Source organism: Sphingorhabdus sp. EL138, assembly GCF_945890115.1.
Classification (GTDB): Bacteria; Pseudomonadota; Alphaproteobacteria; order Sphingomonadales; family Sphingomonadaceae; genus Sphingorhabdus_B.
In genome coordinates, this window is the sequence record NZ_CAMDCK010000007.1 from 57672 (window position 1) to 115342 (window position 57671).

A 57671-nucleotide genomic window follows, 5' to 3' on the forward strand; every position below is an offset into this window, starting at 1 on the left:
ATGGGCTATGAAAGCGTTCCAGCCTTGCCTCTTTCTCGGTGGACCCAAGGTCGTTGCCGGGAATGACTACACCATCGCTTTCACAGGGGATGACCGCAGCATCATGCGCGTCACGATTTAAGTCGACAACAAGGCGCGAATATCCACCCAGATAGGCGGCAAAGCGCGCGTCTTGTGTGATCAAGCGCGCAACATCGGCAACGCCAATGTCCAATGCGATATGTGCGCCAAAGAATGCAGGGTCAATGCCCAGATCAATATCAATAGGGACACGGTTTGACGCGTGGTCCCCGATGATTAGGAACCCGCCTTTCTGCGGGGTTCCCAATATTTCGAAAGGCGCATCGGTCATCGCAGCATACTGGCCATGGACCACCAATGCGGATCAAGCGTTGCTCTTGCCGCCTCCAGCGACGTCACATCCGCAAACAACGCAAAGCAGGTCGCACCAGACCCGGACATACGCGACATAGCTGGATTCGCCTGCGAAAGCCGCGTTAAAATGTCGGTAATGGCCGGCCTAATGACAGATGCTATCGGTTGGAGGTCATTGCGCCCGGCAACTGCCGCATCCCAAATATCCCCGCGATCAACTGCGCCGCTGTCAACGCCATTCCATGCCTTAAATATCGCCGCGGTAGAAATGGATTGCAGCGGATTAACCAGCAACACATGCCGCGCGGCGATATTGCTATCGTCCAAAAAAGCCAACGCAGTGCCAGTGCCGCTGCCAAAACTCGGGCGGCTAAATACACATGCGGGAATGTCTGCGCCTAATGGGGCAAGAATATCTGCCATTACCTGTTCGGAAGCACCCAATCCCCAAAGCTTGTTAAGAAGCCGTGCCGTTGCTGCTGCGTCCGCTGATCCCCCACCAATACCAGATGCAATCGGCAATCTTTTGTCGAGCCGGATCGCCGCACCTTGGGTAACACCAAAGTGCGCCTTCAAGGACAGGGCCGTTGTCAGCACCAGATTGCTTTCATCGGCCTTTAGGCCGGCGCCAAAAGGGCCATCAATCTCCAGACTTAGCGTATCCGCAAAGCTTGCACTCAAAACATCACCATCCTGCACAAAAGCGAACAGGGTCTCAATGTCATGATATCCATCCACCCGCCGTTTCCGGACGTGCAGGGCAAGGTTTATCTTTGCAAAGGCTGTTTCAGAATATTCCACGTCAGACCTTAACCCCCGGGTGGCGACCAATGCGCCACCCTGATTACATATTGGGGTAGTTAGGCCCACCGCCGCCCTCTGGCGTCACCCAATTAATATTTTGGTTCGGGTCCTTGATGTCGCAAGTCTTGCAATGAACGCAGTTTTGCGAATTGATTTGATAGCGGGCGTCCTTACCCTCCTCTTCAATCCACTCATACACACCCGCGGGGCAATAGCGCGCTGATGGGCCCGCAAACTCCATAAACTCGCTGGTTTTTTGAAGATCCATATCTTTGACCTGCAAATGAATGGGTTGGTCTTCGGCATGGTTGGTGTTTGACAGGAAAACCGAAGACAGACGGTCAAAGCTGAACACCCCGTCGGGCTTTGGATATTCAATACGTTCGGCGCTGTTTTTCTTTTTCAGCGCCTTGTGGTCCGGATGGTGCTTCATCGTAAATGGCATGCGAATACCAAAATTCTCTAGCCACATGTTAACGCCAGCCAGCGCGCTTCCAAGCAAGTTACCGTATTTTTCGACCAAAGGCAGGACGTTGCGCACCATGCGCAATTCCTTGTAAATCCAACTATTTTCATAGGCTGTCTGATACGAAGTAAGCGCGTCATGTTCACGGCCCGCAGCCAACGCCTCCACAGCAGCTTCAGCCGCCAGCATGCCCGACTTCATCGCAGTATGCGTGCCCTTGATACGCGGCACGTTTACGAAACCGGCCGAACACCCAATCAATACGCCACCAGGAAATGCAAGTTCCGGTACCGCCTGCCAACCGCCGTCGCTAATTGCACGCGCACCATAAGAAACACGGCGGCCACCGGCGAGTATTTTCTTAACCTCAGGATGCGTTTTCCAACGCTGAAACTCTTCGAAGGGTGACAGATAAGGGTTTGAATAATTGAGCCAAACAACAAAACCCAAGGCAACTTGATTGTTCGCATGATGATATAAAAACGCGCCGCCATTGGCGTCCGTCAAAGGCCAACCTTGGCTATGGATTACGCGGCCCGCAGAATGCTGCTCCGGCGGAATATCCCATAATTCTTTAATGCCGATACCGTAAACCTGCGGCTCACAATCCTTATCCAGCGCAAATTGCGGTTTGAGCAATTTGGTGAGATGGCCGCGCACACCTTCGGCAAAGAATGTGTATTTTGCATGCAATTCCATGCCGCGCATATAATCGTCTTTATGGCTGCCATCGCGTGCAATGCCCATGTCGCCCGTAGCGACCCCTCTGACCGAGCCATCTGCGTTGTAGAGAATTTCTGCAGCCGAAAAGCCGGGGAAAATTTCTACACCCAGATTTTCAGCCTGCCCCGCCAACCAGCGGCACACATTACCAAGCGATCCGGTATATGTACCCTTATTGTGCATGAAACCGGGCGTTAGGAAATGCGGCATATTGAACTTGCCGGTCTTGGTCATGATCCAGTGCTGATTGTCATTCACTGGCGTATCGGCCAGCGGGCACCCCAACTTGCGCCAATCAGGCAGCAGCTCATCAAGCGCCTTGGGATCAATGACAGCACCGGACAATATGTGCGCGCCAACCTCGGACCCTTTTTCAAGGATGCAGACGCTGGTTTCGGGGGATAATTGTTTTATGCGGATTGCGGCCGAAAGTCCTGCTGGCCCGGCGCCAACAATAACAACATCATAGGGCATCGACTCACGTTCACTCATTGCCTTTATCCTTTACCCGGCATATAATTCCAGCCGTCCCGTTATATGAACAGCCTGTGGGAATTGCCATGCCAAGCAATTGACCCTGCCGTCAACTGGTGACTGAAGGGATTTATGGAGGATCGGGGGAAAATTACCGCATTTGCTGTGGTTGAATCATTATCTGGTTGGTGGGAACTGGCCGGCGTTGATTCTGCTGTGGGCGAAAGCACATTGGATTTGCTAGCGCAGGATGCTGTCGATACGTCCCCGAACATGCCCATCGCTCCCGCTGTTGAGAAGCAACAGGCCGAGGCACCTGCGACGCCCAGTATCATGTGGCCGTCCGATATTGCCGCCCTTCGCGAGATGGTGGCCAGTGGCGCTCCCCTGCCCGGCAATGCTTATGGTCCCGTTCGCTTCCCATCAGTTGGCCCGGTTAGTTGCGACGTGATGGTTATTTCGGATCTGCCAGACATATTGCCTACGCCAGAAACCAATATGGCTTTGAATGCGGATCTGCTGCATCGGATGCTTGGTGCAATCGGGATCGATATCGCGCAATGTCACTGCACATGGTTGGCGACGAGCATCCCGTCCACAGGCGAGGTTCCTGAAAACGACTTACCTGACCTTGCTGCGTTTATGCTGCATCAGATTAAGCTGATTAGACCTAAATCGCTGGTGATACTCGGTTCCGCCGCCTGCAAGGCTGTGTTGAGCGAGGAACTCATGCATGCACGCGCGGAGTTACGAAATGTTAGCCATGATGGCCTCAATATAACAACACTGGCGACATTTCATCCGCGCACGCTTATTGCGAGGCCTGCCATGAAAAAGCAGGCATGGAGAGATTTGCAGATGTTTGCGAAAAGAGTGCGCCAATGAGCAAGAGAATATGTAATTTAAAATGGCTCGCTTTTGCGCTGGCTTGCAGCCCCATTGCGACGGCTCACGCAAACACCAGCGGCGGATTTCGAGCAATTACGCCCTCTCAGCCGGCACCCAATGTTCTAAGCGCCCAAGAAAAAGCCGAGTTCTCTGCGATCTATGACGCTATCCGTGCAGAAAAATGGGATGAAGCTGCACGCATGATTGATGCGGCACCCCAAGGCCCCATGTCAGCGATGGCGCGCGCAGAATTATATCTCGCACCAAATAGCCCAAAGGTGGAGGTAGTGCAGCTGCAGGCATTGCTTGAGACCGCACCTTATCTGCCGCAGGCTGAAAAATTGGCGACTATGGCACGCAAGCGCGGTTCGGAAATGCTTCCCAATATGCCGGGCATCCGCCGCTTTTCATGGCTGGGTGGCGCACCCAAAAGGGATTTGCCCGCCAGTAAGGCAAGCGACAGCATACGTGCTGAATTACAAATGTTTATTAAAAATGACCAACCCTTTGCCGCCGAACAATTTTTGGAAAGCAAAGCGTTGGAATTGTCGCCCGAAGCGCTGACAGAATTACGCTATCGTGTGGCATGGTCATATTATATCGAAAATGACGATGCATCCGCAAGGCGCGTTTCTGCTGTCGCGCAAATTGCCGGTGGAGAATGGGGCACGCAGGCAAGCTGGGTGCTTGGCCTCGCCACTTGGCGGCTGGGGGATTATGCCGCTGCTTATTACGCCTTTGATCAGGTTGGCCGCCTGGCCAGTAACGATGACTTAAGGGCCGCGGGGCTGTTTTGGGGCGCGCGCGCAGCGATGGCCGCAAAGCATCCGCAATATATGCAGCCCAAGATGCAAAAGGCGGCGCAGCTTTCGGAAACCTTCTACGGTTTACTCGCCAGCGAAGCGCTTGGCTTGGAACCGATTGCGCGCAAGGTAGCCAAAACTGTCAAGCTCGATTGGGCGAGCTTGAAAGAGCAACAAAACGCGATTTTGGCGGTATCCCTGACCGAAATTGGCCAGAATAAGCTGGCGGATCAGGCACTGCGCCATCAGGCGAGAATTGGAGATGCGCGACAACATACGAACCTTGCGCAGTTGGCGGGCGCGTTGAACCTTGCTTCTACCCAATTCTGGTTCGGCCATTATGGTCCATCACGTGACCAGAGCAACGCTACGGCACGTTACCCCCGGCCCAATTGGGAACCAACCGGTGGTTGGCGCGTAACGCCATCCTTAATCTATGCCCATACGCTGCAAGAATCTAATTTCCGTACTGACGTGATCAGCTCTGCCGGCGCACGCGGCCTCATGCAGGTTCGCCCCGGAACGGCTCAGGACCTTGCGCGGGCACGCGGTGCGTCCTTCACAGCATCCGAACTGGACCGCCCATCCATCAATTTGGAATATGGCCAATCCTATTTGGAAAAGCTGCGTGACTTGCCTGCAACGGGGGGGCTGCTGCCAAAGGTAATTGCGGCTTACAATGCGGGTCCGTCGCCTGTGGCACGCTGGAACAGCGAGATACGCGATAATGGCGATCCGTTATTGTTCATTGAATCTATCCCATTTTGGGAAACGCGCGGCTATGTGGCGATCATCTTAAGAAATTACTGGATTTACGAGATGCGCGAGAACAGGGCCTCAGGAAGCTTGAAGGGCCTAGCCCAATATATGTGGCCCAGATTTCCGGATGCCAGTGGTACTGTCACCGCGCGCAGGATGACAGGAGGCGTCATTGCTCGATGAAAACAGGACGTTTAAGCCGGTAAACATCGCGCTGTTAAGCGTGTCCGACACCCGTGGCATCGAAAACGATACCAGCGGCGATATCTTGGCGGAACGCATAGCCGCCGCTGGCCACAAAATCGCTGATCGCGCTATTTTGCGTGACGACACCGCTTCAATCGCAGCACAACTGCGTGATTGGATCGACGACGATCAGATTGATGTTGTCATCTCAACCGGTGGCACCGGGCTCACCGGACGCGACGTGACACCCGAAGCTTTGGAAGTTGTAAAGACGAAGGATATCCCAGGTTTCGGCGAACTGTTCCGCTGGCTAAGCTTCGCAAGCATCGGCACATCCACCATACAATCGCGCGCCTGCGCCGTGCTGGCGGGCGGGACGTATATTTTTGCCCTGCCCGGTTCAAATGGCGCAGTTAAAGACGGTTGGGATCAGATACTTGTCCATCAACTCGACAGCCGCCATCACCCCTGCAATTTCGTGGAACTAATGCCGCGCTTACGCGAAACCTGATTTCGACGGCGCAAGCGCCGCCTATTTCACAGCAAGGTCATCGCTGCCTTGCCTCAATCCTCCAGCACAAAATCCTTGAACTGCGCGCGTAGCGCCACCTTTTGGATTTTGCCCGTGCCTGTATGCGGCAGTTCGTCCACAAACAACACACGGTCAGGCATCCACCATTTGACAATGCGTTCCGCCAGATAGGCCTTCACAGCCGCTTCGTCCACGTCTGCATCAGGTTTTTTAACTGCAATCAGTACAGGCCGTTCATCCCATTTAGGGTGCGGGATACCAATTGCCCCTGCTTCAGCAATGCCGGGGCAACCAACCGCAATATTCTCTAGTTCAACCGAGCTGATCCACTCGCCGCCCGATTTGATCACATCTTTCACACGGTCGGTAATCTGCATCGTGCCGTCTGGATGCAGCACGGAGACATCGCCGGTATCAAACCACTGATCCGCATCTACCGCATCCGCCTCTGCCTTGAAATATCGCTTAATGACCCATGGGCCACGAATCTGAAGCGCACCGGACGTCACGCCATCGCGCGGGGCGACGTTGCCGTCCTTATCGATTACGCGCAACTGCACGCCAAAGGGGGTTCGGCCTTGCTTACACACGATGTCGATTTGCTGCTCCAGCGTTAACTCATCCCAATTGGGTGTTGGCGCACCCATCGTACCAATGGGCGATGTTTCGGTCATGCCCCATGCGTGAGAAACGCGCACGCCCGACTTCATCAGACGCTCGATCATCGCACGCGGCGCAGCCGATCCGCCAATTGTAACCAAGCCCAGCTTGCCCAGCGTCGCGTCACGTCCCGCTGCCGCCTCTGCATCCAGATGCGCGAACATTGCGAGCCACACGGTCGGCACCCCTGCGCTGTGGGTAATGCCTTCTTGCAGCATTAAGCCATGTAATGTTGCGGCATCATTGGTGGTGGAAAACACAAACTTCACGCCCGCAGCAGCGCCCGCAAAAGGTAAGCCCCAGCTTGCCGCATGGAACATCGGCACGATCGGCAGCAATGCCGACTGCGGGCTCAGATCAAAAATGGCTGGCGCAATCTCAGCCATGGCATGCAACATGGTCGAGCGGTGTTGATACAAAACACCCTTTGGATTGCCCGTTGTGCCGCTGGTGTAACACAACATACACGCGTCGCGTTCGTCGCCGGTAGCCCATTCATAATTACCATCTTGCTTGGCAATGAATGCACCATAGCTGTCGTCGCGGTCAAACACGACATAATGCTCAACGGTCTTCAGATGCGGCTTCAGCCGATCAATAATGGGCTGGAACATTGCGTCGTACATCAACACCTTATCTTCGGCATGGTTCATGATGTAGATCAGGTCTTCGTCGAACAGCCGCACGTTTACCGTGTGGATTACCCCGCCAAAGCCAATAGCGCCATACCAAGCCGCCAAATGCCGGTGATGATTCATGGCAAAGGTGGCAACCCTATCGCCCTTTTGCAGGCCTAACCCCGCAAAGGCTTGCGACAATTTACGCGCCTCGGTTGCAACACCAGACCAGTTTGTCCGCTCAATCGTACCGTCGGTCCAACGGGTTACGATTTCACGCGTGCCATGTTCGCGCGCTGCATAGTCGATCAAATGCGGAACGCGAAGGTCCCAATCTTGCATGGTGCCGTGCATCAAAATCTCTCCCTTTTCACCGCTGCAGGATACTGCAGACGCAATTTCTGTCCACGATTTTCGCAGTTCAGTGCACTAATGCCAAAACAGGCCCCAATGGTGCAAGCTCTACATTTTCGATACCGTCAATATTACGCAATTGGTCCAGCAAAGATGCATCGATCTGGAAGCGGCGGCCAAGGACGATATGCACCCAGCGCCCGTCGGCAGTCCGGGTTTTAACGACCAATTCGCTTCGCCCGCCATCCAATGGCACGACGATTTGCGCGAGCTGCGACATCGCTGTTTCATGCATCACATCCAACTGCATTTTTAGCCGCGACACGCTGGTGAGGCCGCTAAGGGCTTTGGCGCTTTTCACTGTAAAATTTGGCGTTTCATCGCCGGGCCGCATGTCCATTTCGCAATGAAGCAAAAGGCACTCCGCGTCTTTTGCCCACTCGGCAAGTTGTACGCCTACCGCTTCGTCAAAACATCGCACCGAAAACTGCCCGCTATTGTCGGAAAAATCCGCAATCATAAACCGCTTGCCCTTGCGCGATTCGCGCCACCGCACGCCTTCAATCAATGCAGACATCGTGGCGGCGCGGCGGACACCTTCGGGGATTGGCCCGCTGTCCAGCCAGACGGCATAAGGTTTTGCGCCGTGGCTAATGGCCAGTGCTTCATATTGCGAGCAAGGATGTGCCGAGAAGTAAAACCCAAACGCGTCCTTTTCCTGATTCATTTGTTCGCCGGGTGCCCAATACAGGCTGCTATCGATCCGTAGCGCCGCCATGTCGGACCCGCCCTCACCAAACAGGCCGCCCTGCCCACTATCGCGGGAATCGCGCGCGGATTGCGCTGCCGCCAAAAGTGTTTCCGCTGCGGCATGTACTGCGCCACGATTTGGTTCCAATGCATCAAAAGCCCCGGCAGCAGCAAGGTTTTCAAGGCTTCTGCGGTTGATCTGACTGGGATCAACTCGGTTGGCAAAGTCATCAAGGCTTTTGAACAATCCCCCGGTCGCGCGTTCTGCCACCAATATTTCCATCGCCCGTTCGCCGACATTTTTGATGCCGCCCAACGCGTAACGCACCGCATGCTCCCCATGCGCGTTGGTCTCGACGGTAAATTCAGCCTCGCTGCTGTTGATGTCCGGCTGTAAACAGATGATATCTAGCCTACGCATATCATCGATAAAGGTCGCAAGCTTGTCCGTTTGATGCATGTCAAAACACATGGAGGCAGCATAAAATTCTTCGGGGTGATGCGTTTTTAGCCAAGCAGTCTGATAAGCGAGCACAGCATAAGCGGCAGCATGGCTTTTGTTAAAACCGTAGCCCGCAAATTTGTCTATCAAGTCAAACAGCTCATTGGCGCGGTTGGGCGCGATATCGTGCGTGGCGCAGCCCGTAACGAAACGTTCGCGCTGGGCATCCATTTCGGCTTGAATCTTCTTACCCATTGCACGGCGAAGCAAATCTGCTTCCCCAAGGCTGTAGCCGGCCAAAATCTGTGCGGCTTGCATAACTTGTTCCTGGTAAACGAATATGCCGTAGGTTTCGTTCAATACAGGTTCCAGCAAAGGGTGCGGATATTCAATACTCTCCTCCCCATTTTTGCGGCGGCCAAACATCGGGATATTGTCCATTGGACCCGGACGATACAATGACACGAGCGCGATGATGTCCCCAAAGTTGGTAGGCTTCACCGCTGCAAGTGTTCGCCGCATCCCTTCGGATTCCAACTGGAACACGCCAACGGTGTCGCCCCTTTGTAGCAGTTCATACACCGCCGGATCATCATGCGGTAACAAGTCGAGATTGATCTCCACGCCGCGCTTGGCGAGCATCTGGCTGCCCTTTTGCAGGACAGACAACGTTTTCAATCCCAAAAAGTCGAACTTAACAAGGCCAGCGCTCTCCACATATTTCATGTCGAATTGCGTAACCGGCATGTCCGAACGCGGGTCGCGATATAAGGGCGCCAATTCCGATAATTCGCGGTCGCCAATAACAACACCAGCGGCATGTGTCGAACTGTGGCGCGGCAGGCCCTCCAGCTTCATAGCAAGGTCGAACAAACGTTTAACCTGCGCATCACGCCGATATTCTTCCCGCAACTCCGCCACGCCAGACAAAGCGCGTTTTAGATCCCACGGGTCAGCGGGCAGATTGGGTACTTGCTTGCACAGCCGGTCAACTTGGCCATAGCTCATCTGCAACACCCGCCCTGTGTCCCGCAGAACCGCGCGCGCCTTCAGCTTTCCAAAGGTGATGATTTGCGCAACTTGGCGCGACCCATATTTTTTCTGCACATAACGAATGACTTCGCCACGGCGCGTTTCGCAAAAGTCGATGTCGAAGTCCGGCATTGACACACGGTCGGGGTTTAGGAAACGTTCGAACAACAGGCCGAGCTTGATCGGGTCAAGATCGGTAATCGTTAGCGCCCAAGCGACCAGCGATCCTGCCCCCGATCCACGGCCCGGCCCTACGGCAATATCCTGTTCCTTCGCCCATTTGATGAAATCGGCAACGATTAAGAAGTAGCCCGGAAAGCCCATGGCGCAGATGACATCGGCTTCAAACTTCAACCGGTCAAAATAGACTTGTCGTTCGGCAGGGTCCGTTATGCCCGCAATCTCGAGCCGCTTTTCCAGCCCAAGCCGTCCGTCTTCGCGCAATTGCGCGTCTTCAGCAGTTCGATCACCGGCAAGGCTGGGTAAAATTGGGCTGCGATAGGGCGCGAGTGCGGCGCAGCGTTGCGCAATGACTAGGGTATTGGCCAAGGCTTCGGGGATATCGGCGAACAACTCGCCCATTTGCTTGCCCGTCTTAATCCACGTGTCGCGGCTACTTCTACGGCGGTCCTCGCTTTCGATATAGGCGCCGTCCGAGATGCACAGCATGGCGTCATGCGCGTCGAAGAAATCGGGTTCCGCAAAAAAGGCGGGGTTGGTGGCGACCAAGGGAATATCGCGGGCGTAAGCAAGGTCGATCAGCGCGGCTTCTGCTGCGTCTTCAACCGCGTCGTTGCGCCTGCTGAGTTCGATATACAAACGGTCGGAAAACAGCGCCTGAAGACGCGTCAGGTAGCTGGATACGGCGTCATGCTGCCCTTCACTTAACAATCGGGCCAAAGCGCCCTCTGCGCCACCTGTAAGGGCGATCAGGCCGTCCTTATGATCTGCAAGCTGTTCCAGCGTGACATGTGCATCAAGATCCTCTGGACGGTCCAGATGCGCCATGGAAACCAATCGGCACAGATTGTTATAACCGCTTTCATCTTGGGCAAATAATGGCAACCAGTCGCGGATGAACTTTCCATCGGACGTCGGCCGCCTGATTCCAAGCAACGCGCCAATGATAGGTTGCACACCGAAAGATTTCGCGCTGTCCTGAAACGGCATAACGCCGTACAGCCCGTTCCGGTCACAAATGGAAATAGCTGGAAAGCCAAGCTTCTTAGCGGTTTCGCCAATGGCCTTGGGTTCAATCGCGCCTTCCAATATGGTGTATGCGGAATACACGCGGAGCGGGACGAAGGGTACATAAGCCATGCCCCTTCGTTAGAACACGGGCCTGATTCGACAAGGTCTGTTTTCGGCTAAGCTGTGGACAATCAGGCTGCCTCGGCAAGCAATTTTTCAATGTCCTTTGCCAGCGCCTCTGGCTTTACCTGTGGACCGTGGCGGGCCACGACGTTTCCTTTTCGGTCCACAAGGAATTTGGTGAAGTTCCATTTGATACCGCGTGAACCCAACAGACCAGCTTGCTGCTGCTTTAGATAATGCCACAACGGATCTTCCTCCGTTCCATTGACATCGATTTTCGCCGCCAATGGAAAGGAGACATCATAAGTCAGCGAACAGAAATTCTGAATTTCCTGCGCGTCGCCCGGTTCCTGCGCGCCGAACTGGTTACAGGGGAATGCAAGGATTTCGAGCCCCTGATCCTTATACTGGCGATAGAGCGCCTCAAGGCCCTTATATTGGGGCGTGAAGCCACATTTGGAGGCCGTGTTCACCACCAGCAACACCTTGCCCTGATGCGCGGCCATGGCCTCGGTCCCGCCGCCAGGCATTTTCACGGTAAAATCATATACTGACATAGACTGCCCCCTCGTTTAACCCAATTTACCGTCATGCAAACGCACGACGCGGTCCATTTTCGCCGCCAATCGTTCATTATGTGTGGCGACAATGGCAGATGACCCTTCTTCGCGCACCAGCGCCATAAATTCGCCCAGCACGATATCGGCGGTGTGCTCGTCCAGATTGCCGGTTGGTTCATCCGCCAACACCAGCTTGGGCCGGTTCGCCAATGCCCGCGCCACCGCGACGCGTTGTTGCTCTCCACCCGACAGCTTTGACGGGCGATGGTGTAGGCGTTCCGATAGCCCCAATTGCGTTAGCAAATAGGTCGCGCGTGCATGCGCCACATCGGACGCGGCATCCGAAATCAACTGCGGCAAAATCACATTTTCCAACGCGTCAAAATCCGGCAGAAGATGGTGAAACTGATAGACAAAGCCCAATTTTTGTCGGCGTATCTCCGTTTGGCGGTCAACACTCGCCGCGCTCACCTCTTCGCCATCCAATTTTATAGACCCTGAAAATCCACCTTCCAATAAGCCCACAGCCTGAAGCATAGTCGATTTGCCGGAACCGGACGGGCCAAGCAATGCGACAAGCTCACCTTTGGCAATGCTCAGGTCAACGCCGCGCAACACTTCTATGGTGACATCGCCTTGCACAAATTTGCGGCGAACATCGATAAGTTCCAGGATATTATTCATAACGCAGCACCTGAACTGGGTCGGTACTGGCCGCCTTGAGCGCAGGGTACAAGGTTGCAAGGAAGCTGAACAGCAATGCCAGCCCGCAGATTGCCAACACTTCAAACGGGTCCGTACGCGACGGCAGCTCGGTCAGGAATCGAATCGATGGGTCCCATAAATTCTGGCCCGTCACAAATTGAATGAAGTTCACGACCGATTGCCGGAAATACAGGAATATCGCCCCCAATATCATCCCCAAAACAATTCCGGATGCACCAATCAGCAAGCCGACCGTCATAAAAATCTTCAGCAGCGATTTGCGCGACGCGCCCATGGTCCGCAATATGGCAATGTCGCGGGTTTTGGCGCGCACAAGCATGATGAGTGATGACAAGATGTTGAACACCGCAACGAGCACGATGATCGACAAAACGACAAACATCGCAACCCGCTCGACCGCCAAAGCCTCAAACAAGGACGCATTCATGCTTTTCCAGTCGACAATTTGGCCCTTATTCTCAAGCTTAGGCAATAATGGCAGAAGAATTTCATTCACCTTGTCTGGGTTTTCCGTCTTGATTTCGATCATGCCGATTTCATCACCCATCAGCATCAGGACCTGCGCACGTTCAATGGGCATAACAACGAACGCCTCGTCATAATCATACACGCCCACCTCAAAAATTGCCGCAACCTCATAAGAAATCTCACGCGGCACGGTGCCAAATGGCGTGGTGCGACCGGCGGGGTTGATGATCGTGACGCTCTGCCCAACCTGAACCCCAAGTTTTTGGGCGAGCCGCGATCCAATCGCAACCTTATCCTCATTGGCGTTTAATCTGCGCAAATCGCCGGCGACAGTCTTTCCCTTCAACGTGTCGTTTCTCAGGATATCATTCACCGACATGCCGCGCGCCAATATCGCCTCAACGCGGCCATTGAAGGTTGTCAGCAAGGGTTGCTCAATCAACGCCGTTGCATCGGTGACGCCCTCTGTTTGCTTCACGTCGGTGAGGATTTGACGCCAATCCTGCAGGCGACCGCCATAGCCTTGCACCACGGCATGCCCGTTCAGGCCAACGATCTTGTCAAATAATTCGGCGCGAAAGCCGTTCATGACGCTCATCACAATGATTAACGCCGCGACACCCAATGCAACCGCGACCAAGCTGATGCTGGCAACGAGGAAAATAAAGCCCTCGCCCTTGCCCGGAAGCAAATACCGGCGTGCGACCATGCGTTCATATCGCGACAATATCATGTGCGGGCACTCATCGATGGTTTCGGCATAGGCTGTTCTTAGGTTCCGCCATGACGACTGGCAAGTATTGTTGCAGCGGCGCAACAGCATTTGAAAAAGCGTTGGCCAGAGTCTGGTTCCGTTTGCAAACCGAATAGCAAAAGATGATGCAGTGCTAGATCGCGTCGGATACCCGAAATGGCCGATGGTTCAGGGAGAAAAATCAGACCCGCCGGTGGGGACCGGCAGAGGACTGAAACCATGCGCTGAAAAAGCTGCAAAGCGAGGCCGTTCGGAAATTCCGGGCGGCCTTGTTTTTTGTCCGGTGGACATTGCAGACGATTTTTTGTCGTGATTTTTTAGCCTTGCATTTTTTCCGGTACATCCCATCTTGCCAGTCGGAGGCCGAAAGGCTCCAAAACGAACATGCTGGCCGCTGCATTTGTGGGGTTAGCGACGAACCAAATTGCTTGAAGGAGAATTTGTAATGACGCGTTTTGATTTTACACCTTATCGCCGGAACACTGTTGGCTTTGACCGCCTTTTCGAGCTGCTCGAAACCACAGGCCGTGCCGCGCAAAATGAAAATTACCCCCCGTTCAACATCGAGCGCACGGGTGAGAATGATTATAAGATCACTGTCGCCGTTGCGGGGTTCAAGACCGATGAGATCGACATAGTTGCGCAGCAAAATTTGCTAATTGTGACCGGCAGCAAGCAGTCAGAAAGTAATGATAATCGCGATTTTCTGCATATGGGCATCGCCAACCGGAACTTCGAACGCCGGTTTCAACTGGCCGATCACATTCATGTGATCGATGCGGACATGGCCGACGGTCTTTTGATTATCACCCTATTGCGGGAAGTGCCCGAAGCGTTGAAGCCGCGCAAAATTGCGATTGGCGCAAAAACCACGCCTACGGTCATTGAACATGATGACGCGCCCAAGAAAAAAGGGCCGCAAGCTGCTTAAACATTAAAATATGGGGCGGCAGAATAAGACCTGCCGCTCCTTTTTATATTATACCAAGCGACTCTGTTTCAACGCCGCTTTAACAAAGCTGGCGAATAAAGGGTGCGGCGCAAAGGGGCGTGATTTCAATTCCGGGTGGAACTGCACGCCGATAAACCATGGATGGTCGGGACGTTCGACAATCTCGGGCAATTCGCCATCGGGCGACATGCCGCTGAACACCAACCCGCCCTGCTCCAGCGCATCCTTATAATGGACATTCACTTCGTAACGGTGGCGATGCCGCTCGGATATGTTCTTGCTGCCATAAATCGAAGCCACATGGCTGTTACCATCCAGCACGGCATCATAAGCGCCAAGCCGCATTGTGCCGCCCATATCGCCACCGGTTTCGCGCTTTTGAATACCCTCTTGGCTCATCCATTCGGTGATGATGCCTACGATGGGTTCTTTGGTAGGGCCAAATTCCGTGCTGGATGCGCCCGACAGGCCTGCGGTGTTCCGTGCGCCCTCGATACATGCCATTTGCATGCCCAGGCAGATGCCAAAAAAGGGCACCTGACGTTCGCGAGCGAATTTAACTGCGGCAATCTTGCCTTCGGAGCCGCGTTCCCCAAATCCGCCCGGGACCAAAATCGCGTTCATAGGCTCAAGCGCTGTGGCAATGTCCTCTTCGGATTGTTCGAACAATTCGGCGTCAATCCATTTGATGTTGACCTTTACGCGATTGGACAAACCGCCATGCGTCAAAGCTTCGTTCAGCGATTTATAGGCGTCGGCAAGACCAACATATTTGCCGACAACGCCGATGGTTACTTCGCCTTCGGGGTTGGATTGCCGGTCGATGATATCGTCCCAACGGCCCAGATCAGGCTCGCCTTCCGATTCAAGGCCAAATGCCCGAAGCACTTCATTATCAAGGCCTTCGTTATGATATTGCAGGGGCACAGCATAAATGCTCTTTGCATCCAAAGCTGGGATCACTGCCTCTTTGCGCACATTACAAAATGCCGCAATCTTAGCGCGCTCTGCCTCGGGCAGTGGATGTTCGCAGCGGCACAGCAACACATCAGGTTGAATACCCAAGGATGTCAGTTCACGCACGCTATGCTGCGTGGGCTTCGTCTTCAACTCACCGGCTGCGGCAATATACGGCACCAAGGTCACATGCACGGACAAGGTCCGTTCGCGGCCCAGCTCGTTGCGCAACTGGCGAATGGCCTCAATAAACGGCAGCGATTCGATATCGCCAACGGTGCCGCCGATTTCGCACAGAACGAAATCCATGTCTTGTGTCTCGGCCTTGGCGAATTCTTTAATGGCGTCGGTGACGTGCGGGATGACCTGCACAGTGGCGCCAAGATAATCACCACGGCGCTCTTTTTGGATGATATTCTGATAAATGCGGCCCGACGTAATATTGTCCGACTGCCGCGCCGAAACGCCAGTGAAGCGTTCATAATGGCCAAGGTCGAGGTCGGTCTCTGCCCCGTCATCGGTCACATAGACTTCGCCATGTTGATATGGCGACATCGTGCCTGGATCGACATTTAAATAAGGGTCGAACTTCCGGATGCGGACGCGATAGCCGCGCGCTTGCAAAAGGGCGGCAAGCGATGCCGCCATAAGACCTTTGCCAAGCGAGGAAACCACGCCACCGGTGATAAAAATGAACCGTGTCATGGGAGAGAAGGCTTAAGCTATCTTTGCACCAAAACACAAGCGCGCGAATCCGGCAGATGAAAATTAACCTGTGTAAAACGGTATTTCCGACCGAAACGATTATTTGTCGAGTGGGACTTCGGTTGCGGGCGCAGGGGCCGCAGGCGTCGCAGTCGCAGGTGCATTCGTCACTGGCGCAGTCGGCGTTGCAGGCACTTCGGTCCGTTGCAAGCTATTGTCGATTTCACCGCTATTGCCCTTTTGCGCAGCAACGAACGCCAGTGATATCGACAGCAGGATGAACAAGGTCGCCAATATCGTGGTTGTGCGGGTCAAAAAATCTGCAGCCCCGCGGGCTGACATAAGGCCCGACGGGCTTCCCCCCATGCCCAAGCCGCCGCCTTCAGAACGCTGCATCAAAATGACGCCAACGAGCGATGCTGCGATAATGGCCTGAACAACGATGAGAAAATGAAAAATGCCCATGAGAAAAATTCCGAATATAAGAGGCGATGTGCCAAAGATTATGGCGCCCACATAGCGAGCGCATCCACATTCTTCAATGCTATTCGCCGCTGACTTGGGCTGCGGCCAATATCGGTTGGAATTTGGCTGCGGTCAGGCTCGCCCCGCCAATCAATCCACCGTCGACATTGGGCAGCGCCAAAAGCACCGCGGCATTGTCACCGTTCATGGAACCACCGTATAAAATGCGGATCTTTTCGCCTTCCGCACCAAAACGCGCCACCAAGGCAGCACGAATGGCGGCATGCATGTCCGCAACATCGGTTGGTTCGGCAACGCGTCCCGTTCCAATGGCCCATACAGGTTCGTAGGCAAGGCTCAACCAATCGCCTGCCGCAGCCTCCGGTAAGGAATGCGCCACTTGGCCCAAGACAATGTCCAAAGCTTTACCCGCCTCGCGTTCATCAAGCGTTTCGCCGACGCATATGATGGTTTTCAAACCAGCCGCCTTCGCCGCCTCGGCTTTGGCGCGGATATCACTGTCTTGTTCCTGCTGCGCTGCGCGGCGTTCGCTGTGGCCGATTATCGTCAGTACGGCGCCTGCATCCAATAACATGTCGCCAGAAACGCAGCCTGTATGTGCCCCTGCCCGTTGCATATGGCAATCCTGGCTGCCAATTGGAAACGCGCCAACGGCGGTGACGGCCCGATCGATAAGCGTGGCCGGAATGCACAAAGCCGAATCCACAGATGGATGCAGCTGCGCCACTGCAGATATCGCCACTATTTCGTCCAGATCACTGGACATGCCGTTCATTTTCCAATTTCCGACGATAAACTTACGCATCTGACACCCCAAAATTTCCTCGGCTACGAATCTTCATCGGCTATCCATGCTTTCCGCCATTTGGGCAAGTCTATCCCTTGATTGCCAGCGGCTTGCCGCCTAAAGCGTCACGCAGAAGGCACTTAGCGCCACATACGCAGGAAATCGCAGTTCATGATTAGCTCCATTCGTTCGCTCATTAATTCAAAATTCGGTGCAGTTTTTGCGCTTATATTCATTGGACTAATCGCCGTTGCCTTTACACTCGGCGATGTGAGCGGCTCGGGTAATTTCGGCGCATTAAGTGGCGGTAACGTTGCCCGCGTAGGCGATAAAAACATAACCTTAAGTGAGATGAATGACTCGCTGGAAAGCCAATTGAGGGCGGAGCGTCAAAACAATCCAACGCTTGATATGGCCCAATTTGTCGATGGCGGCGGGCTTGATGCCACGCTTGGGCAGTTGATAAACGGATATGCAATCACGGTTTTTGGGGAAGAATATGGCGTTGCGGTCAGCAAGCGCCTTGTCGACTCCGAAATACGCAAAATCCCCGGTGCCATGGGACTAGATGGAAAGTTCAGCGCGGACGCCTTTCGCGCCTTTGCACAACAAATCGGCCTCAGTGAAAAATCCATCCGCGAAGGTTTGGCTCAAAATTTGTTCGCACAGCAAATTTTGCCAGCAGCCGCCAGCGGACCATCCGCATCGGACGGCATGGCGCTACCTTATGCGTCGTTGATGCTGGAGCAACGTTCCGGACAGATTGCGTCCATTCCTGCCACTGCATTTTTGCCAACACGCGCGCCAAGCGAAGCTGTGCTAGCGCAGTTTTACAGCGCCAATGCCATAAAGTTCACCATCCCCGAAAAGCGGGCTATTAGCTATGCGATATTTGGACGCGACATCACCGCGCAACGCGCAAAGCCAAGCGAAGCGGATATTGCCGTTTATTACAAAACAAATGCCGCGCAGTTTGCGGCATCACAAACGCGGAACATCAGCCAAGTCATCGTCCCAACGGAAGCCGCGGCAAAATCCGTCGTGGCGCAAGTTGCTGCCGGAAAATCGCTGTCGGCGGTTGCCAATGACTTGGGGCTATCGGTCACGACCACGGCAAATGTTACCAAAGACAGCCTGACAAGCTCCACAACTGCAGCGGTGGCCAAGGCGGTATTCGCCGCAGCACAGGGCAGCATTGCAACGCCTGCGCGTGGTAAGCTGGGTTGGACTGTGATCCGTATCGATGCGATCAACACTATAGCGGCGAAGTCGCTGGCGGCGGCGCGCGCCGACATTGAGACGGAATTGCTCAAAACGCGCAGCGAAGAAATGCTGACCGAAATGACCGCAGAGATCGAAGACGCGTTCGCAGATGGCGCAACGATTGCCGATGTGGCGAAGCAGAATGGCTTAACCGTAAGCACCGCGCCTAAGTTGCTGGCGACCGGACAGGACATCAGCAATTCTTCTTATAAACCAATTCCCGAAATGCAGGTCATGTTGCCCGCAGCATTCCAGATGGAAACCAATGGCGAGGCGCAATTGATTGAGTTGGTGCCGGGTGAGAAATTCGCGATGATTGCCGTTGCCGATTTTGAAGAAGCCGCGCCGCCGCCCTTGAATGACGTGCGCAGCATCGTGCAGCAGCAATGGGCTTTGTCGGAAGGCGCAAAGGGCGCACGCGCCGCTGCGGATGCCATACGCAAGGCCGTAGACGGTGGCCAGCCGCTTCAATCCGCGCTTGCCGCCGCAGCTATCAAGGGCGCTCAAGTTGAGCGGCTCAGTGGCACCCGGGCAGACATCTCACGCGAGGGGCAACCCGTTCCCCCGCCCTTGTCTATGATGTTCGCCATGAAAAAGGGCACGGCAAAGATTCTCGCCGGCGGTGGGGGACGCGGCTGGTATGTTGTGCATCTTAATGACGTTATAAAGGGCGACGCGCGCGGGAATGTGCCCATGCTTATGGCACGCAAACAAGAGATCAGTGGCATATTGCAACAAGAATATGCCGCGCAGATGATCGTATCTGCGTCTAAAGATGCTGGCGTTGAAAAGAATGAAGGCGGTATCGAAGAACTCCGCACCCGCCTGACAAACCGTGACGGAAACTAAGCCCCAGCTCATCTGGCGAAAGCGCATTGCTGACACCGAAACACCGGTGTCAGCTGCACTGAAATTGTTTGAGGCAGAGCGCGGCGATTTCATTTTGGAGTCGGTTGAGGGCGGCGAAACGCGCGGTCGTCATAGCCTTATTGGCATCGCGCCTGACCTTGTGTTCCGCGCCGCTGGGAACAAGGCGGAAATCAACAATCAATGGATGACCGATCGGGAGGCGTTTGTGCCGTCCTTGCTCCCGTCGCTCGATGCCTTGCGCGCCTTGGCAGCGCAATGTCGCATGGATGTCCCCGATGAATTACCACCTGCCCTTGCCTGCCTTGTCGGCTATTTTGGTTATGAGACCATTGGACTTGTCGAGAAGCTGCCGCGCGCGCCACAATCGGCATTGGAATTGCCGGACATGCTGTTTGTGCGGCCAACGGTTATTCTTTTGTTCGACCGGTTGAAAGACGAAATGTTCCTCGTGTCACCCGTCTGGCCAGGCATGAAGGATACCCAAGCCGTTGCGCTCGCCCATGAGCGTTTGGATGCTGCGGAACGGCTGCTCGATGCGGGCCACCTCGCCCAAGCGGAACCGGCGGCGCAGAGCGATGGACAAGAGCTGAAGCTGCAACCAGTCCTGCCCGCAGGGCGCTATGCCGAAATGGTAGCGTCAGCCAAGGAATATATAGAGGCTGGCGACATTTTTCAGGTGGTGCTGGCGCAGCGTTTTACCGCGCCCTTTAACCTGCCACCCGTCCATCTCTACCGCGCGTTACGGCGAATAAACCCTTCACCATTTCTGTATTTTATCGACCTTCCGGGCTTTGCACTTATCGGGTCAAGCCCGGAAATATTGGTGCGTGCGCGCGGTGGAGAAGTGACGATCCGTCCAATTGCGGGCACACGACCGCGCGGGAAAACCAGCCTTGAGGATGCGGAAAATAAGGCGTCTTTGTTGGCCGATCCTAAGGAGCGCGCAGAGCATCTCATGCTGCTCGACCTTGGGCGCAACGATGTTGGCCGCGTGACAAAGGGCGGAAGTGTGACCGTCACCGACAGCTATATGGTCGAATTTTACAGCCATGTGATGCATATTGTGTCGAACGTAGTGGGCGAATTGGCCGATGATAAGGACGCTATCGACGCGTTGTTCGCTGGCTTTCCGGCAGGCACAGTGTCTGGCGCACCCAAGGTCCGCGCGTGCGAAATCATAGCGGAGCTAGAGCCGGAAACGCGCGGCGCATACGCAGGCGGGGTCGGCTATTTCTCGCCCAATGGCGACATGGACAGCTGCATCGTCTTGCGCACGGCGGTGTTGAAAGATGGCATCATGCATGTGCAGGCGGGCGCTGGGATCGTTGCCGACAGCAACCCCGAATATGAACAACGCGAATGCGAGGCCAAGGCTGGCGCGCTAATCGCCGCGGCGCACGAGGCCATTCGTGTGGCTGGCGAAGCGAAATTTGGTCAATAGTGCCTCTTCCACACACCCAGCAAAGCCGCTAGGCACGCCGCATGATATTGGTCATCGACAATTATGATAGCTTTACGTGGAACCTTGTCCATTATCTGATGGAGCTTGGGGCCAAGGTCGACGTTGCACGCAATGACGATATTTCGGCGGGTCAGGCGCTGTCGTCCGGCGCGCAAGCGTTCCTGATTTCACCAGGGCCGAAAACACCGAACGAAGCGGGCGTGAGCCTTGATCTGGTTGCCGCTTGCGCCGATGCAGGCAAGCCATTGCTCGGCGTATGCCTTGGTCACCAGACGATTGGTCAGCATTTTGGCGGCACCGTTGCGCGCGGTGGGTTGATGCATGGCAAAACCTCGCCTGTTACGCATGATAATAGCGGCCTGTTCGCAGGATTGCCCTCCCCGTTTCTGGCGACGCGTTATCATTCGTTGATTGTCGAAAATGTGCCATCCGATTTGATTGTGAATGCCACAAGCGATGACGGCCATGTCATGGGCTTTCGTCACGCGACTCTGCCAATTCATGGCGTGCAGTTTCACCCTGAAAGCATCGCGACGGAGCACGGGCACTCCATGCTGGCCAATTTCATGCGTATTGCGGGAATGACACCAAAGGAACGCGCATGATTCCCTTTGGCACCCTACCCGATCCGCAGCATCTGTTCGACCATGATGAGGCGGCGCAGGCCTTTGCCGACATATTGGACGCCCGCGCGTCCGAGGATGAGATTGAGGCATTTCTGATTGCGCTGACCGCGCGCGGCGAGACGATGGTGGAAATCGCGGCTGCGGCGCAGGCGATGCGCGACCGATTAATCCCCATAGACGCGCCACAGGGTGCGATAGACGTCTGCGGCACAGGTGGTGACGGGCATCATACGTTGAACGTCTCCACCGCCGTATCTTTGGTCGTGGCCGCCTGCGAAGTGCCTGTCGCCAAGCATGGCAACCGGGCGGCATCATCCAAGGCGGGCGCAGCAGACACGTTGGAGGCGTTGGGCCTCAATATGGAACGCGCCGGACAGAAGGCGGAAGAAACGTTGAAAGATTTGGGCATCTGCTTCCTGTTCGCGGCCAATCACCATCCGGCGATGAAGCGTATTCAGCCGATCCGCCAACGCATTGGCCAACGCACGATTTTCAACCTGATGGGCCCATTGGCCAATCCTGCGGGCGTGAAGCGGCAGCTCATCGGCATTGCGCGTCCTGACTATATTCCGGTTTATGCCGAGGCGCTGCATCATTTGGGCACCGAACATGCGCGCGTCATTTCCGGCGACGAAGGCTTAGACGAATTAAGCCTTGCTGGCGGTAATGAAGTCGCTGTGGTTGACGCCGACGGTATCCGCTACCAACGCATCAGCGCGGCGGACGCTGGCCTGCCCGTTTACCCTGTTGAAGCCATTCGTGGCGGTGATGCGCAGTATAATGCGCTGGCATTGCGCAGATTGCTTCAGGGCGAACATGGCGCCTATCGCGACGCCGTCTTGTTCAACGCGGCGGCGGCTTTGGTGGTCGCAGGTGTCGTGGATACTATGCCCGAGGGTGTGGAAGAAGCAGCCGAGGCCATTGACAAGGGCCTTGCCAATGCATTGCTGAATTGTTGGGTGGCCTATTGATGGCGGACAAGCTTGCAGAAATTTGCGCGACCAAGCGCGTTGAAGTATCGGAGCGCAAGCCTCTGGGCTTGAAGCATTGGCCAATGCCCTCCGCACCGCGCGGCTTTGAAGCAGCGTTGCGGACCAAAAGCCAGACCGGAATCGCGCTCATTGCCGAGATCAAGAAAGCCAGTCCCTCCAAAGGCCTGATCCGCGGGGATTTCGATCCGGCGGCGCATGCTGCGGCCTATCAGGCGGGTGGTGCTGCCTGCTTGTCCGTTTTGACAGACGCGCCGTATTTTCAGGGGCATGAGGATTATCTGATCGCGGCGCGCGGCGCATGTGACCTGCCGGTAATCCGCAAGGATTTCATGGTCGACCCGTGGCAATGTGCAGAAGCACGCGCGATGGGCGGCGATGCTATTTTGATCATCGTGGCGGCGCTGGATGATGTCGTGATGGCTGAAATTGAGGATGCCGCAGGCCAAGAAAATCTTGATGTGCTGGTTGAGGTTCATGACGAGGCTGAGCTGGAACGCGCGCTCAAACATCTGAAATCCAAGCTTGTTGGCGTGAACAACCGCAATTTGAAAACCTTCGAGGTGGATCTGGCCACAACGGAGCGTCTGGCCAAATTGGTGCCGGATGATATCTTGCTCGTCTGCGAAAGCGGTATTTCAACGCATGCCGATTGCCTGCGCATGGCAGAGGTCGGTGTTAACAGCTTCTTGGTGGGCGAGAGCCTGATGCGGCAGGATGATATCAAGGCCGCAACGCACAGGCTTTTGACCGGACATGGTTGATCTTACGCATTTGGACGCCGATGGCGGCGCGCATATGGTCGATGTGTCGGCCAAAGCAGACACGGCGCGTGAAGCTGTTGCAGAGGGCCGGATATCCATGTCTGCCGAAGCGCTTACGGCCATACGCGCGGGCAATATGAAAAAAGGTGATGTGTTGGGCACGGCGCGCATCGCGGGCATATTGGCAGCGAAAAAGACAAGCGACCTCATTCCGTTGTGTCACCCGTTGATGTTGTCCAAAATCAGCGTTGATTTTGCATATGAGGCCACCGCCATTCGTGTTGAAGCCCGCGTCCGCTTGAACGGGCCGACGGGCGTGGAGATGGAGGCCTTGACCGCGGTCAGCGTCACCTTGCTGACCCTGTATGACATGGCCAAGGCGCTCGACAAATCGATGATCATTTCGGACGTCCGCTTACTCTCCAAAACCGGCGGCAAATCCGGCGACTATAGCGCATGATTTCGGTTGACGCAGCGCAGGCCAGATTGCTGGCGCTGACCTCTGTTTTGCCCCCTGTTGAACGAGACCTGATGCAGGCCGTGCGGCATTATCTGCACGCACCATTGATCGCCATGCGCACGCAACCTGCGGCGGACCTGTCTGCGATGGATGGCTATGCACTCGCTGTAGAGGACTTTCCCGGCCCGTGGCGCGTAATCGGCGAAAGCGCGGCAGGGCATCCTTTTACAGGCAGCCTACAACGTGGCGAGGCCGTCCGTATTTTCACCGGCGCTTATGTCCCTCAAAATGCCGATAGCGTCCTGATACAAGAAAATGCCGCGCGCGATGGCGATATATTGCGCGCAACAGTTGACCGTGTCCCTATGCCCGGGGCCAATATCCGCCGCGTTGGGGGCGATTTTCGCGCTGGTGACGCCGTGCTGTCAAAGGGCACTTATTTGAACGCAGGGGCCATAGCCGTTGCCGCGATGGCGGGGCATGGCAGGCTCACGGTAGGTGGCGTCCCGCGCATTGCCATTGCCGCCACGGGCGACGAATTGGTGCCCGCTGGGTCCGCTATTGGCCCTGCGCAAATCCCCTGCTCCAACAGCCCGATGTTGCAAGCCATGCTCGCTGGCCTACCTTGTGATGTCCGTGACGCCGGCATCTTGCGCGATGATGTGACGGCGCTTGAGACCAGCCTGTCGGCGCTTTGCGAACAAGTGGATATCATTGTCACCACCGGCGGCGCGTCGGTCGGCGACCATGATCTGGTGCAGACCGCGCTGGTGAACATCGGCGCGCAAATGGATTTCTGGAAAGTTGCCATGCGTCCGGGAAAGCCTTTGATGGCCGGCAAAGTTGGAAATACGGTGGTCCTTGGCCTACCGGGCAATCCGTCCTCCGCCTTCGTCACCGCATTTCTGTTCCTCTTGCCGCTGATTCGGCACATGGCAGGATGCAATGCGCCCCTGCCCGCATATTTTGAAGCGGCCACCTTTACCGACCTGCCAGCAGGAGGAGACCGCGCCGAATATATGCGCGCAACGGTCGAGGGCGGACATATCACGCCATTCATATCGCAGGACAGCGGCCTAACGCGCACTTTGTCCCAAGCCAATGCACTGCTGGTGCAACAGCCAAATGTTCCGCCGCGAGCAAAAGGGACCATGGTTCAATATATGCGCCTGTCGTAGAAACTGGACGGAATATATGCACATTGTGCTTCGTGATTATCCCCCTTGCATACGTAGAACAATTAGGATATATAATGCCCTATGAAAACGAAACCACAGAATATAGCCCAGTTTTTCAAGCAATTCCGCGATGACGAAACTTGCTTGCAGCACCTATTCAACGTCCGTTTCGGGCAGGGCTATGAATGCCCGTCTTGTGGTCGCGCTTCCAAGTGGTTTCGAATCAAAGCCGAACGGGCCTATTCCTGCCAGTTCTGCGGCCATCACCTGCACCCGACTGTAGGAACGCCGTTCCAGCAAACGCGCACCCCGCTGCAGCTTTGGTTCTATGCGATCTACCTTTTCACGACCACCCGTAACGGCGTTGCTGCGAAGGAACTGGAACGCCAGCTGGGCGTCACATACAAGACCGCATGGCGCATGGCTGACCTTATCCGCAAGCACATGGCAGACGTTGACGGTGATGCTCCTATTGGCGGCTTCCTGCGCACGGTCGAGATCGACGAAACATATATCGGCGGCGAAGCCAAGGGCATGGGCGCTGGATACAAGGGTAACAAGACGGCGATCATGGCGATGCTGGAGCGCAACGGCAACGTCATAACGAAAGTCATTCCTAATCGCCGTAAAACTACATTGCAGGGCGCTATCGTCGATAACGTGAAGCCGCACACCATCCTGCACACCGACGAATTTATTTCATATAATGGCATCGAACTTGTCGGCAAATGGTATGACCATCACACTGTCAATCACGGCCAAGGCGAGTATGTGCGCGGGCGGGTCACGACCAATGGCGTTGAAGGTTTCTGGTCACAGTTGAAGCGCGCCATTACCGGCACTCACATTCACGTATCGAGCAAGCATCTTTGGAAATATGCCAAGGAAGCCGAGTATCGGTTTAATCGTCGGGAGCGTCCGCAGACGATGTTTTCGGAACTGGTTTCGACTTTCCAGCCATTGCCTCCAAAGTCGAATTGAACGCAGTGGCGTCGCCCTTTTTGTCGCGCCTATGCTCTTTGACGAAATCAGTTAACCTGTTTTCCTTGAGCGCTTGTCGGAGGCTTACGGGCATCTACACTCTCCAAAATCCGGTCTAGTTTCGCGTCCTGCTTAGTTGCTTCAACACGCAAATCAGAAACCTGCTGCACCACGGACTCAACTTGCTTGTCCGCTTTATCAAAGCGATCTGCTATCCGATCATCTAAATTGAAAAACAGCCCTACAAAAGTGCCGAGCGCTATAACTATAGCGCTTCCGACAACCTTGTTCAACAGCTCAACGTTTTGCTTCAACTTTACGAACGGGGTTTTCATGTCATCACCATCGCTGCCCGCTGGCGGGCTTGCACCACCACCTCCCGATCCGCCGCCAGTTGTTGCGTCAGTCGTAACATAAAAGGCCCGCCCCGCCGCATCGACAATGCCAGTGGGTTGAAGGTTACCAGTGTAGCTAGCAACTTCTGCTTCACCTGACGTGCTGTCCGAAACGAGCCGAAGGTGATTATTCGACATCTTGACCTTTGGCTGCTGTAGCCTCGTCTTCGCCCTGCGCAATCCTTAGAAAGAACTCTCCCCAAGATTTCAGTTGCGGAGCTGGCACCACCAAGGAAGCTACATGGATATTTCGAAGCTCGTTTGTGCTCGCATCCATCCGTGTTTCCATCAAATACATCTTGGCTACGCCATTGAAAATCATAGCCCCCTTAATCAGGTCTGCATAAATTAGAGGGCAATCTAAACCACTGGTAGCCGAAGGCAGATCCGCCAATTTTGTATTTATTTGCTCGCGCGCTGGCGCTGGGCTTTCTTCGTCTTCGGCCATTAGTGTCCTCGATTCTGTCGATATCAAGGATAAGTAAATGTTCCCACATTTTAGTCAATCCCTACCTATGCGAAGGGGATAGGCACGTTGTGCTTGACTTAACCGCTTTTGTTCTCTAATCGTTCCATTCATGTTCAACAGGATGGAACCCTGAATATGCTCACAGCGAAACAGCACGAACTGCTTTTGTTCATTAACCAACGATTGGATGAAACTGGTATTTCCCCGTCGTTTGAGGAAATGAAAGAGGCGCTTGATCTGAAGAGTAAGTCCGGGGTGCACCGTTTGATCGGTGCGTTGGAGGAACGCGGCTTTATCCGGCGATTGGTCAACCGTGCACGCGCGCTTGAAGTGATGAAAATGCCCGAGGGCGGGAATATGGGCAGTAACAATGTGGCCCGTTTTGCGCCTGTGAAGGAAAGCAAACCCCAAATTCAAATCCCTGTTGCCGCCAATGATGTCATGGAAATTCCCTTCCACGGCAAGATTGCGGCGGGTGTGCCGATTGAGGCGCTTGAAGGTCAGAATTCATTATCCGTGCCGATGGCATTGTTGGGCGCAGGGGAGCATTATGCGCTTGAGGTATCCGGTGACTCAATGATTGAGGCGGGGATATTGGATGGCGATTACGCTTTGATTCGCAAGGCAAATACGGCGCGCGATGGCGAAATTGTGGTGGCGTTGGTGCGCGGTGAGGAAGCAACATTGAAGTATCTGCGCCGTGAAGGTCAGCAAATCCGGCTTGACCCCGCCAATGGCAGTTATGAACCGCAATATTATGCGCCGCATGAGGTGGAGGTTCAGGGTAAGCTGGCTGGACTACTCCGCCGATATCATTGATCTGACGCTTCTGCCGCACGCGCGGCTTGGGCAGCCTTTACCCAAGGCATGTTTCGGTTGCCTTCATTGGCGGTAACCACGCGTTGATCATCCAGATAAAAGGCCAGACCGCCGCTTTGCTCCAACAATCGGCGGTCCGCCTTTATCCATTTGGGGCGGCATGACTGCGGTAACCATCGGTCGCTTACGACAATGTCGACGCGTTTGCAGGCTGCGGCCATTTCCATGGACGGTATCGGGTTCCTCGTTCGGGTGGCGAGTAATGTCCATGCGCGCTCCGCTCCCATCAGTGTTATCACGCAATTGTCCAACGTGCATTGGACGCCGGGCCAGTCTTCAATCGGCGTTGCTTTTGCAAAGCTTCCTGCTTTTTCAAAAATCATCCCGCGGACAAAATCACCTGCCCTACCGCGCAGCAACGCCACCTCTCCATCTGCGCTGACTATGGCCAAATGTTTGCCGTCCCCGGTCACCAAAATATCCGGACGAGGGGCCATGACCATGGCGATGATGCCAATCGCACACAAAAGAACACCGCAATAACGGACAGCCGTCGTCAACAAGGCAAATAGCAACGCACCAATAACAAAAGCTGCAAAGGCCCAAATGGGCATAGCAGGCATCATCGTGACCGCGCCGGGCAGGCTACTGACGGAATGCGCGAGTATTAATATCGCGGCGATGCCCTGCCCTGCCAGCCACCAAAGTGGTTGCCCGAGACCCAATACATCAAAAATCAGCGCTAATGCCTCCAAAGGCATGATCATGAACGTTGTCATCGGGATTGCCACCACATTGGCCAAGGCACCATAAAGCCCTGCCTTATGAAAATGAAACAGGGCAATAGGGGTAAGCACAAGCTCAATAGCTAAGCCGGTCAGGATGAGCGATCCAACCGCCCGCGCCGCTTTTCGTAGCAGGCTCTCGTCGCGCCGTTCAGTAAAGCGTTTAACAACTGGCAGATCATGCATGACCACGATGGTCGCAACGGCCGCAAAGCTGAGTTGAAAGCTTGGACCAGATCTGGCGTCGGGCCAGAATATCAGCACTATTAACGCGCCAAAGGCCACCAATCGAAGGGTGAGCGCGTCCCGCCCTATGGCCAGCGCAATCAGGATGAGCACCGCAGCAATGAATGATCGGACCGTGGGCACTTCAGCGCCCGTCAACAACGTATATGCGAGCGCAGCTAAAGCGGCGGTTGCCGCTGCAACCACGGGTATGGGAATCCGCAATGCCAGCCAGGGTGACAAAGACAAAAGGCGGCTGACCGCGATGAAAATGAACCCGACCACCGCCGTCACATGCAAGCCGCTAATCGATAATAAATGCGCCAAACCACTGTCCCGCATGGCTTGTGCATCGGCCGCATCAATATGCCCCTGATCGCCAGTGACCAGTGCCGCGCCTATGGCGCCGCTCCCTTGCGGCATGGATGCCATTATATGCTGAGTCAGCGCGGCGCGCTGCGTCGCGAACCAAGCCCCGCGGTCTGCTTTTTGATGCAACTGCACCTCGCCCAAAGCCGTTCCCGTTGCACCGATCTGTAGAAACCATGCGCGCCGGGCAAAGTCATATCCGCCGGGCAAGGTTGGCCCAGCAGGCGGCAGCAGACGCGCGCGCAGGCGGATGATCGCGCCGGGTTGGAAGTCGTCTTGATATTGTTCCGGTGACAGGTTGACGCGCACAAATGGCGGCAAATCGGAATTGCTGCCAGTTGCGAGCCGTAGCCGAAAGACATTGCGCGCGGAGATGTTTTCAACCGCTTCAATTCGCCCGTAAAACTCCCCAACCCAAATTTTTCCTAAAACGGGCTGGGCAACGGTCGTTGATCGTAAGGCAATCAGGAGAAACCCAAGCATTATCGCCATAGCAGCCATTCGGGCCAACTGCCGCAACCGGCTATAGGGTGGTGCCAAGTTCCCGAAAAACAACAAGGAGGCACTTGACATGGCCAATCCTGCCCAAGCAGAACTGCCAAAAAACTGCCAGAATGCGACGCCGAATCCGATACCAACGGGAAACCATAAGGGTAATTGGTCGCGTTCGCGGTCGAGCCAGTTTTCCAGAACCGCAGACAGCGTCCGTTGCGCACCATATCGGACGTTTCCATCCGCGACAAAATTGCCAAATTTTTGTTCCACGACAGATATTTAGCATCAGAGAGCAAAAGCGCAATTTATCCACGATGCAGAAGCTATTGTTTGCCTTGACGCCCATGGAATTTCCTATCATTGGGCTAGGCAACGATATAGCCATTTTCTCCCCACGATATATTGGCATTTAAACGGTCTTAGATTGTCGTCACGGGCGTCTCCCGCGTCCCGTGAAATTAAAAAAAATGCCCTACTAATGGGCGGTCCGGTAATTAGCTTAGTAGATATGGAGTTTGAAAATGGCCGATAAAAACGCAACGCTAACCGTTGGCGACACCATATATGACTTGCCCATCATGCAGGGTACAGAAGGCCCTGACGTGATTGACATCCGCAAGCTCTACGGGGCGTCGGACCATTTCACCTTTGACCCTGGCTTCACCTCGACGGCAAGCTGTGAGTCCGCGCTGACCTTTATTGATGGTGACAAAGGCATCCTTCTGCACCGCGGATACTCCATCGAAGAGCTTTCCGAGCAGTCCAGCTTTATGGAAGTGTCCTATCTGCTGTTGAACGGCGAATTGCCTAACAAAGCGCAATTGGACAAGTTCAGCCAAACCATCTCGCGGCACACCATGCTGCACGAACAATTGGCAACTTTCTACCGTGGTTTTCGACGCGATGCACACCCTATGGCGATCATGTGCGGCGTGGTCGGCGCGCTTTCCGCATTTTACCATGACTCCACCGACATCAGTGACCCGACACACCGGATGATTTCAAGCCATCGCTTGATCGCGAAGATGCCCACAATTGCGGCCATGGCCTACAAATATTCGGTCGGGCAGCCTTTTGTCTATCCTGACAACAACTTGTCCTACACGGGCAATTTTCTGCGCATGACCTTCGGCGTTCCAGCGGAAAAATATGTCGTGAACCCTGTCATTGAGCGCGCAATGGACCGGATATTCGTCCTGCATGCCGACCATGAACAGAACGCGTCCACCTCGACTGTCCGCTTGGCCGGATCATCGGGCGCGAATCCCTTCGCCTGTATTGCCGCTGGTATCGCTTGCCTGTGGGGCCCAGCGCATGGCGGTGCGAACGAAGCTGCGTTAAACATGTTGCGCGAAATCGGCACCCCTGATCGCATTCCGCATTATATCGAGCGGGCGAAGGACAAGAATGATCCGTTCCGCTTGATGGGCTTTGGCCATCGCGTTTATAAAAATTATGACCCGCGTGCCTCGGTTATGCAGAAGACAGTTCGTGAGGTTCTGACAGAACTGAACATCAGCGATCCTATTTTCGACGTTGCGATGCAACTCGAAGAAATGGCTTTGAACGACCCATATTTCATTGAGAAGAAGCTGTTCCCGAATGTCGATTTCTATTCCGGCATCATCCTGTCGGCAATTGGTTTCCCAACAGAAATGTTCACCGTTTTGTTTGCGCTATCGCGGACCGTGGGTTGGGTTGCCCAGTGGAACGAAATGATTTCGGATCCTGCGCAGAAAATTGGCCGCCCGCGTCAGTTGTATACCGGACCAAATCACCGTCCTTACCCAAGCTTAGACGCGCGCTAAATTATCGTGGAAGGCGGAGCGTAAACATTGCGCCTCCGCCTTCCGCAACTCCAAGGAGCCGCGCGACGACATATGGTGCCGCGCAACTGAAAGCTTCTGGGTGGCCAAACGGTGGCTTCAACGCCAATCCCAAATAGTTAACAACCACGGCTATAGGGCTGTTGGGTTAACGCGCCTTTAAGCTTAGATAGACTTTTTTCCTTCGGCGTCGCGCGTCTTGTTGGCGATTATCAGGACGCTAAGTTGGAATACCATAATCCATTGTAATGCCGAAATTATTCCAACGGTGGCTGTCCCAATGATAGCTAAAAATGCCAAAGCAGCAGGGGAATGCAGCAATTGTTTCGCCCAGTCTGGCATCGCCATTCTGTGGGTAAGATATCCGATTGAGGCCACTGCAAACGCAGCGAACAAGCCATTGTTCTGATCGGGTGTCGTGACATAAGCGCTACCAAATATCGCCAGTATAATCAGCGTCCAAGTGACAACAGACAGGCTTTGTATGTGATCACTGCCATCCGCATCATCTGTTGCCGCCAAACGTAGTGCGTTTGCCGCGATGGATAGAAATGCAGCGACACTTGCTGCTATTGCGTGGTTTCCAAGCCCCAAGGCAACTGCCGCTGAAGCTATCACAGGGCTTGCGAATTTGGTCACAGTTACGGCTGTCGGGCTCTGCCAGATGAGTGGAACGAGACGGGCAAGGATTGGCCCGAACACATATGCCTCAATATACCCTGCCCGGCTGGCCACACGTCGCCGGAGTATCTGGCGATTGAGTTCCGAAAAATCCTGCGCGCCCGTCAGAACGGTTAGCGTGCCATTATGAACATGCTGTTGAGACAGTGGACGGAACGGAACCTTGGCCAGCAACGCCTGCCGCAGCAGGGATGATAGGATGCTCCAGTCCTCTGGCAGGTCACGCAGCATGGCAATAGCGTCATATCCCACAATCGAGACACCAGCCCATCTTGTGTTGATATCAACCCGTTCAAACGCGCCATTTTCGTCACGCCCATCAATGGTTGCGATGAAATTTTCGCTGGATTTAAGAAGCGTTTCAATCAAACCCAGTTGCACATACAACTGCCCTGATTGCACCCATATGCGATCGTCGGCGTCGACGTAACGCAGAATATCCGCACCGGTGCGGACAAAATCGACCGTCAGCTTGCGCAGGCGACACCGGTCGGCCAGCGCGGTTAAAGAACCGTCGACATTTTCGACTTCAATCAGGAACCTTTGGATACCGGCACGCGCGAGCGTCATTATCTGATATTCAATCAAGGACAGGCCCGCCAAGTCCGAACGCACGGCACCGGTCACCGCATCCTGTTCACTACCATTATCGCCTGCAACGGATAGCAAAGCGATGGTCGGGAAAATCGGAGTTCGAACGGAGGCCATTGTCCCGATATGAATGTTAAGGCGGTTTTGCCAACAGAAATATATGATGCCGACCGATATCCCGCATTAAAGCGCTCGGTTGCGATTATTTATTTGCCATAAGAGGACGAAATACGCCTTAGTCCTCGGTCATTTCATTTCCCTTTCTACAATTTGATAAGTTTGCGTTTCTCTCCCCGAATAATGTGTTAAATAGGCTCCATGACTACACGCTCCAAAATCGTCGGCATGAACCGCGAAAACACTGAAACCGATCAAGAAATGGCTTTGCCGGCCATTGGCAGCAACGCCGAAGACGCTGCTGAAGATGATCAAGCGGCGGCCTATGATTATGATGATGTTGCGGACGAAACGCCTCACCGCGATGCTGTCGGGCGATATATTGCCCCGACCCTGTTGTTGGTCGCGTTCGCCGGATGGTCGGCGTTTTTTGGCCTGACGTATTGGTCTGAAGCGCAATTTGCCATGAACAATGACCGGCTTGTAACGCTGATCGCGACTTGGGCCATGCCGACGCTTTTAATTGCTGTCCTGTGGTTGCTGGTCATGCGCAACAGCAGCCGGGAAGCCATGCGCTTTGGCCGGATTGCGAAAATGTTGCGGACCGAAAGCGTTGCGTTGGCCATACGGATGCGGACGGTCAACGAAGAAATATCCCTCGCGCGCCAATTTCTGTCGCAAAATGCGCAAGAACTCGAAACATTGGGTCGCCAGTCATCAAAAAACCTGATGGAATCTGCGCAGTTGTTATCGGCGGCTCTTGCCGATAGCGATGAAAAGGCAAAGACGCTGGAATCGGTGAGTAACGCCGCCAATATGAATTTGGAGCAACTCCGCAAAAATTTACCCGTGGTCACGAGCGCTGCCAAAGATGTCAGCAACCAGATCGGAAGCACGGGTAATGATGCCCAGGTTCAAATTAAGACACTGATCACTGCCCTTGAACGCGTTAGCGAGGCGGGTAAGTCGGTGAGCGAGTATATTGAGAATGTCGAAACGCGCGCCGATGATTTGTCCATCCGGCTAGAGCAATCTTTGGGTAACAGTATAAAGCTGCTGGATAATACGAGCACCGAAGCACTGGACCGAAGCGCCGAAATGGCCACGCTTATGGACAGCGCCGCACAAGCGATTTCCAATGGCATCGCGCAGGCAGCAAGCGATGTCGACGCTCTCGTTACCGGCAGCAAAGCGCAAATTCTGTCCAACCTCGCCGACCTGCGTCGGGCTTTGGGTGACATAGAAGCCCAATCCAGCCAAGAAGAAGCGCGCATACAGTCCATGATCGCGAATATTAGCGAACATATTCAAAATAGTGCCGCACAGATTTCAGAGATTGACCGCACAGCCACTGACCAGACGTCGAAACTTGCCTCTGCCGTATCGGCGCTGGACGAAAGCACCCGTTCGCTGGGAAGCGCCCTGTCTGACAACCAATCAACCACAGCCGACTTACTTGACCAATCGGACAAGTTGATTGCATCTCTCAACGCGGCCAATCTGGAAATAGGTCATAAGATTCCCGCCGCAATGGACAGCGTAAACGCGCGCATGACACAAGGCATAGAGCAAGTGAACTCAGCTCTTGCCGCCGCAGAAGCGCTCGACAATATAAGCGACGGAACGCTTGAAAAGCTCAACGAAATTGAGCAATCATTCTCTGCGCAACATGATGCAGTTGGCGCACTTATGGTCGAGAGCGATGCCCATTTTGCCGCACGCCATGACCAAGTAGATGCCCTTGGCGCTGCGCTCAAGCAAACGCAGGCCCTGCTGCAAGACATGTCGGACCAAGCTAATGACAGCTTGGTAACGTCCTTGCTCCGTGTACGTGAAACAACGCGCGCTGCCGCAGAGAGCAGCCGCAAAATCCTCGATGAGGAACTGGCGCATATTGCTGATCAGTTGACCGAACAAAACCGCGCTGCATTGGCCAATGCACTGGATGCGCAGGTCGCGTCGATGAACGAAGCTGTGCAGGAAGCCATATCGCGCAACATCGAATTGTCGGGAACCGCCTCTTCCTTGGTGACCAAGCAACTCGGCGAACTCAACGACATGACGACGAGCCTTGAAGGCCGAATTGCTGATACCATCAACAGCTTTGAATCGGTCCAAGATGAGAGCTTTGCACGCCGCATGGTGATTTTGACCGAATCTTTGAATTCGACAGCTATCGACGTCACCAAAATATTATCCAACGACGTGACCGATACCGCATGGGCAGCCTATTTAAAGGGTGACCGGGGCGTGTTTACCCGTCGCGCCGTGCGTTTGCTGGATTCGCGTGAGGCAAAGATCATTGCCAAACATTATAGCGATGACAGCATGTTCCGCGAACATGTAAACCGTTATGTGCATGATTTCGAAGGCATCATGCGCCTGTTGCTCAGCACGCGCGATGGGAACGCAATCGGCGTTACCTTGCTGTCGTCGGATATTGGCAAGTTGTACGTGGCGCTGGCGCAAGCTATTGAGCGGCTGCGCAACTAGGGTCGGGCCCTAAGCTTTAAACGGGCGGGTTAAACAATCCGTCGAAACTGTCGCGATTTATCCAGTCATAGCTGTAATTGGCGTAATATAACGCAAACAAAGTAGCCGAAAGCATTGTCGTTCTCAGCAATATCTTCCGAGGCTGAAAATTCCCAGGCGCACTATCTGCTTGGCCGGGGGTTTTTGGCAGGCCTAGTTCGTCATGCGTACGGACACCGATGGGCAAAATGACAAACGCCGACATCACCCAAAAGAGAAGATAAATGGCAACAATCGAGGTCCAGGTCATGCGGTCTCCACTATCAAAACATCCACGATCGGTTTCTTACCCGTCCAGCTTACCGCGACACGGCGCACAGCCAAACGCACAGTTTCGCGCAACTTGTCATAGTCACCCCGATGGTCCTTCACCGCCTTAACAGCAGCGGCAGTGGCTTCTTCCAGAAAATCGTCCAGATCTTCCTCAATCGGCACACCATGCAATCGAATTTCAGGGTTCCCCAGCATCCGGTCTTTAGCATCCAGCGCGAAGGCGACCGAAATCAAGCCATACCATGACAGGCGGCGACGTTCATTCAATGTCGCGCCATCAGCGGCGATGATCGTGTCCCCATCAAGGATCAAGCGGCCAGTGCGTTCCTTGCCGATGATTTTAGGTTCGCCCGGCGCAAGGCGCACAACGTCGCCATTGGACTGAACCACGGCCTTTGGTACGCCGTGCGCCCGCGCAAACCGTGCCTGTTCGGCCATATGCCGGCGCTCGCCATGGACGGGAATAAGGACTTCTGGCCGAATCCAATCATAAAGCGCGGCAAGTTCCGGCTGCCCCGGGTGACCGGACACATGGACATGCGCCTGCTTTTCGGTAACCGTCAGGATGTTACGTTCGGCAAGCTTATTCATGATAACGCCAATGGCGATTTCATTACCCGGTATCTGCTTCGACGAGAAAATAACCGTGTCGCCTGCTTCCAGCTTCACGGGATGATTGCCCTCGGATATGCGCGCCAAAGCGGCGCGCGCTTCGCCCTGCCCGCCAGTGGCGACCACGATAACATCCTTACGTGGGAGGCTATCGACGCTCTCCATATCCACCGTCTTTGGCATATCTTTCAGATAGCCATTGGCCTGTGCGGCTTCAATAATCCGGTGGAGCGAGCGCCCTGCGAAACATAAGGTGCGACCACTCTCGCGCGCGACTTCGCTTAGGGTCTGCAACCGCGCGGCATTAGAGGCGAAGGTTGTGACAACGACCCTGCCCTTGGCGGCCTTGACGGACTTGAGCAAATCATCCTTCACGCTGCCTTCACTGCCGCTGGTTTCTGGATTGAATACGTTGGTGGAATCGCAGACCATCGCCAACACTTTGCTATCGCCAATGGCGGTCAACGCTTCTTGGGTCGACGGCGTGCCCAATACCGGGCGCGGGTCCAGTTTCCAGTCCCCTGTATGAAAAATTTTCCCATAAGGCGTGCTGATCAAGCAAGCGCTCATTTCGAGGATCGAGTGGGCCAAGGTGACCAATTCAAAGTCGAACGGCCCCAAGGAAAACGCGCCTTCCATCGGGATCACGTTGAGTTCCACAATGTCGGCAATGCCTTCTTCCTCCAGCTTGCCGCGGATGAGCGTTGCCGTGAAGGGTGTGGCATAAAGTGGCACGCCCAAGTCGGCGGCAAAATAAGCAACTGCGCCGATATGGTCTTCATGGCCGTGCGTTAGGACGATACCTAGAAGGTCGCCCTTGCGCTTTTCAATAAATTCCAGATCAGGCAGGACAAGGTCAATGCCGGGATATTCCGAATTCGCAAATGTAAGGCCCAAGTCGACCATCACCCATTTGCCCTGACAACCGTATAAATTGACGTTCATTCCAATTTCGTTGGACCCGCCAAGGGCAAGAAAAAGCAGTTCATTTTTTGGGGTCGTCATGAGTTAATGTCTCTATTCCTGTATAAAAGCGCCAGCCCCCGCAGCGTCAAATCGGGCTCTACCCGGTCAAATAAATGTCCATGTTGCTGAAACAATATGGCCAAACCACCGGTTGCAATGACCGATACGGGTTCACCAATTTCAGCTTTCATCCGTGCGAGTATCCCTTCGATCATCGCCACATAGCCCCAATAGATGCCAATCTGCATTTGTCCAACAGTCGTTGTGCCAATAACGCTTTCATTTGGCGGCGGTTCGATTGCAATTCGCGGCAACATGGCTGCAGCGGCATAGAGCGCATCGAGTGACAGGTTAACGCCCGGCGCGATGCTACCCCCGCGATAGGAACCATCTGGCCCAATATAATCAAAGGTCGTTGCTGTGCCAAAGCTGATGACGACCTTGTGCCCGTCGGCCAAAGACTGCGCCGCAATCGCGTTTACGGCGCGATCAGCGCCAACGGCGTGCGGTTCCTTTACGCGCAAGGGGATACCCCAACCAACGCCTCCGCGTCCGGCAACTAAGGCCTCACATCCAAAATAGCGCGTCGCGAGCAACTGCAGATTGTGCAGAGCACGCGGCACAACCGTGGCGATAATGACCGCTTTAATATCATTGCGGCGAAAGCCGGCCATCTGGATTAATTGATCCAACCATACGGCATATTCATCCGCCGTACGCCGCGCATCGGTCGCAATGCGCCATCGCTGCAATATTTCGCCAGCGTCATCGACCAATGCAAATTTCACATTGCTGTTACCCGTATCAATCGCGAGCAGCATAGCCCACCCCTGCTAAATTAGAAAAACATCGGCAGCGTGAATGGCACGAATTGATCCATCCGCCAAGCGAAGCCGCAACGCACCATCATCATTGAGGCCGGAATAAAGGCCATCCACTTCCTCACCATCAGGTAATTTCGCCGACAAGGCTGTGCCGCGTGGGTGGGCGTGCGCGTCCCAATGCCGGACGATAATGTTCAGCCCCGACTGCCGCCAGATTTTGAGATAGCGCGCAAACGCCTCGGCCACGATCTCCAATGCTGTCTGCGCATCTGGCGGTGTTGCACCAAGCGTCAATAGGTCAGACACCTTCCGGTCCAGATTTTGCGGATGCCAGACAAGGTTAAGGCCAATGCCCACGACCACTGCATCCGACGCACGCTCCAACAATATGCCGCATAACTTTGATCCATCTTGCGCCAGAATGTCATTCGGCCATTTCAGGATGATATCAACTTGCGGCGCCAACTGTCGGACCACGTCATATACTGCAACGGCCGCTACAAAAGCTAGGCTCGCCGGCAAAGGGTCCGTATCGCGCAAGCGCACAATGCAACTGGCAAAGAGGTTACCCTTTGGGCTTTCCCAAACACGGCCAAGTCGCCCACGCCCGCCATCTTGCGCATCTGCGCGAAGCCATAGCCCTTCGGGTGCGCCTTGCGCCGCCCGGATTAAGAGGTCCGCGTTCGTTGACCCAGTGAGCGCAACTTCTTCAAAGATAGGCGTCAGAACAACGCCCTCGCAGCATAAGCTGTCCACAGGCCAAGCGCAGGTATGGCGAAATAGCCCAAAGGTGAGTTCGCAGCGGCCAATAGGCCACCGGTCCAGACGAGAACCTTATCATCGCTGTCAACAATCACATCCGCAGCATCATCAAAATACATGACCTTGACGACCTTCAGATAATAAAATGCGCCAATGACGGATGCGGTTATGCCGATGACCGCCAGTGGTAACAGGCCAGCGGCCACAGCGGCGTTGAACACCACAAGCTTACCCCAAAAACCGAATAAGGGCGGAAAGCCCGCAAGGCTGAACATGAAAATGGCCAACGCAGCAGCCAAGGGCGGACGCGTCTTGGATAGACCGGCTATGTCGGCAAACTCTTCACGATAGCCGCCATCCTTATCCTTCAACTGCATTAGGCAGATAAAGCTGCCTAAGGTCATGGCAACATAGATCACCAAATAGACCAGCATCGCAGAAATGCCCTGCTCCGTTCCCGTGGCTAGCCCAATCAGGATGAAGCCGACATTGTTGATCGAGCTATAAGCCATCAGCCGCTTCAAATTTTGCTGACCAATGGCGCCAACTGCACCGATGATGATCGACATCAACGCAACGGCGATAATGATTTGCTGCCACACCAATATTTGCGAGCCAAATGCCTCAAGCACGATGCGGATCGTCAGTGCGATGGCGGCAACCTTTGGCGCGCTCGCGAAGAAGGCGGTCACGGGCGTAGGTGCGCCTTCATACACGTCCGGCGTCCACATGTGGAACGGCGCGGCGCTTATCTTAAAGGCAAGGCCAGAGAGGATGAATACAATGCCGAAAATCAAGCCGAGGCCGACTTCCGCATCCATGGCCGCGCCGATAGCAGCAAAGCTTGTCGATCCAGCAAAGCCATATACCAAAGACGCGCCGAACAAGAGCATGCCGCTGGCGAGTGCGCCAAGGACAAAATATTTTAGTCCTGCTTCGGCTGAACGGCCGTCCGAGCGCACAAAGCTGGCGAGCACATAAGCAGATAAGCTCTGCAACTCTAGACCGATATAGAGAGAAATCAGGTCGGTTGCCGACACCATCACGCCCATGCCAACACAAGACAACAGGATCAGCACCGGATATTCGGCCCGCATGGCCCCCGCATTTTCCAAGAAGCGGGGCGCAATCATCAACGAGATCGCGGCCGCAATGAAGATCAGTATCTTGGAAAAATTCCCGAAGGAATCATTGACCAAAAGACCATCAAAGGCGGATAAATTTGTGCCATTCATCATAAAGCTGATGACAAACGCAGCAGCGGCACCAAGCGCCACTATCGCCAATATGCTAATCAGGCGGCCCGCCTGTTCACGCCACGCAGCCAAAAGCAGCAGGCCAAGCGCAGAAAAGCTCAAGATGACTTCCGGACGAACCAGAGAAAGAGAGGCGTTCAGTTCCATTATCAATGGCTCCCCTCAGCCAAGTTTTTTTCCGGACCATGCACTACTCGATACCGCGCAGTTGTCGGGTCGACTAATTTCAGCTTGCTGTCACCTACGGGTGCAGCACGTTCAATGCGGGCGACAATCGTTGCCACGTCGCGGCGAATGGGTGCTAGGAATGTTTCAGGATATACGCCCATCCACAAAACCACGACAGCAATCGGCGCAAGCAACCACATTTCACGGCCATTGACGTCCGACATTGCGGCGGCATCGGCATTAACCTGCGGCCCGAATGCAATGCGGCGGTAGAGATACAACATATAGCCAGCGCCAAGGATGATGCCCGTGGTCGCAATGAATGTGGCCCAAGTAGAAACCTTATACGCGCCAGCTAGGCTCAAAAACTCACCTATAAACCCGCTGGTGCCAGGCAAGCCTACGCTTGCCATGGTGAACAGCATGAACAACAAAGCATATTTGGGCATATTGACGCTGAGGCCGCCATAACGGCTGATTTCGCGCGTATGCAGCCGGTCGTAGATGACGCCAACGCATAAGAAGAGCGCGCCCGAAACGAGCCCATGGCTCAACATCACGATGATCGCGCCTTCAATACCTTGCTGGTTAAAGGTGAACAGGCCGACGGTCACAATCGCCATATGCGCCACCGAGGAATATGCGATCAGCTTTTTCATATCCTGCTGCACCAATGCAACAAGCGAGGTGTACACCACGGCAACCATCGACAGGCCAAAGACCAATGGAATGAAGTCAGCACTGGCCTCTGGGAACATCGGCAACGAGAACCGCAAAAAACCGTAACCGCCCATTTTAAGCAGCACGCCAGCCAATATGACTGAACCGGCGGTGGGTGCCTGAACATGGGCATCGGGCAGCCAAGTATGCACTGGCCACATGGGCATTTTTACCGCAAAAGACGCGAAAAATGCTAACCACAGCCATTTTTGGGCTTCTGCGGGGAAATCGGTATTTAGCAAGGTTGGAATATCCGCCGTACCCGCAAATTGGATCATCCAAAGCATCGCGATCAACATCACGAGGGAGCCAAGCAAGGTGTAGAGGAAGAATTTGTACGACGCGTAGATGCGGTCCTGTCCGCCCCAAATGCCGATGATGAGATACATTGGGATCAGGCCAGCTTCAAAGAAGATGTAGAATAGCAACAAATCCTGCGCCGCAAAAACGCCAATCATCAGCGTTTCCATCAGCAGAAACGCCGCCATATATTCGCCAATGCGCTTTTGAATGGATACCCAGCTTGCACCAATACAAATGGGCATCAGGAATACCGACAGCATAATCAAAGTCAGCGAAATGCCGTCAATGCCAAGCCGCCAGCCAATGGGGCCAAACAAGGTCGCGCTTTCGGTAAACTGCCACTGCGCGCCCGCTGGATCATAATTGATCCAGAGCACGACACCAAGCAGCAGGTTCAATAATGTCGCGGACAGCGCAATGATGCGCGCAAGCTCCGCACGGACAAAAAGGCAAATTGCCGCTGCGACCACCGGAATGGCCAGCATGATCGAAAGTACAGGGATATCCGGGGCGTTCATTACACTCTCACCATCATCCAGCTCACGGCGATAACTAAGCCAAGAAGCATCACAAGCGCATATGTATAAAGATAACCCGACTGCATTCGCACAGCCAATTTGCTACCGAAGGACACCAAAGCCGCCGAACCATTAGGACCAAAACGGTCAATGATCCCGACGTCGCCTTGCTTCCAGAACAGACGCCCGAACCAAAAAGCGGGGCGTATGAAAACGAAATTATACAGTTCGTCAAAATACCATTTATTGAGGAAGAAACGGTAGATTGGACCAAAGGTCGCCGCCAAACGTTGTGGTGCATCTTCCGATCGCTGATACATTAAATAGGCCGTGGTCAGACCAATGAGCATAGCCACCGTCGACGACAATTTCACCCACAAGGGTACCTCGTGCATGGCATGCATCAAATGCGCGTTGAAATAGAGCGTGCTGTTTGCCCAAAACGCTTGTCCAGCGTCCGCATCAATAAACGCATTGTGGAAAACAAAACCTGCAAAAACTGCGCCTATGGTCAGCAGCGCCAAAGGCATCAGCATCGACCATGGGCTTTCATGCGGATGATAGCCCGCCGTTCCGTCACTGGACGTGGCATGCGCATGTGCGTCATGGTCGCCATGATCATGATGGTCATGCACCGTGTGCTGAATATGCTCAGACTGGTCCCAACGTGGCTTTCCAAAGAAGGTTAGGAACATCAAACGCCAGCTGTAGAAACTCGTCAGCAAAGCCGCGATCACGCCGATGGCAAAGCCATACATATGGTAGGTGGACTCGCTCGCGAACGCGGCCTCGATAATCGCATCCTTGGAATAAAAGCCCGCAAATCCGCCCACACCCAAAATACCAACGCCGGTAATGGCCAACGTGCCCGCCATCATCGCCCAGAATGTCAGCGGGATGTGTTTCCGCAAGCCGCCATAATAACGCATATCCTGTTCATGGTGCATCGCATGGATCACCGAACCAGCGCCCAAGAACAACAACGCCTTAAAAAATGCATGCGTGAACAGATGGAACATGGCCGCACCATAAGCGCCGGTGCCTGCCGCAAAGAACATATAGCCGAGCTGCGAGCAGGTAGAATACGCGATCACACGCTTGATATCGGTCTGCACCAGGCCAACTGTGGCGGCAAAGATTGCAGTCGTCGCGCCAACTATCGTGACCACATCGAGCGCGAACTGGCTGGTTTCAAACAAGGGCGACAGACGGCACACCATGAACACCCCTGCGGTCACCATGGTCGCTGCGTGGATCAGCGCGGAAACTGGCGTTGGACCTTCCATCGCGTCCGGCAACCATGTGTGCAGCCCAAGCTGCGCCGATTTACCCATCGCGCCAATGAACAGCAATATGCACAGCAAGCTCATGGTATCCACGCGCAGGCCAAGGAAACCAATGCTTGATCCGACCTTATCGGGAGCCGCAGCGAGGATTTCGGGGATCGAAACGGTGCCGAACAGCCAGAATATGCCAAAAATGCCGAGCATGAAGCCAAGGTCGCCGACGCGGTTGACGACAAATGCCTTAATCGCCGCCGCATTTGCGCTGGGTTTTTTGTACCAAAAGCCGATCAGCAAATAAGACGCGAGGCCAACGCCTTCCCATCCAAAGAACATCTGCACTAGATTGTTGGCAGTCACCAACATCAACATCGCAAAGGTGAACAGCGACAGATAGGCAAAGAAGCGCGGCTGATCTGGATCCTCCTCCATATAGCCCCAGCTATAAAGATGGACGAGCGCCGATACGCTGGTGATCACCACAAGCATGACGGCGGTCAGCGCATCGACGCGCAATTCCCAGTCAAAGGTTAGATCACCCGACTGCACCCAACTCATCACGGGTTGAACATAAGCGGTTTCGCTGCCGTTCAGGAAACCGATGAAGATCGGCCAGCTCAGAAACGCGGCAATAAACAAACCAGCGGTTGTGATGGTCTTTGCTGCCAATGCGCCAATGAAGCGCTGCCCTAGCCCTGCGACAAGCGCAGCCAAAAGCGGCAGGAAAACAATGAAATGGATTGCAGTCACTGGATGTTATCCCTTCATCCGGTTGACATCATCAACGGCTATGGTTCCACGGCCCCGGAAATAAATAACCAATATCGCAAGTCCAATCGCAGCCTCACCCGCCGCAACGGTCAGCACGAACATGGCGAAAATTTGCCCTGTCAGGTCGCCCAAAAACACGCTGAACGCCACCAGATTGATGTTGACCGCAAGCAATATGAGCTCAATCGCCATCAGGATGATGATGACATTCTTACGATTCAGGAAAATGCCAAGCACGCCCATAACGAACAATATGCTGCTGACGACGAGATAATGTTCGATACCAATCACAGCTCAATCCCCTGCCCGACGGGCTGATTAACATTACGCGTCGCGTCTTGCGGACGGCGCTGGACTTGGCTGCTGATATTCTGGCCGCGCGTGCCGTGGCTGCGGCGATGCGTCAGAACAATTGCGCCGACCATCGCGACCAACAAGATCAACCCTGCAGTTTCGAAAAGGAACACATATTTGCTGTACAGCAAGGCGCCAATAGCCTCGATATTTGGCACCGTTGCCGATACCGTCGCGACCCCGACCTCGGGCGTGCCAAGCTTCACAGCACCAGCTTGATAGGCGCCAATGCCAAGCACAAGCTCCGCCACCAAGACAATTGCTAACAACAAACCCAGCGGCACGTTTTTGACGAAGCCCGCGCGCAATTCGGCAAAATCAATGTCGAGCATCATGACGACGAACAGGAACAAGACCGCGACCGCACCTACATAGACAATGACCAGCAACATTGCGATGAACTCTGCACCGATCAGCACCATAAGGCCTGCCGCGTTGAAGAAGGCAACAATCAACCACAGCACACTGTGCACCGGATTGCGGGCAAAAATGACCATCGCGGCGGACGCGATGACGATGCTCGCGAAGATATAGAAAGAGACGAGTTGGATCACGATGGGTCGCCCTTAACGATAGGGTGCATCGGCGGCAAGGTTCGCGGCGATTGCCCGCTCCCACTTTGCGCCGTTGTCGAGGAGCTTGGCCTTGTCGTAAAGCAATTCCTCACGCGTTTCTGTTGCGAATTCGAGGTTCGGACCCTCGACAATGGCGTCGACCGGGCAAGCCTCTTGGCAGAACCCGCAATAAATGCACTTGGTCATGTCGATGTCATAGCGCGTCGTCCGGCGGCTACCGTCCTCGCGTGGTTCGGACTCGATGGTAATGGCCAAGGCAGGACACACCGCCTCACATAATTTACACGCGATGCAGCGTTCTTCGCCATTGGGATAACGCCGCAGCGCATGTTCACCGCGAAAACGGGGGGAAAGCGGGTTCTTTTCGAACGGATAGTTGATTGTCGCCTTTGCCTTGAAGAAATATTTCAAGGTCAGCATGTGCGCCTTGACGAATTCCCACAGAGTGAAGCTTTTGATAAGATGCGTGATCATGGTCATGCGAAATGTCCTGTGAACATAAGATAGCCACTCACCAAAAATACCCAGAAGAGCGAGATTGGCAGGAATACTTTCCAGCCCAGACGCATCAATTGGTCGTAACGGTAACGTGGCACGGTTGCCTTCACCCATGCGAAGATGAAGAACATCAGCAGGATTTTGGCAAAGAACCAGAGTATGCCTGGAACGGCGTACAGCGGCGCCCAGTCAACGGGTGGCAAATATCCGCCCCAGAATAGGATCGCGTTCAAAGCGCACATCAACAAGACGTTGGCATATTCGCCCAACCAGAACAAAGCGAAGGCCATGGACGAATATTCGGTCTGATACCCGGCAACAAGCTCGCTCTCCGCCTCAGTCAAATCGAACGGCGCACGCGCGGTTTCTGCCATTGAGCTGATGAGGAACATCACCGCGATTGGGAATAGCAAAGGATTAAAGGCGTAAGCGTTGATGAAGCCGAAAACATGACTGCGCTGCCCCTCGACAATACCGCCGATATTGAACGTGCCCGCCCAAAGGACGACGCAGATCAAAATGAAGCCAATGGAGACTTCATAAGAAATCATCTGCGCGGCGGCGCGCATCGCCGAATAGAATGGATATTTGGAGTTGGATGCCCATCCGGCAATCACCACGCCGTAAACGCCCAAGCTGCTGATTGCCAGAATGTAGAGCAAGCCAACATTGATATTCGACAGCACGACGCCATCGGCAAATGGGATAACCGCCCATGCCATTAATGCGACAGTGAAGGTGATGATCGGCGCGATCAGGAACAGGCCGCGGTTCGACGCACTTGGGATGATGGTTTCTTGCAAGAACACCTTCAAGCCATCAGCGAAACTTTGCAGCACCCCAAATGGGCCGACGACATTGGGTCCCCGGCGCAGCGCAAAAGCCGCCCATAATTTGCGTTCGGCATAAATAATCATCGCCACCGCGAGCATCAGCGGAAGCGCAATTAGGAGGATTCCGGCTATGGTCGCGGTGAACCATGCGGCCTCATAACTCATGCCGAGATTTTGGAAGAAGGATGTCATGATACCATTCTCCCGTCGCCCCAGCGCAGGCTGGGGTCCATCACGTCTCTCCGTCTAAACCGCAAGACGAGATAGGCTCCAGCCACCGCTGGAGCGACGTGGTTGTGTGTTCTGAAGTTGAGCGTCATTCCGCCGCCTCCAAAAATTGCGTACCATTCACCAATTCCGCCGAGCATTTCTGCATCGTTTCGGACGCGCGGCAAATGGCGTTGGTCAGGTAGAAATCCTTAATCGGATAATCAGCGATTTTGCCGCTCACATCAGCAGGTAGCGATGGTTCCGACCAACCATAATCCGCCAGCGCTTCAACGCCCAAGGCAGGCACGGCCTTCGCCATTTCGGCGCGCAAGGCGTCGAGGCTGTCAAACGGCAAGCGCTTGCCCAAAACATCTGACAAAGCACGGAATATGGCCCAATCTTCACGGGCATCGCCGGGCGGGAATACCGCACGCTCGCCGCGTTGCACGCGGCCTTCCAGGTTTACATATGTACCCGATTTTTCGGAATAAGCAGCACCCGGCAAAATCACGTCGGCATGATGCGCACCCTTGTCGCCATGATGACCGACATAGACTTTGAAGCTATCCGTAAATAGGCTGTAATCCACCTCATCCGCGCCAAGGAAAAACGCCAGCTTCGGCTGAGCCGCTGCCAACTTTTTAATGCCGCCGTCATGCGCGTAGCCAAGCATCAGGCCGCCCATACGCGCGGCGGCAAAGTGCAGAACGTTGAAACCGTTCCAGCCATCACGCACCATTTTATACTTGCTTGCCAACGCCAACGCCGCGCCGTGGACGCCATCATAACGCAGCGCGCCACCGCCGACGATAATCGCCGGACGTTCAGCCGTCTTCAGCACATCAGACAAAGCCTTAGGCAATTTGGTCAGCGCGCTCAAATCATCGCCCAGCCACTCAACCTTATACGTCAGGTCGGTCACGGGACCGATGGCAAACACCTTTGCCCCGCGCTTGCGAACCGCCTTTTGAATGCGCGTGTTCACCAATGGTGCCTCACGCCGCAAATCGCTGCCGACCAATAAGATCACATCGGCATTTTCGATGCCAGCGATTGTCGTATTGAAATTCACCGCCGAAAGCGACGATGTGTCATAAGCCAATCCCGTCTGGCGGCCTTCTAACATCGATGTCCCCGCCAGTTCACGCGCGGCGAACATGGTTTCGCAATCGACCTGATCCCCCGCCAGAACCGCGGCTTCGCCAGACCAATGCGCTTTAATAGCGTCAAACGCCTCGGCCCAATCTGCCGCAACCAGCTTCCCATCCTTGCGGATATAGGGCTTGTCCAAACGGCGATGCGTCAGACCATCAACGGCATGCCGTGTCTTGTCCGACGCCCATTCTTCATTCACATCATCATTGATACGCGGCAAGGCGCGCAATACGGCCCTGCCCCGGCTGTCGAGACGGATGTTGGTGCCCACGGCGTCCATGACGTCGATGCTTGGCGTCTTTTTCAATTCCCACGGACGCGCCTCAAAAGCGTAAGGCTTCGCGGTCAAGGCACCGACAGGGCAAAGATCCACAACATTGCCCGAAAGCTCGCTTTGCATGGCGTGCTCGAGATAGGTCGTGATTTGCATATTCTCGCCGCGACCAATCGCGCCTACTTCTTCGATGCCAGCCACTTCTTCAGCAAAACGGACGCAGCGGGTGCATTGAATGCAGCGCGTCATCACCGTTTTGACGAGCGGACCCATATATTTTTCGGTAACCGCGCGCTTGTTTTCCTCAAAGCGCGAGACACCGCGACCATAAGCGACGCTTTGGTCCTGCAAATCACATTCGCCGCCTTGGTCGCAAATCGGGCAATCGAGCGGGTGGTTAATGAGCAAAAACTCCATCACGCCTTCACGGGCCTTTTTGACCATCGGCGTATCGGTGCGGATGATCTGCCCCTCGGTAGCTGGCAAGGCGCAAGACGCCTGCGGCTTTGGTGGCCCGGGGGCAACCTCCACCAAGCACATGCGGCAATTGCCCGCGATCGACAGCCGTTCATGATAGCAAAAACGCGGAATTTCCTTCCCCGCCATTTCGCACGCCTGCAAGACGGTTGCGCCCTGCGGAACTTCGAGTTCGAGACCGTCTACGGTGACTTTAGGCATTACAATCTATCCCCGTGCCGCTGTGCCATGGCACGTCGGGCAAGCACTAGAAGTGCGACTAGTATCGCACCAACGCCTACAGCGACCTGCACTATCGCAATAATTGGTATGGATTCGTAGGACTTAAGTGCTGCGCTCCCGATCAAAAACAAACCAACAGATAGCAAGATTGCGACCAATGAACCGGGTCTCGTTAAGATTGCCTTCATTCCGCCGCCTCCAGCATATTGTCGCCTTTGGCGTCGTTAATCCGGCGCTCCATCTCTGGTCGGAAATGCTTGATCAGGCCTTGGATTGGCCACGCTGCTGCATCGCCGAGCGCGCAGATGGTGTGGCCTTCGACCTGCTTAGTCACGTCATAGAGCGTATCAATGTCGCCAATTTCGGCATCGCCCGTGCGCATCTTTTCCATCACGCGCCACATCCAACCGGTGCCTTCGCGACAAGGTGTGCATTGGCCGCAGCTTTCATGCTTGTAGAAATAGCTCAATCGCGAAATCGCGCGCACGATATCAGTCGACTTATCCATCACGATAACTGCCGCCGTGCCAAGGCCGGAGCCAACAGCCTTACAGCCATCAAAATCCATCGGCACGTCCATCATCATCGCCGCAGGCACCAATGGTACTGACGAACCGCCGGGAATAACCGCGAGCAAATTGTCCCAACCGCCGCGCACACCGCCGCAATGCTTTTCAATCAGGTCGCGGAACGGGATGCCCATTTCTTCTTCGACAACGCATGGCTTTTCGACATGGCCGGAGATTTGGAACAGTTTCGTGCCATGGTTATTCTCGCGACCGAAGCTTTTGAACCACGCCGCGCCGCGCCGCAGGATCGTTGGCACGACCGCGATGCTCTCGACATTGTTCACGGTCGTTGGGCAACCGTAAAGCCCTGCGCCTGCCGGAAATGGCGGCTTCAGACGCGGCTGGCCCTTTTTGCCCTCAAGGCTTTCGATCATCGCGGTCTCTTCGCCGCAAATATAAGCGCCCGCGCCGCGATGGACGAAGACGTCAAAGTCATAGCCTGACTTTGCGGCGTTCTTGCCCAGCAAACCTGCCGAATATGCCTCAGCCACCGCCTTTTCGAGCACTTGCGCTTCAAAAATATATTCGCCGCGAATATAGATATAGGCCGCACGCGCGCGCATGGCGAAGCCAGCGATCAGCGCGCCTTCGATTAGCTTATGCGGGTCATGACGGATGATCTCACGGTCTTTGCACGAACCGGGCTCGGATTCATCGGCGTTGATGACAAGGAAATTCGGGCGTTCAGGCGTCGGCGCCTTGGGCATGAAGCTCCACTTCATCCCCGTCGGGAAGCCAGCGCCGCCGCGACCACGCAAGCCGGAAGCTTTCACTTCCTCAATAATCGCATCCTGCCCGACTTTCATCAGGGCAGCGGTCCTGTCCCAATCACCACGTTTCTGCGCCGCTTTCAGGGCAAAATCCTGATAGCCGTATAGATTGGTAAAAATGCGGTCTTTGTCAGCGAGCATTAGCCCAAATCTCCAAGAAAAAACCAAGCTGCCCCAGCGACTAGCAAACCAATAACGGCCAACTTAACGACGCCCTTGAGCAATTTCCACGCGACGAACGCGGCGATAACAATGCCGATGAGGGGGAGAAATTCCATTATGGCAATACCTCAATCATCATTTCGTCATCCTGAACTTGTTTCAGGATAACGAGCGGCAGGGCGTTGTGCTGAAACAAGTTCAGCACGACGAGCGATGGAGAGCACATCAATACTCCCCCCGATAGTCATGGTTCTTGTCCACCATCGCATGCAGGGTCGTTGCACCGCCATAAGGCTCCACCGTGTGACGGCCCGGCAATTGTGTGCCGACCTTCGGTTGCTTACCCTCGGCCAAGTCTTTGAGGATTGCGGTCATGCTGCTGTGATTGAGATCTTCGTAATTATCGTCGTTGATCTGAACCATTGGTGCAGACGCGCAATTGCCCATGCACTCCACTTCGGTCAGCGTAAACATACCATCAGGTGTCGTCGCACCTTTCAGCAGACCACGGCTCTTGCACGCCGCCAAAATATCATCCGACCCGCGCAACATGCAGGGCGTCGTGCCGCAAACCTGCACATGATAACGGCCCACGGGCGCGAGATTATACATCGTGTAGAAGGTCGCGACCTCATATGTCCGCATATAAGGCATGCCGAGATAGCCAGCGACATATTCGATCACCGGTACTGGCAACCAGCCTTGAGTCTGCGTTTCTTCGCCTACCTGGCGCTGCGCCAAGTCAAGCAGCGCCATCACGGCCGATTGCTGACGCCCGGCGGGGTAGCGGCCGATATACATATCGGCGGTTTTCGCATTAGCTTTGGACCAAGCGAAAGCACTCCATTTCGCTCGGGTTTCGGCTTCGTCGGGGATTGCTACTGAATCAGCCACCACACACTCCGTCACCCTGAACTTGTTTCAGGGTCCATTGATCCGCACGCTCAATTTTTGAAATCGAACGCAATTTTTCCGATTCAGTTTGCCCACTGCACGCGCCGGATTGGCTGCACGATGGATCCTGAAACAAATTCAGGGTGACGCATGAAGAGGGCGGAGGATTTGTCATCGCACAAACTCCACGCGACTGACTTTACCGCCTTCAAAACTATAAATCGCTATGACTTCAAAGGGCTCGGACGATGATGAACGATACACTTTTTCGTGCAAAACCGCATAATCACCCAAGGCATAATGTGCCAAAATCTCGGCCCTATTTTCCGGAAATTCAGCGAACATTGCTTTCAATCCCGCACGAACACCCTCTTTCCCGTCGCGTACAACAACCCCGCGATATCCCGCCTCGGCGGCATTATCGGTCATCAACGCCACATATGCGTCCGCATCTTGCGCATTATAATGCGCGATCATCTGCTGTGCGATAGCCAAGCGCGCGCTCATGACCGGAAACCTCCAAGCGACAGCGATTGAACTGCGCCCTTTACAATTTCAAGACAATGCGGGTCAGCCATGTGCTTCTTTCCGTCCCCAAATCCGCCCGATATATGCGCCAAACATCATGGCAGCAGCGGTCGAACCCACTTCCTTTGCCGACACCTCGGCATGAAATAAGTACAGATAGGCCGCAACCAACGCGACCGAACCGAAGGCCGCAGATGCCAAAAACATAAGTTCACGAGACATTAGCGGTCACATTCCCCAAACACGATGTCGAGCGCGCCCAAGATTGCGGTCGTATCGGCCAACATGTGCCCACGAGTCATGAAATCCATCGCTTGCAAATGCGAAAACGCCGTTGGCCGGATTTTGCAGCGATAGGGCTTGTTGCTTCCGTCGGCGACCAAATACACGCCGAATTCGCCCTTCGGGCTTTCTGTGGCGACATAGACGCTGCCTGCGGGCACTTTGAAGCCTTCGGTGTACAATTTGAAGTGATGGATCAATGCTTCCATCGACTGTTTCATTTCAGCGCGCTTGGGCGGGGCAATCTTGCGGTCGTCGCTGCATACTTGGCCTTCGGGCATCTGTTGCAAACATTGCTTCATGATGCGGACCGATTGGCGCACCTCCTCGACGCGGACCATGAACCGGTCATAGCAATCGCCGCGCGTGCCGACGGGAATATCGAAATCCATCCGGTCATAGACGTCATAAGGCTGGCTTTTACGGATATCCCAGGGGATGCCCGCGCCACGGATCATCGGGCCGGAAAAGCCCCATTTGATCGCGTCTTCTTTTGAAACAATCGCGATATCGACATTGCGTTGTTTGAAAATACGGTTGTCGACCACCAGCGACATCGCGTCCTCGAACAAGCGTGGCATGCGGTCATCGAGCCATTCTGCAATGTCGGTCAAAAGCTTCAACGGCACATCCTGATGCACGCCGCCGGGACGGAACCATGCGGCATGCATACGCGCGCCGCTTGCCCGTTCATAAAAGCCCATAATGTCTTCGCGGATTTCATAGAGCCACAAAGGCGGCGTCATCGCGCCAACATCGATAATGTGGTGCGCGATGTTCAGCGTGTGGTTCTTGATCCGCGTCAGTTCTGCGAACAATACGCGCAGATATTGCGCGCGCAGCGGCACTTCCAAATCCAACAGTTTCTCGATCGCGAGCACATAGCTATGCTCCATCGCCATCGGCGACGCATAATCTAACCGGTCGAAATACGGCAAAGCCTGCAAATAGGTTTTATATTCGATCAGCTTCTCGGTGCCGCGATGCAAAAGGCCGATATGCGGGTCAAGCCGCTCGACAATTTCACCATCCAGTTCCATCACCAGACGCAAAACGCCGTGCGCCGCAGGGTGCTGTGGCCCGAAGTTGATCGTGTAATTCTGAATGACTTCATCGCCAGTGGTCGGCGCTAGATCTTGCTGCATGCTCATAACGCCAACTTTCGACAATAAACGGCGTCATGCTGAACTTGTTTCAGGATGACGAAAGGGGGAAGTGCAATACTCATGCCTTGTCACCCGTCGCCTTTGGCTTGCGCACGCTGCGCTTGACCGCTTCTTTGTTCGCAGCCTTACCGGCGCCAGTCTGCGTCGCTGTATCGGTCGTTTTGGGCGTTGCCTGTTGCGGCACACCCTCGCCAGTTTTCTCATCGCCCGGCAGGACATAATCCGCGCCTTCCCAAGGGCTCAGAAAATCAAAATTGCGGAAATCCTGCGCCAATTGCACAGGTTCATATTTCACGCGCTTTTCCTCTTCGGAATAGCGCAGCTCAACATAGCCCGACAGCGGGAAGTCCTTGCGCTGCGGGTGTCCGGAAAAGCCGTAATCGGTCAGTATGCGCCGTAAATCGGCATTGCCGGAGAATAATACGCCATACATGTCGAACACTTCGCGCTCCAACCATCCGGCGACTGGCCAGATGCTGGTGACCGACGGCACCGGATGATCTTCATTTGTGGTCAGATGCACGCGAATACGATGATTTTTGGTGAGGCTCAGCAGGCAATAGACAATCTCAAAACGCGGATCGCGATCGGGCCAATCAACGCCTGCAATTTCCATGAGCTGCTGATATTCGCATGCATCACGCAGTTGGAGCATACACTCTAACAACGCATCGCGGTGAATGTGCACGGCAACTTCATTATTGGCCTCTTCAATAGAAACCATATGCTTACCAAGCACTTTTGAAATCGATTCTATCGTGCCATCGGGCGTTTTGATGAGGGGCGCAGAATGGGTCACCGTTCGATGGTCCCTGTCCGGCGGATTTTGCGCTGCAACTGCATGATACCGTATAGCAACGCTTCGGCAGTGGGCGGGCATCCGGGTACATAAATGTCTACAGGGACCACACGGTCGCAACCGCGCACAACGCTATAGCTATAATGATAATAGCCACCGCCATTGGCGCAACTGCCCATGGATATGACATATTTGGGTTCCGACATCTGGTCGTACACCTTGCGTAAAGCAGGTGCCATTTTGTTACAAAGCGTACCTGCAACAATCATCACGTCGGACTGACGTGGTGACGCGCGCGGCGCGATGCCAAAACGTTCAAAGTCGTAACGCGGCATATAACCGTGGATCATTTCCACCGCACAACATGCAAGGCCAAAGGTCATGGGCCATAAAGAACCGGTTCGCGCCCAGTTGAACAGATCTTCTGCCGAAGACACGACAAAACCCTTGTCGTTTACTTCGCTCTCGATATCTTTGAAGAACGCAGCATCTGGCGCTTGTAGGTCAGAGTGTGATGGCGTGATTACTCCCATTCGAGTGCTCCCACTTTCCATGCATAAATAAATCCGATGACCAATTCGAACAGGAACAGCATCATGGTGCCCCAACCAATCCAGCCTGTTTCACCCAGGCTGACCGCCCATGGGAATAAAAACGCCGCTTCAAGGTCGAAAATGATAAACAAAATCGCAACGAGGTAAAAGCGAACGTCAAACTGGCTGCGCGAGTCTTCAAAAGCGGGAAAGCCGCACTCATACTCGGCAAGCTTCGCCTCAGTCGGCTTATGCGTCCCAGTCAGTCGTGAAACACCCATCGGCAAAAACACAAATGCCGACGACAATGCGAGCGCCACCACCAAGAAAAGCAGTATGGGCAAATATTGCGACAAATCAGTCATATCAGACTCGCTTCCGAAACCCCGTGAGTTGCGGCGCTTTTAGGCAGAAGAGTCCTGACCTGCAAGGCCAAGACTCGTCATTTTTTCTGCCATTTTCGACGATTATTTTATGGCGCCAACCAACAGCTTGTGCAGCTTGCTGTGGAGGATGTCATTTGCCGCCAAAACCTGAACATCTGCGATGTGCGGACTGCGTCCTCGATAGTCAGTTACAAAGCCACCCGCCTCGCGCACAAGCAGGCATCCAGCCGCCGTATCCCAAGGAGATAAGCCACTTTCCCAGAAACCATCATAGCGGCCAGCGGCCAACCAAGCGAGATCAAGGCTCGCCGCGCCAAACCGCCGAATGCCCGAAACAGAAGGTCCAATGGCCCCAAAAATCTTGGTCCATTCTTCAAAATCGCCATGGCCCTTATAAGGTGTGCCGGTCGCAATGAGCGCTTCGTTCAACTGACGGCGCGCAGATACCCGCAAACGGCGGTTGCCAAGCCAAGCCCCCTTGCCACGTTCGGCCCAGAAGCTTTCGTCGGTGATCGGGTTGTACACAAGGCCCGCGAAAATATCGCCCCAGCCTGAACCGTCGGGCTTGGGATCTTGCACGGCAATCGAAATTGCAAAATGCGGGATACCGTGCAGGAAGTTACTCGTTCCGTCGAGCGGATCGACGATGAAGCGTGGTTTACCATCTGCGCCTGCAATCTCGCCGCCTTCTTCCATCAGGAAGCCCCAGTCGGGACGTGCGATCTCGAGCTCACGGAAAATCGTATCTTCAGCGCGCTCGTCCGCTTTCGATACGAAGTCAGCTGGCCCCTTTTGCGAAACCTGCAGATGTTCAATCTCGCCAAAGTCGCGGCGAAGCTTGCCACCCGCTTTACGGGCTGCTTTTTCCATGATGGTCAAAAGACCGGTTAATGCCGGCATTAATCAGCCTTCCGGACATATTCCCGTTCGTAAACATCGACCACGATCCGCGTACCTGCGCTGATGAACGGCGGCACCATAACGCGGACGCCATTGTCGAGAATTGCAGGCTTATAGCTGGATGACGCCGTTTGGCCTTTTACCACTGCGTCTGCTTCGACAATCGTAGCCTCAATCTGGTCCGGCAAAGCAACCGAGAGCGCTTCGTCATCATACATTTCCATGACAACGTCCATGCCATCCTGAAGGAAAGCAGCGGCGTCGCCGAGGAGGTCGCTTGGCAAAGTCACCTGATCGTAGGTTTCCTTGTCCATGAACACCAGATTATCGCCCTCGGCATAGAGAAACTGAAAATCTTTCTGGTCAAGGCGTACTTTTTCTACGCTTTCCGCCGAACGAAAACGGATATTGTTCTTGCGGCCATCGCGAAGATTTTTGAGCTCAACCTGCATATATGCGCCGCCCTTACCCGGTTGGGTATGCGCGGTCTTTACAACGCGCCACAGGCCGCCTTCATATTCCAATATGTTACCCGGCTTGATTTCAACCGCGTTGATTTTCATGAGTATACTCGCTTGACAGATGGAAAGAGCAGGCACGCAAAAACGTGCCGATAAACGCGGCCCTTAACGATGACGACGCCATTAGGCAAGCAATGCGTTGAACGCCTTGACCGCTTCGGCGGGACCTTGGGGATGGTTCCAGACCGCGCCGCTCACCGCAATGAAATCCGCGCCTGCATCGATCAATGGCTTGGCATTGTCTGAGGTGATGCCACCAATGGCAACGCAGGGGACTTCCGTCACAAACGACCATTTCTGTAATGTGTCGAGATTAGCGACATGCTCCACCGTCTTCGTCGCTGTGGGATAAAAAGCGCCAAATGCGACATAATCGGCCCCAGCCTCCGCTGCCTCCATCGCGAGATGACGGCTATTGTGACAGGTAACGCCAATCTGGGCGTCGCGGCCTAGCAGTTCCCGTGCCTCACGAACGTCGCCATCGCCCTGCCCCATATGCACGCCGTCGGCTTTTAACCGCTTGGCCAAAGCAACGCTGTCATTGACGATGAACGCAACGTCATGCGCAGCGCAAATGGCCTGCAATGGTTCCGCAAGTGCCGCCGCCTCATGCTGATCTACATCTTTGACCCGAAACTGGAAAGCCGCGACGGGGCCAGCGGATAAGGCGGCCTCAAGCCGGGCGGGAAAATCGCCACCGACTTCAAGCGGTGAGATCAAGTATAATTGGCAGGGAAATTCTCTCATGCCGAGGTCATTAGCGGGCCTTTAGGCCGGCGGCAAACATCTTGCGCATAAGCGGCCCTGCCCCTAGGTCGCGGAAGCCGCGTGGATTTCGTCAATAGCGCTGGCAAGCGCAGCATCAAATTCCTCAGCCGTCATCTGGTGACGCAAATCTTCCAACAAAGCCCGTGAGAAGCTCGCAATCATGCCTGTATTCTTGGCCAGTTCAGCGCATGCCTCTGGACGGGCATAGCCGCCGGAGAGCGCGACAACCCGCAATACACGGGGGTGATTGACGAGCGCGTCAAACGTACCTGCTTCTGCTGGAATCGACAGCTTCAGCATGACCTTGTTGTCAGCCGAGACATTATCGAGCGCTTTCATAACTTCATCGCGCAAGATGACGTCGCTGTGCACGCGATCAACGCTTTTGATGTTCACCTCAGGCTCGATAATCGGCATCAATCCAGCTGCGAGGATCTGTTCTGCCACATCAAATTGTTGTTTTACGATGGCGGCAATGCCGGATGGCGAGGCTTGGTTTATGACCGAACGCTTTTTTGTGCCAAACACGCCTTTGGCTTTGGCGCGGTGGAGCAACGCATCCAGCTCTGGCATTGGCTTCATCATTTGAACGCCGTCTGCTTCGTCCTCAAGCCCCTTGTCTACCTTTAGGAACGGCACAACGCCGCGGTCTTGCAATGCCGTCGGAACTGGCTTTCCGCCTGCTTCGCCGTCCATCGTGCGTTCGAACAATATCGCGCCCAGCACCTTCTCGCCGGAAAAGCTGGGTGCGGTAATGATCCGTGCGCGCATGTCGTGGATAAGGCCAAACATCTCTTCTTCGGTCGTATAGGCATCTTCCTCTATGCCATAGCCCTTGAGCGCCTTAGGAGTGGAACCGCCGCTTTGA

The 57671-nt window shown here is 54.6% G+C and carries 55 protein-coding genes (2 of these 55 cut by a window edge); 15 read left to right on the forward strand and 40 right to left on the reverse strand.

The window, feature by feature from the left end:
• The 3 genes in view from Q0O07_RS04755 to Q0O07_RS04765 are tightly spaced (at most 43 nt apart) and all read right to left on the reverse strand, a layout consistent with a single transcriptional unit that may run on beyond the window.
• On the reverse strand, positions 1-352 hold the start of the coding sequence (locus Q0O07_RS04755; RefSeq protein WP_295491014.1) for an N-formylglutamate amidohydrolase. Its footprint begins 386 nt before the window's first position; the window shows 352 of its 738 coding nt (coding positions 1-352); its start codon is at positions 350-352; the stop codon falls past the left edge of the window.
• Complete coding sequence (locus tag Q0O07_RS04760; protein WP_295491015.1) at positions 349-1176, reverse strand: 4-(cytidine 5'-diphospho)-2-C-methyl-D-erythritol kinase; 828 nt, start codon at positions 1174-1176, stop codon at positions 349-351. Before Q0O07_RS04760 ends, Q0O07_RS04755 begins: the two co-directional genes overlap by 4 nt.
• Positions 1177-1219: 43 nt before the next feature.
• Positions 1220-2860, reverse strand: coding sequence for an electron transfer flavoprotein-ubiquinone oxidoreductase (locus Q0O07_RS04765; RefSeq protein WP_295491018.1), 1641 nt, complete (start codon positions 2858-2860; stop codon positions 1220-1222).
• Positions 2861-3007: 147 nt separating this feature from the next.
• Here Q0O07_RS04765 and Q0O07_RS04770 point away from each other — a divergent pair, with 147 nt between their 5' ends.
• The 3 genes from Q0O07_RS04770 to moaB are packed head-to-tail and all read left to right on the forward strand — an operon-like array spanning position 3008 to position 5989.
• Positions 3008-3727, forward strand: coding sequence for a uracil-DNA glycosylase family protein (locus Q0O07_RS04770; RefSeq protein WP_295491020.1), 720 nt, complete (start codon positions 3008-3010; stop codon positions 3725-3727).
• Positions 3724-5475: a lytic transglycosylase domain-containing protein gene (locus Q0O07_RS04775; RefSeq protein ID WP_295491022.1), complete on the forward strand. Its 1752-nt coding sequence runs from the start codon at positions 3724-3726 to the stop codon at positions 5473-5475. Before Q0O07_RS04770 ends, Q0O07_RS04775 begins: the two co-directional genes overlap by 4 nt.
• Positions 5465-5989, forward strand: coding sequence for a molybdenum cofactor biosynthesis protein B (gene moaB / locus Q0O07_RS04780; protein ID WP_295491025.1), 525 nt, complete (start codon positions 5465-5467; stop codon positions 5987-5989). The genes Q0O07_RS04775 and moaB overlap by 11 nt, the downstream gene beginning before the upstream one ends.
• A gap of 53 nt (positions 5990-6042) precedes the next feature.
• On the opposite strand, the gene Q0O07_RS04785 is transcribed toward moaB, so the two are convergent.
• The 5 genes from Q0O07_RS04785 to Q0O07_RS04805 form a co-directional block, all read right to left on the reverse strand.
• Positions 6043-7641 carry a long-chain fatty acid--CoA ligase gene (locus tag Q0O07_RS04785; RefSeq protein ID WP_295491028.1) on the reverse strand — a complete coding sequence of 533 codons (1599 nt, stop codon included), beginning with the start codon at positions 7639-7641 and terminating at the stop codon, positions 6043-6045.
• A 67-nt stretch (positions 7642-7708) separates the two neighbouring features.
• Positions 7709-11185, reverse strand: coding sequence for a DNA polymerase III subunit alpha (gene dnaE / locus Q0O07_RS04790; RefSeq protein WP_295491031.1), 3477 nt, complete (start codon positions 11183-11185; stop codon positions 7709-7711).
• Positions 11186-11247: 62 nt separating this feature from the next.
• Positions 11248-11736: a glutathione peroxidase gene (locus Q0O07_RS04795; RefSeq protein ID WP_295491033.1), complete on the reverse strand. Its 489-nt coding sequence runs from the start codon at positions 11734-11736 to the stop codon at positions 11248-11250.
• 15 nt (positions 11737-11751) lie between these two features.
• Entirely contained in the window at positions 11752-12423 is a 672-nt protein-coding gene (locus Q0O07_RS04800; protein WP_295491036.1) for an ABC transporter ATP-binding protein, read from the reverse strand.
• On the reverse strand, positions 12416-13666 hold the full coding sequence (locus Q0O07_RS04805; protein WP_295491038.1) for a lipoprotein-releasing ABC transporter permease subunit: 1251 nt from the start codon (positions 13664-13666) through the stop codon (positions 12416-12418). Before Q0O07_RS04805 ends, Q0O07_RS04800 begins: the two co-directional genes overlap by 8 nt.
• Before the next feature lie 466 nt (positions 13667-14132).
• Between Q0O07_RS04805 and Q0O07_RS04810 the strand changes: the two genes are divergently transcribed.
• Positions 14133-14618, forward strand: coding sequence for an Hsp20 family protein (locus Q0O07_RS04810; RefSeq protein ID WP_295491041.1), 486 nt, complete (start codon positions 14133-14135; stop codon positions 14616-14618).
• A 48-nt stretch (positions 14619-14666) separates the two neighbouring features.
• On the opposite strand, the gene Q0O07_RS04815 is transcribed toward Q0O07_RS04810, so the two are convergent.
• The 3 genes from Q0O07_RS04815 to tpiA all read right to left on the reverse strand — a co-directional run bounded on the left by Q0O07_RS04815 (position 14667) and on the right by tpiA (position 17592).
• A complete protein-coding gene (locus Q0O07_RS04815) occupies positions 14667-16301 on the reverse strand; it encodes a CTP synthase (RefSeq protein WP_295491043.1) in 1635 nt (544 codons plus the stop codon).
• A 99-nt stretch (positions 16302-16400) separates the two neighbouring features.
• Positions 16401-16760: a preprotein translocase subunit SecG gene (gene secG, locus Q0O07_RS04820; RefSeq protein ID WP_295491172.1), complete on the reverse strand. Its 360-nt coding sequence runs from the start codon at positions 16758-16760 to the stop codon at positions 16401-16403.
• A gap of 85 nt (positions 16761-16845) precedes the next feature.
• Positions 16846-17592, reverse strand: a complete 747-nt coding sequence (gene tpiA, locus Q0O07_RS04825; RefSeq protein WP_295491046.1) for a triose-phosphate isomerase — start codon at positions 17590-17592, stop codon at positions 16846-16848.
• A gap of 153 nt (positions 17593-17745) precedes the next feature.
• On the opposite strand from tpiA, the gene Q0O07_RS04830 reads away from it, so the two are divergent.
• The 8 genes from Q0O07_RS04830 to Q0O07_RS04865 all read left to right on the forward strand — a co-directional run bounded on the left by Q0O07_RS04830 (position 17746) and on the right by Q0O07_RS04865 (position 26167).
• Positions 17746-19686, forward strand: a complete 1941-nt coding sequence (locus tag Q0O07_RS04830; protein WP_295491050.1) for a peptidylprolyl isomerase — start codon at positions 17746-17748, stop codon at positions 19684-19686.
• Positions 19673-21148: an anthranilate synthase component I gene (trpE, locus tag Q0O07_RS04835; RefSeq protein WP_295491053.1), complete on the forward strand. Its 1476-nt coding sequence runs from the start codon at positions 19673-19675 to the stop codon at positions 21146-21148. Before Q0O07_RS04830 ends, trpE begins: the two co-directional genes overlap by 14 nt.
• Before the next feature lie 41 nt (positions 21149-21189).
• A complete protein-coding gene (locus Q0O07_RS04840; protein ID WP_295491056.1) occupies positions 21190-21774 on the forward strand; it encodes an aminodeoxychorismate/anthranilate synthase component II in 585 nt (194 codons plus the stop codon).
• Positions 21771-22766 (forward strand): anthranilate phosphoribosyltransferase, encoded by a 996-nt coding sequence (trpD, locus tag Q0O07_RS04845; protein WP_295491058.1) that lies wholly within the window; start codon positions 21771-21773, stop codon positions 22764-22766. Before Q0O07_RS04840 ends, trpD begins: the two co-directional genes overlap by 4 nt.
• Entirely contained in the window at positions 22766-23548 is a 783-nt protein-coding gene (trpC, locus tag Q0O07_RS04850) for an indole-3-glycerol phosphate synthase TrpC (RefSeq protein WP_295491061.1), read from the forward strand. Before trpD ends, trpC begins: the two co-directional genes overlap by 1 nt.
• A complete protein-coding gene (gene moaC / locus Q0O07_RS04855) occupies positions 23541-24008 on the forward strand; it encodes a cyclic pyranopterin monophosphate synthase MoaC (protein WP_295491064.1) in 468 nt (155 codons plus the stop codon). The genes trpC and moaC overlap by 8 nt, the downstream gene beginning before the upstream one ends.
• Positions 24005-25186, forward strand: coding sequence for a molybdopterin molybdotransferase MoeA (locus Q0O07_RS04860; protein ID WP_295491067.1), 1182 nt, complete (start codon positions 24005-24007; stop codon positions 25184-25186). The genes moaC and Q0O07_RS04860 overlap by 4 nt, the downstream gene beginning before the upstream one ends.
• An 81-nt stretch (positions 25187-25267) precedes the next feature.
• Positions 25268-26167 (forward strand): IS1595 family transposase, encoded by a 900-nt coding sequence (locus tag Q0O07_RS04865; protein ID WP_295491070.1) that lies wholly within the window; start codon positions 25268-25270, stop codon positions 26165-26167.
• 47 nt (positions 26168-26214) lie between these two features.
• Here Q0O07_RS04865 and Q0O07_RS04870 read toward each other — a convergent pair whose 3' ends face one another.
• Together Q0O07_RS04870 and Q0O07_RS04875 are read right to left on the reverse strand one after the other, a co-directional pair.
• Positions 26215-26700 carry a hypothetical protein gene (locus Q0O07_RS04870; RefSeq protein WP_295491074.1) on the reverse strand — a complete coding sequence of 162 codons (486 nt, stop codon included), beginning with the start codon at positions 26698-26700 and terminating at the stop codon, positions 26215-26217.
• Entirely contained in the window at positions 26690-27010 is a 321-nt protein-coding gene (locus Q0O07_RS04875) for a hypothetical protein (RefSeq protein ID WP_295491077.1), read from the reverse strand. The genes Q0O07_RS04870 and Q0O07_RS04875 overlap by 11 nt, the downstream gene beginning before the upstream one ends.
• A gap of 156 nt (positions 27011-27166) precedes the next feature.
• On the opposite strand from Q0O07_RS04875, the gene lexA reads away from it, so the two are divergent.
• Positions 27167-27850, forward strand: a complete 684-nt coding sequence (gene lexA, locus Q0O07_RS04880) for a transcriptional repressor LexA (protein WP_295491084.1) — start codon at positions 27167-27169, stop codon at positions 27848-27850.
• Here lexA and Q0O07_RS04885 read toward each other — a convergent pair.
• A complete protein-coding gene (locus Q0O07_RS04885; protein ID WP_295491087.1) occupies positions 27844-29994 on the reverse strand; it encodes a ComEC/Rec2 family competence protein in 2151 nt (716 codons plus the stop codon). The genes lexA and Q0O07_RS04885 overlap by 7 nt on opposite strands.
• 251 nt (positions 29995-30245) lie before the next feature.
• Here Q0O07_RS04885 and Q0O07_RS04890 point away from each other — a divergent pair, with 251 nt between their 5' ends.
• The gene (locus tag Q0O07_RS04890) at positions 30246-31532 is read left to right on the forward strand and encodes a citrate synthase (RefSeq protein ID WP_295491089.1); all 1287 of its coding nucleotides are present in this window, start codon (positions 30246-30248) and stop codon (positions 31530-31532) included.
• Between the two features lie 183 nt (positions 31533-31715).
• On the opposite strand, the gene Q0O07_RS04895 is transcribed toward Q0O07_RS04890, so the two are convergent.
• Complete coding sequence (locus tag Q0O07_RS04895; RefSeq protein WP_295491092.1) at positions 31716-32939, reverse strand: hypothetical protein; 1224 nt, start codon at positions 32937-32939, stop codon at positions 31716-31718.
• 201 nt (positions 32940-33140) lie between these two features.
• Here Q0O07_RS04895 and Q0O07_RS04900 point away from each other — a divergent pair, with 201 nt between their 5' ends.
• The gene (locus tag Q0O07_RS04900; RefSeq protein ID WP_295491095.1) at positions 33141-35432 is read left to right on the forward strand and encodes a hypothetical protein; all 2292 of its coding nucleotides are present in this window, start codon (positions 33141-33143) and stop codon (positions 35430-35432) included.
• Between the two features lie 16 nt (positions 35433-35448).
• On the opposite strand, the gene Q0O07_RS04905 is transcribed toward Q0O07_RS04900, so the two are convergent.
• The 25 genes from Q0O07_RS04905 to Q0O07_RS05025 form a co-directional block, all read right to left on the reverse strand.
• A complete protein-coding gene (locus tag Q0O07_RS04905) occupies positions 35449-35721 on the reverse strand; it encodes a DUF1467 family protein (protein WP_295491097.1) in 273 nt (90 codons plus the stop codon).
• Positions 35718-37361: a ribonuclease J gene (locus Q0O07_RS04910; RefSeq protein ID WP_295491100.1), complete on the reverse strand. Its 1644-nt coding sequence runs from the start codon at positions 37359-37361 to the stop codon at positions 35718-35720. The genes Q0O07_RS04905 and Q0O07_RS04910 overlap by 4 nt, the downstream gene beginning before the upstream one ends.
• Positions 37358-38143 carry a type III pantothenate kinase gene (locus Q0O07_RS04915; RefSeq protein ID WP_295491103.1) on the reverse strand — a complete coding sequence of 262 codons (786 nt, stop codon included), beginning with the start codon at positions 38141-38143 and terminating at the stop codon, positions 37358-37360. The genes Q0O07_RS04910 and Q0O07_RS04915 overlap by 4 nt, the downstream gene beginning before the upstream one ends.
• Before the next feature lie 12 nt (positions 38144-38155).
• Positions 38156-38902 carry a biotin--[acetyl-CoA-carboxylase] ligase gene (locus Q0O07_RS04920; protein ID WP_367271045.1) on the reverse strand — a complete coding sequence of 249 codons (747 nt, stop codon included), beginning with the start codon at positions 38900-38902 and terminating at the stop codon, positions 38156-38158.
• Positions 38869-40311 carry an NADH-quinone oxidoreductase subunit NuoN gene (gene nuoN, locus Q0O07_RS04925; RefSeq protein ID WP_295491106.1) on the reverse strand — a complete coding sequence of 481 codons (1443 nt, stop codon included), beginning with the start codon at positions 40309-40311 and terminating at the stop codon, positions 38869-38871. Before nuoN ends, Q0O07_RS04920 begins: the two co-directional genes overlap by 34 nt.
• A gap of 2 nt (positions 40312-40313) precedes the next feature.
• Complete coding sequence (locus tag Q0O07_RS04930) at positions 40314-41873, reverse strand: NADH-quinone oxidoreductase subunit M (RefSeq protein ID WP_295491109.1); 1560 nt, start codon at positions 41871-41873, stop codon at positions 40314-40316.
• Positions 41873-43906 (reverse strand): NADH-quinone oxidoreductase subunit L, encoded by a 2034-nt coding sequence (gene nuoL / locus Q0O07_RS04935; RefSeq protein WP_295491113.1) that lies wholly within the window; start codon positions 43904-43906, stop codon positions 41873-41875. The genes Q0O07_RS04930 and nuoL overlap by 1 nt, the downstream gene beginning before the upstream one ends.
• A gap of 6 nt (positions 43907-43912) precedes the next feature.
• Positions 43913-44218 carry an NADH-quinone oxidoreductase subunit NuoK gene (gene nuoK, locus Q0O07_RS04940; protein WP_125230259.1) on the reverse strand — a complete coding sequence of 102 codons (306 nt, stop codon included), beginning with the start codon at positions 44216-44218 and terminating at the stop codon, positions 43913-43915.
• Positions 44215-44835, reverse strand: coding sequence for an NADH-quinone oxidoreductase subunit J (locus Q0O07_RS04945; protein WP_295491121.1), 621 nt, complete (start codon positions 44833-44835; stop codon positions 44215-44217). The genes nuoK and Q0O07_RS04945 overlap by 4 nt, the downstream gene beginning before the upstream one ends.
• A gap of 12 nt (positions 44836-44847) precedes the next feature.
• Positions 44848-45336: an NADH-quinone oxidoreductase subunit NuoI gene (gene nuoI / locus Q0O07_RS04950; RefSeq protein ID WP_295491124.1), complete on the reverse strand. Its 489-nt coding sequence runs from the start codon at positions 45334-45336 to the stop codon at positions 44848-44850.
• Positions 45333-46379, reverse strand: coding sequence for an NADH-quinone oxidoreductase subunit NuoH (nuoH, locus tag Q0O07_RS04955; RefSeq protein WP_295491127.1), 1047 nt, complete (start codon positions 46377-46379; stop codon positions 45333-45335). The genes nuoI and nuoH overlap by 4 nt, the downstream gene beginning before the upstream one ends.
• A 124-nt stretch (positions 46380-46503) precedes the next feature.
• Positions 46504-48504 carry an NADH-quinone oxidoreductase subunit NuoG gene (gene nuoG / locus Q0O07_RS04960; protein WP_295491130.1) on the reverse strand — a complete coding sequence of 667 codons (2001 nt, stop codon included), beginning with the start codon at positions 48502-48504 and terminating at the stop codon, positions 46504-46506.
• Positions 48505-48709: 205 nt separating this feature from the next.
• The gene (gene nuoF / locus Q0O07_RS04965) at positions 48710-50005 is read right to left on the reverse strand and encodes an NADH-quinone oxidoreductase subunit NuoF (protein ID WP_295491133.1); all 1296 of its coding nucleotides are present in this window, start codon (positions 50003-50005) and stop codon (positions 48710-48712) included.
• A complete protein-coding gene (locus tag Q0O07_RS04970; protein WP_295491135.1) occupies positions 50005-50142 on the reverse strand; it encodes a hypothetical protein in 138 nt (45 codons plus the stop codon). The genes nuoF and Q0O07_RS04970 overlap by 1 nt, the downstream gene beginning before the upstream one ends.
• Before the next feature lie 109 nt (positions 50143-50251).
• Positions 50252-50920 carry an NAD(P)H-dependent oxidoreductase subunit E gene (locus Q0O07_RS04975; RefSeq protein WP_295491138.1) on the reverse strand — a complete coding sequence of 223 codons (669 nt, stop codon included), beginning with the start codon at positions 50918-50920 and terminating at the stop codon, positions 50252-50254.
• A gap of 171 nt (positions 50921-51091) precedes the next feature.
• Complete coding sequence (locus Q0O07_RS04980; protein ID WP_295491140.1) at positions 51092-51427, reverse strand: nuclear transport factor 2 family protein; 336 nt, start codon at positions 51425-51427, stop codon at positions 51092-51094.
• Positions 51428-51490: 63 nt separating this feature from the next.
• Complete coding sequence (locus Q0O07_RS04985; protein WP_295491143.1) at positions 51491-51670, reverse strand: hypothetical protein; 180 nt, start codon at positions 51668-51670, stop codon at positions 51491-51493.
• Positions 51670-52881 carry an NADH-quinone oxidoreductase subunit D gene (locus tag Q0O07_RS04990; RefSeq protein ID WP_295491146.1) on the reverse strand — a complete coding sequence of 404 codons (1212 nt, stop codon included), beginning with the start codon at positions 52879-52881 and terminating at the stop codon, positions 51670-51672. The genes Q0O07_RS04985 and Q0O07_RS04990 overlap by 1 nt, the downstream gene beginning before the upstream one ends.
• A 73-nt stretch (positions 52882-52954) precedes the next feature.
• Positions 52955-53695, reverse strand: coding sequence for an NADH-quinone oxidoreductase subunit C (locus tag Q0O07_RS04995; RefSeq protein ID WP_295491149.1), 741 nt, complete (start codon positions 53693-53695; stop codon positions 52955-52957).
• Positions 53692-54228: an NADH-quinone oxidoreductase subunit B family protein gene (locus Q0O07_RS05000; protein WP_295491151.1), complete on the reverse strand. Its 537-nt coding sequence runs from the start codon at positions 54226-54228 to the stop codon at positions 53692-53694. Before Q0O07_RS05000 ends, Q0O07_RS04995 begins: the two co-directional genes overlap by 4 nt.
• Positions 54219-54593, reverse strand: a complete 375-nt coding sequence (gene ndhC, locus Q0O07_RS05005; protein WP_295491154.1) for an NADH-quinone oxidoreductase subunit A — start codon at positions 54591-54593, stop codon at positions 54219-54221. Before ndhC ends, Q0O07_RS05000 begins: the two co-directional genes overlap by 10 nt.
• A 102-nt stretch (positions 54594-54695) precedes the next feature.
• The gene (locus Q0O07_RS05010; protein WP_295491157.1) at positions 54696-55514 is read right to left on the reverse strand and encodes an inositol monophosphatase family protein; all 819 of its coding nucleotides are present in this window, start codon (positions 55512-55514) and stop codon (positions 54696-54698) included.
• Positions 55514-56077 (reverse strand): elongation factor P, encoded by a 564-nt coding sequence (efp, locus tag Q0O07_RS05015; protein WP_295491160.1) that lies wholly within the window; start codon positions 56075-56077, stop codon positions 55514-55516. The genes Q0O07_RS05010 and efp overlap by 1 nt, the downstream gene beginning before the upstream one ends.
• Positions 56078-56158: 81 nt before the next feature.
• The gene (gene thiE / locus Q0O07_RS05020; RefSeq protein WP_295491161.1) at positions 56159-56782 is read right to left on the reverse strand and encodes a thiamine phosphate synthase; all 624 of its coding nucleotides are present in this window, start codon (positions 56780-56782) and stop codon (positions 56159-56161) included.
• 63 nt (positions 56783-56845) lie between these two features.
• Positions 56846-57671, reverse strand: the 3' portion of a protein-coding gene (locus Q0O07_RS05025) for a fructose bisphosphate aldolase (protein ID WP_295491174.1). 62 nt of this gene lie beyond the right edge of the window; 826 of the gene's 888 nt are visible here — the last part of the coding sequence; its start codon lies off the right edge, out of view; its stop codon occupies positions 56846-56848.

Coding starts and splice junctions, on each gene's coding strand:
- Q0O07_RS04765 (WP_295491018.1), bottom strand. CDS start 2,860: ATGAGTGAACGTGAGTCGATGCCCTATGATGTTGTTATTGTTGGCGCC.
- Q0O07_RS04775 (WP_295491022.1), top strand. CDS start 3,724: ATGAGCAAGAGAATATGTAATTTAAAATGGCTCGCTTTTGCGCTGGCT.
- Q0O07_RS04785 (WP_295491028.1), bottom strand. CDS start 7,641: ATGCACGGCACCATGCAAGATTGGGACCTTCGCGTTCCGCATTTGATC.
- dnaE (WP_295491031.1), bottom strand. CDS start 11,185: ATGGCTTATGTACCCTTCGTCCCGCTCCGCGTGTATTCCGCATACACC.
- Q0O07_RS04795 (WP_295491033.1), bottom strand. CDS start 11,736: ATGTCAGTATATGATTTTACCGTGAAAATGCCTGGCGGCGGGACCGAG.
- Q0O07_RS04800 (WP_295491036.1), bottom strand. CDS start 12,423: ATGAATAATATCCTGGAACTTATCGATGTTCGCCGCAAATTTGTGCAA.
- Q0O07_RS04805 (WP_295491038.1), bottom strand. CDS start 13,666: ATGATATTGTCGCGATATGAACGCATGGTCGCACGCCGGTATTTGCTT.
- Q0O07_RS04810 (WP_295491041.1), top strand. CDS start 14,133: ATGACGCGTTTTGATTTTACACCTTATCGCCGGAACACTGTTGGCTTT.
- Q0O07_RS04815 (WP_295491043.1), bottom strand. CDS start 16,301: ATGACACGGTTCATTTTTATCACCGGTGGCGTGGTTTCCTCGCTTGGC.
- tpiA (WP_295491046.1), bottom strand. CDS start 17,592: ATGCGTAAGTTTATCGTCGGAAATTGGAAAATGAACGGCATGTCCAGT.
- Q0O07_RS04830 (WP_295491050.1), top strand. CDS start 17,746: ATGATTAGCTCCATTCGTTCGCTCATTAATTCAAAATTCGGTGCAGTT.
- Q0O07_RS04840 (WP_295491056.1), top strand. CDS start 21,190: ATGATATTGGTCATCGACAATTATGATAGCTTTACGTGGAACCTTGTC.
- trpD (WP_295491058.1), top strand. CDS start 21,771: ATGATTCCCTTTGGCACCCTACCCGATCCGCAGCATCTGTTCGACCAT.
- trpC (WP_295491061.1), top strand. CDS start 22,766: ATGGCGGACAAGCTTGCAGAAATTTGCGCGACCAAGCGCGTTGAAGTA.
- moaC (WP_295491064.1), top strand. CDS start 23,541: ATGGTTGATCTTACGCATTTGGACGCCGATGGCGGCGCGCATATGGTC.
- Q0O07_RS04860 (WP_295491067.1), top strand. CDS start 24,005: ATGATTTCGGTTGACGCAGCGCAGGCCAGATTGCTGGCGCTGACCTCT.
- Q0O07_RS04865 (WP_295491070.1), top strand. CDS start 25,268: ATGAAAACGAAACCACAGAATATAGCCCAGTTTTTCAAGCAATTCCGC.
- Q0O07_RS04870 (WP_295491074.1), bottom strand. CDS start 26,700: ATGTCGAATAATCACCTTCGGCTCGTTTCGGACAGCACGTCAGGTGAA.
- Q0O07_RS04875 (WP_295491077.1), bottom strand. CDS start 27,010: ATGGCCGAAGACGAAGAAAGCCCAGCGCCAGCGCGCGAGCAAATAAAT.
- lexA (WP_295491084.1), top strand. CDS start 27,167: ATGCTCACAGCGAAACAGCACGAACTGCTTTTGTTCATTAACCAACGA.
- Q0O07_RS04890 (WP_295491089.1), top strand. CDS start 30,246: ATGGCCGATAAAAACGCAACGCTAACCGTTGGCGACACCATATATGAC.
- Q0O07_RS04895 (WP_295491092.1), bottom strand. CDS start 32,939: ATGGCCTCCGTTCGAACTCCGATTTTCCCGACCATCGCTTTGCTATCC.
- Q0O07_RS04900 (WP_295491095.1), top strand. CDS start 33,141: ATGACTACACGCTCCAAAATCGTCGGCATGAACCGCGAAAACACTGAA.
- Q0O07_RS04905 (WP_295491097.1), bottom strand. CDS start 35,721: ATGACCTGGACCTCGATTGTTGCCATTTATCTTCTCTTTTGGGTGATG.
- Q0O07_RS04910 (WP_295491100.1), bottom strand. CDS start 37,361: ATGACGACCCCAAAAAATGAACTGCTTTTTCTTGCCCTTGGCGGGTCC.
- Q0O07_RS04915 (WP_295491103.1), bottom strand. CDS start 38,143: ATGCTGCTCGCGATTGATACGGGTAACAGCAATGTGAAATTTGCATTG.
- nuoN (WP_295491106.1), bottom strand. CDS start 40,311: ATGGAACTGAACGCCTCTCTTTCTCTGGTTCGTCCGGAAGTCATCTTG.
- Q0O07_RS04930 (WP_295491109.1), bottom strand. CDS start 41,873: ATGAACGCCCCGGATATCCCTGTACTTTCGATCATGCTGGCCATTCCG.
- nuoI (WP_295491124.1), bottom strand. CDS start 45,336: ATGACCATGATCACGCATCTTATCAAAAGCTTCACTCTGTGGGAATTC.
- nuoH (WP_295491127.1), bottom strand. CDS start 46,379: ATGACATCCTTCTTCCAAAATCTCGGCATGAGTTATGAGGCCGCATGG.
- nuoG (WP_295491130.1), bottom strand. CDS start 48,504: ATGCCTAAAGTCACCGTAGACGGTCTCGAACTCGAAGTTCCGCAGGGC.
- nuoF (WP_295491133.1), bottom strand. CDS start 50,005: ATGCTCGCTGACAAAGACCGCATTTTTACCAATCTATACGGCTATCAG.
- Q0O07_RS04970 (WP_295491135.1), bottom strand. CDS start 50,142: ATGGAATTTCTCCCCCTCATCGGCATTGTTATCGCCGCGTTCGTCGCG.
- Q0O07_RS04980 (WP_295491140.1), bottom strand. CDS start 51,427: ATGAGCGCGCGCTTGGCTATCGCACAGCAGATGATCGCGCATTATAAT.
- Q0O07_RS04985 (WP_295491143.1), bottom strand. CDS start 51,670: ATGTCTCGTGAACTTATGTTTTTGGCATCTGCGGCCTTCGGTTCGGTC.
- Q0O07_RS04990 (WP_295491146.1), bottom strand. CDS start 52,881: ATGAGCATGCAGCAAGATCTAGCGCCGACCACTGGCGATGAAGTCATT.
- Q0O07_RS05000 (WP_295491151.1), bottom strand. CDS start 54,228: ATGGGAGTAATCACGCCATCACACTCTGACCTACAAGCGCCAGATGCT.
- ndhC (WP_295491154.1), bottom strand. CDS start 54,593: ATGACTGATTTGTCGCAATATTTGCCCATACTGCTTTTCTTGGTGGTG.
- Q0O07_RS05010 (WP_295491157.1), bottom strand. CDS start 55,514: ATGCCGGCATTAACCGGTCTTTTGACCATCATGGAAAAAGCAGCCCGT.
- efp (WP_295491160.1), bottom strand. CDS start 56,077: ATGAAAATCAACGCGGTTGAAATCAAGCCGGGTAACATATTGGAATAT.
- thiE (WP_295491161.1), bottom strand. CDS start 56,782: ATGAGAGAATTTCCCTGCCAATTATACTTGATCTCACCGCTTGAAGTC.